The sequence below is a fragment of the Millisia brevis NBRC 105863 genome, from assembly GCF_001552615.1.
In the GTDB taxonomy this organism is placed as follows: domain Bacteria; phylum Actinomycetota; class Actinomycetes; order Mycobacteriales; family Mycobacteriaceae; genus Millisia; species Millisia brevis.
Window position 1 is genome coordinate 1 of the sequence record NZ_BCRN01000009.1, and the last position, 57671, is coordinate 57671.

The 57671-nt window shown below is 67.9% G+C and carries 48 protein-coding genes and 1 CRISPR repeat array (1 of these 49 running past the window's edge); of the genes, 19 read left to right on the plus strand and 29 right to left on the minus strand.

What is annotated here, in order from left to right:
- The first annotated feature begins 220 nt into the window (after nt 1-220).
- From MB1_RS13570 to MB1_RS13585, 4 genes are all read left to right on the plus strand, one after another.
- A complete protein-coding gene (locus MB1_RS13570) occupies nt 221-502 on the plus strand; it encodes a DUF1490 family protein (RefSeq protein WP_066908064.1) in 282 nt (93 codons plus the stop codon).
- Between the two features lie 12 nt (nt 503-514).
- A complete protein-coding gene (locus tag MB1_RS13575; RefSeq protein ID WP_084351742.1) occupies nt 515-2767 on the plus strand; it encodes a heavy metal translocating P-type ATPase in 2253 nt (750 codons plus the stop codon).
- Nucleotides 2768-2809: 42 nt separating this feature from the next.
- Complete coding sequence (gene rpsN / locus MB1_RS13580; RefSeq protein WP_066908067.1) at nt 2810-3115, plus strand: 30S ribosomal protein S14; 306 nt, start codon at nt 2810-2812, stop codon at nt 3113-3115.
- A 100-nt stretch (nt 3116-3215) separates the two neighbouring features.
- Entirely contained in the window at nt 3216-4031 is an 816-nt protein-coding gene (locus MB1_RS13585; protein WP_066908070.1) for a VOC family protein, read from the plus strand.
- A 225-nt stretch (nt 4032-4256) separates the two neighbouring features.
- Here MB1_RS13585 and MB1_RS13590 read toward each other — a convergent pair whose 3' ends face one another.
- Nucleotides 4257-4547 carry a hypothetical protein gene (locus MB1_RS13590; protein ID WP_157084066.1) on the minus strand — a complete coding sequence of 97 codons (291 nt, stop codon included), beginning with the start codon at nt 4545-4547 and terminating at the stop codon, nt 4257-4259.
- Nucleotides 4548-4684: 137 nt separating this feature from the next.
- Nucleotides 4685-4903 carry a hypothetical protein gene (locus MB1_RS26040; protein WP_169801662.1) on the minus strand — a complete coding sequence of 73 codons (219 nt, stop codon included), beginning with the start codon at nt 4901-4903 and terminating at the stop codon, nt 4685-4687.
- 100 nt (nt 4904-5003) lie between these two features.
- On the opposite strand from MB1_RS26040, the gene MB1_RS27035 reads away from it, so the two are divergent.
- Nucleotides 5004-5261, plus strand: coding sequence for an uS14 family ribosomal protein (locus MB1_RS27035; RefSeq protein WP_084351744.1), 258 nt, complete (start codon nt 5004-5006; stop codon nt 5259-5261).
- 33 nt (nt 5262-5294) lie between these two features.
- Here MB1_RS27035 and MB1_RS13605 read toward each other — a convergent pair whose 3' ends face one another.
- The 14 genes from MB1_RS13605 to MB1_RS25650 form a co-directional block, all read right to left on the minus strand.
- The gene (locus tag MB1_RS13605; RefSeq protein ID WP_066908079.1) at nt 5295-5786 is read right to left on the minus strand and encodes a hypothetical protein; all 492 of its coding nucleotides are present in this window, start codon (nt 5784-5786) and stop codon (nt 5295-5297) included.
- Complete coding sequence (locus MB1_RS13610) at nt 5783-6637, minus strand: ParA family protein (RefSeq protein ID WP_066908082.1); 855 nt, start codon at nt 6635-6637, stop codon at nt 5783-5785. The genes MB1_RS13605 and MB1_RS13610 overlap by 4 nt, the downstream gene beginning before the upstream one ends.
- Nucleotides 6638-6667: 30 nt before the next feature.
- The gene (locus MB1_RS13615; RefSeq protein ID WP_066908085.1) at nt 6668-9595 is read right to left on the minus strand and encodes a Z1 domain-containing protein; all 2928 of its coding nucleotides are present in this window, start codon (nt 9593-9595) and stop codon (nt 6668-6670) included.
- On the minus strand, nt 9576-11075 hold the full coding sequence (locus tag MB1_RS13620) for an ATP-binding protein (RefSeq protein WP_066908088.1): 1500 nt from the start codon (nt 11073-11075) through the stop codon (nt 9576-9578). Before MB1_RS13620 ends, MB1_RS13615 begins: the two co-directional genes overlap by 20 nt.
- Entirely contained in the window at nt 11072-13057 is a 1986-nt protein-coding gene (locus MB1_RS13625; protein ID WP_157084067.1) for a hypothetical protein, read from the minus strand. The genes MB1_RS13620 and MB1_RS13625 overlap by 4 nt, the downstream gene beginning before the upstream one ends.
- Nucleotides 13058-13535: 478 nt before the next feature.
- Nucleotides 13536-17612: a CRISPR direct-repeat array (repeat unit 36 nt; unit sequence GCTTCAATGTGGCTCCGTCATTTCGACGGAGATCAG).
- 171 nt (nt 17613-17783) lie between these two features.
- A complete protein-coding gene (gene cas2 / locus MB1_RS13630; RefSeq protein ID WP_066908091.1) occupies nt 17784-18071 on the minus strand; it encodes a CRISPR-associated endonuclease Cas2 in 288 nt (95 codons plus the stop codon).
- 51 nt (nt 18072-18122) lie between these two features.
- The gene (locus MB1_RS13635; protein WP_066908094.1) at nt 18123-19772 is read right to left on the minus strand and encodes a CRISPR-associated endonuclease Cas4/Cas1; all 1650 of its coding nucleotides are present in this window, start codon (nt 19770-19772) and stop codon (nt 18123-18125) included.
- Nucleotides 19773-19886: 114 nt separating this feature from the next.
- Nucleotides 19887-20846 carry a type I-G CRISPR-associated protein, Cas3-extension family gene (locus MB1_RS13640; RefSeq protein WP_066908097.1) on the minus strand — a complete coding sequence of 320 codons (960 nt, stop codon included), beginning with the start codon at nt 20844-20846 and terminating at the stop codon, nt 19887-19889.
- A complete protein-coding gene (gene cas3g, locus MB1_RS13645) occupies nt 20843-23812 on the minus strand; it encodes a type I-G CRISPR-associated helicase/endonuclease Cas3g (RefSeq protein ID WP_066908100.1) in 2970 nt (989 codons plus the stop codon). The genes MB1_RS13640 and cas3g overlap by 4 nt, the downstream gene beginning before the upstream one ends.
- Nucleotides 23809-25560 (minus strand): type I-G CRISPR-associated protein Csb2, encoded by a 1752-nt coding sequence (csb2, locus tag MB1_RS13650; protein WP_066908104.1) that lies wholly within the window; start codon nt 25558-25560, stop codon nt 23809-23811. The genes cas3g and csb2 overlap by 4 nt, the downstream gene beginning before the upstream one ends.
- Nucleotides 25560-26816 (minus strand): type I-G CRISPR-associated RAMP protein Csb1/Cas7g, encoded by a 1257-nt coding sequence (gene cas7g / locus MB1_RS13655; protein ID WP_245650186.1) that lies wholly within the window; start codon nt 26814-26816, stop codon nt 25560-25562. The genes csb2 and cas7g overlap by 1 nt, the downstream gene beginning before the upstream one ends.
- A 637-nt stretch (nt 26817-27453) precedes the next feature.
- Nucleotides 27454-29079: a chaperonin GroEL gene (groL, locus tag MB1_RS13660; protein WP_066908110.1), complete on the minus strand. Its 1626-nt coding sequence runs from the start codon at nt 29077-29079 to the stop codon at nt 27454-27456.
- Between the two features lie 261 nt (nt 29080-29340).
- The gene (locus MB1_RS13665; RefSeq protein ID WP_369406871.1) at nt 29341-29847 is read right to left on the minus strand and encodes a DUF6764 family protein; all 507 of its coding nucleotides are present in this window, start codon (nt 29845-29847) and stop codon (nt 29341-29343) included.
- A gap of 397 nt (nt 29848-30244) precedes the next feature.
- Entirely contained in the window at nt 30245-30400 is a 156-nt protein-coding gene (locus MB1_RS25650) for a hypothetical protein (protein WP_157084069.1), read from the minus strand.
- Between the two features lie 342 nt (nt 30401-30742).
- Between MB1_RS25650 and MB1_RS26570 the strand changes: the two genes are divergently transcribed.
- Nucleotides 30743-31456: a phosphatidylserine decarboxylase gene (locus MB1_RS26570; protein ID WP_066908116.1), complete on the plus strand. Its 714-nt coding sequence runs from the start codon at nt 30743-30745 to the stop codon at nt 31454-31456.
- Entirely contained in the window at nt 31453-32310 is an 858-nt protein-coding gene (pssA, locus tag MB1_RS13675) for a CDP-diacylglycerol--serine O-phosphatidyltransferase (protein ID WP_066908119.1), read from the plus strand. The genes MB1_RS26570 and pssA overlap by 4 nt, the downstream gene beginning before the upstream one ends.
- Before the next feature lie 67 nt (nt 32311-32377).
- Here pssA and MB1_RS13680 read toward each other — a convergent pair whose 3' ends face one another.
- Entirely contained in the window at nt 32378-33115 is a 738-nt protein-coding gene (locus MB1_RS13680) for a type 1 glutamine amidotransferase (RefSeq protein ID WP_066908122.1), read from the minus strand.
- A 137-nt stretch (nt 33116-33252) separates the two neighbouring features.
- Here MB1_RS13680 and MB1_RS13685 point away from each other — a divergent pair, with 137 nt between their 5' ends.
- Nucleotides 33253-35520, plus strand: a complete 2268-nt coding sequence (locus MB1_RS13685; RefSeq protein WP_066908125.1) for an AAA family ATPase — start codon at nt 33253-33255, stop codon at nt 35518-35520.
- Nucleotides 35521-35529: 9 nt separating this feature from the next.
- On the opposite strand, the gene MB1_RS13690 is transcribed toward MB1_RS13685, so the two are convergent.
- On the minus strand, nt 35530-36546 hold the full coding sequence (locus tag MB1_RS13690) for a hypothetical protein (protein ID WP_066908128.1): 1017 nt from the start codon (nt 36544-36546) through the stop codon (nt 35530-35532).
- A gap of 194 nt (nt 36547-36740) precedes the next feature.
- On the opposite strand from MB1_RS13690, the gene MB1_RS13695 reads away from it, so the two are divergent.
- From MB1_RS13695 to mnhG, 7 genes are all read left to right on the plus strand, one after another.
- Nucleotides 36741-37652, plus strand: a complete 912-nt coding sequence (locus MB1_RS13695) for a DUF3152 domain-containing protein (RefSeq protein ID WP_066908131.1) — start codon at nt 36741-36743, stop codon at nt 37650-37652.
- Between the two features lie 284 nt (nt 37653-37936).
- Nucleotides 37937-40825, plus strand: a complete 2889-nt coding sequence (locus MB1_RS13700) for a Na+/H+ antiporter subunit A (protein WP_066908134.1) — start codon at nt 37937-37939, stop codon at nt 40823-40825.
- Nucleotides 40822-41460 carry a Na(+)/H(+) antiporter subunit C gene (locus MB1_RS13705; protein ID WP_066908137.1) on the plus strand — a complete coding sequence of 213 codons (639 nt, stop codon included), beginning with the start codon at nt 40822-40824 and terminating at the stop codon, nt 41458-41460. The genes MB1_RS13700 and MB1_RS13705 overlap by 4 nt, the downstream gene beginning before the upstream one ends.
- Complete coding sequence (locus MB1_RS13710) at nt 41457-43124, plus strand: Na+/H+ antiporter subunit D (RefSeq protein WP_084351748.1); 1668 nt, start codon at nt 41457-41459, stop codon at nt 43122-43124. The genes MB1_RS13705 and MB1_RS13710 overlap by 4 nt, the downstream gene beginning before the upstream one ends.
- Nucleotides 43121-43795 carry a Na+/H+ antiporter subunit E gene (locus MB1_RS13715; RefSeq protein WP_084351750.1) on the plus strand — a complete coding sequence of 225 codons (675 nt, stop codon included), beginning with the start codon at nt 43121-43123 and terminating at the stop codon, nt 43793-43795. Before MB1_RS13710 ends, MB1_RS13715 begins: the two co-directional genes overlap by 4 nt.
- Nucleotides 43792-44067: a monovalent cation/H+ antiporter complex subunit F gene (locus MB1_RS13720; protein WP_066908140.1), complete on the plus strand. Its 276-nt coding sequence runs from the start codon at nt 43792-43794 to the stop codon at nt 44065-44067. Before MB1_RS13715 ends, MB1_RS13720 begins: the two co-directional genes overlap by 4 nt.
- Nucleotides 44064-44414, plus strand: a complete 351-nt coding sequence (gene mnhG / locus MB1_RS13725) for a monovalent cation/H(+) antiporter subunit G (protein ID WP_439646945.1) — start codon at nt 44064-44066, stop codon at nt 44412-44414. The genes MB1_RS13720 and mnhG overlap by 4 nt, the downstream gene beginning before the upstream one ends.
- A 22-nt stretch (nt 44415-44436) precedes the next feature.
- Here mnhG and MB1_RS13730 read toward each other — a convergent pair whose 3' ends face one another.
- Genes MB1_RS13730 through MB1_RS13750 form a run of 5 tightly spaced genes read right to left on the minus strand, consistent with a single transcriptional unit; the run spans nt 44437 to nt 50100 of the window.
- On the minus strand, nt 44437-45288 hold the full coding sequence (locus tag MB1_RS13730) for a hypothetical protein (RefSeq protein ID WP_066908144.1): 852 nt from the start codon (nt 45286-45288) through the stop codon (nt 44437-44439).
- Nucleotides 45285-46424, minus strand: a complete 1140-nt coding sequence (locus tag MB1_RS13735; RefSeq protein ID WP_245650187.1) for a cysteine protease StiP family protein — start codon at nt 46422-46424, stop codon at nt 45285-45287. The genes MB1_RS13730 and MB1_RS13735 overlap by 4 nt, the downstream gene beginning before the upstream one ends.
- Nucleotides 46421-47707: a phosphoribosyltransferase family protein gene (locus MB1_RS13740; protein ID WP_066908147.1), complete on the minus strand. Its 1287-nt coding sequence runs from the start codon at nt 47705-47707 to the stop codon at nt 46421-46423. The genes MB1_RS13735 and MB1_RS13740 overlap by 4 nt, the downstream gene beginning before the upstream one ends.
- On the minus strand, nt 47704-48864 hold the full coding sequence (locus MB1_RS13745; protein ID WP_066908150.1) for an HpcH/HpaI aldolase/citrate lyase family protein: 1161 nt from the start codon (nt 48862-48864) through the stop codon (nt 47704-47706). The genes MB1_RS13740 and MB1_RS13745 overlap by 4 nt, the downstream gene beginning before the upstream one ends.
- A 51-nt stretch (nt 48865-48915) precedes the next feature.
- The gene (locus MB1_RS13750) at nt 48916-50100 is read right to left on the minus strand and encodes a hypothetical protein (protein WP_066908152.1); all 1185 of its coding nucleotides are present in this window, start codon (nt 50098-50100) and stop codon (nt 48916-48918) included.
- A 215-nt stretch (nt 50101-50315) separates the two neighbouring features.
- Here MB1_RS13750 and MB1_RS13755 point away from each other — a divergent pair, with 215 nt between their 5' ends.
- Together MB1_RS13755 and MB1_RS13760 are read left to right on the plus strand one after the other, a co-directional pair.
- On the plus strand, nt 50316-50891 hold the full coding sequence (locus MB1_RS13755) for a TerD family protein (RefSeq protein ID WP_066908155.1): 576 nt from the start codon (nt 50316-50318) through the stop codon (nt 50889-50891).
- A gap of 260 nt (nt 50892-51151) precedes the next feature.
- Entirely contained in the window at nt 51152-52255 is a 1104-nt protein-coding gene (locus MB1_RS13760; RefSeq protein ID WP_066908158.1) for a DUF475 domain-containing protein, read from the plus strand.
- Nucleotides 52256-52304: 49 nt separating this feature from the next.
- Here MB1_RS13760 and MB1_RS13765 read toward each other — a convergent pair whose 3' ends face one another.
- From MB1_RS13765 to napA, 4 genes are all read right to left on the minus strand, one after another.
- Nucleotides 52305-53444, minus strand: coding sequence for a glutamate--cysteine ligase (locus tag MB1_RS13765; RefSeq protein ID WP_174531960.1), 1140 nt, complete (start codon nt 53442-53444; stop codon nt 52305-52307).
- A gap of 28 nt (nt 53445-53472) precedes the next feature.
- A complete protein-coding gene (locus tag MB1_RS13770) occupies nt 53473-54063 on the minus strand; it encodes a hypothetical protein (RefSeq protein WP_066908161.1) in 591 nt (196 codons plus the stop codon).
- Nucleotides 54064-54137: 74 nt separating this feature from the next.
- On the minus strand, nt 54138-54452 hold the full coding sequence (locus tag MB1_RS26820; RefSeq protein ID WP_281190067.1) for a hypothetical protein: 315 nt from the start codon (nt 54450-54452) through the stop codon (nt 54138-54140).
- Between the two features lie 140 nt (nt 54453-54592).
- Nucleotides 54593-54904 carry a nucleoid-associated protein NapA gene (napA, locus tag MB1_RS13775; protein ID WP_066908164.1) on the minus strand — a complete coding sequence of 104 codons (312 nt, stop codon included), beginning with the start codon at nt 54902-54904 and terminating at the stop codon, nt 54593-54595.
- Nucleotides 54905-55144: 240 nt separating this feature from the next.
- Here napA and MB1_RS13780 point away from each other — a divergent pair, with 240 nt between their 5' ends.
- A complete protein-coding gene (locus MB1_RS13780; protein WP_066908167.1) occupies nt 55145-55738 on the plus strand; it encodes a peptide deformylase in 594 nt (197 codons plus the stop codon).
- Between the two features lie 21 nt (nt 55739-55759).
- Here the strand turns inward: MB1_RS13780 and MB1_RS13785 are convergent, their stop codons facing one another.
- Both MB1_RS13785 and MB1_RS13790 read right to left on the minus strand, forming a co-directional pair.
- Nucleotides 55760-56257, minus strand: coding sequence for a GNAT family N-acetyltransferase (locus MB1_RS13785; RefSeq protein WP_066908168.1), 498 nt, complete (start codon nt 56255-56257; stop codon nt 55760-55762).
- A gap of 66 nt (nt 56258-56323) precedes the next feature.
- Nucleotides 56324-56647: a GNAT family N-acetyltransferase gene (locus MB1_RS13790; protein ID WP_066908171.1), complete on the minus strand. Its 324-nt coding sequence runs from the start codon at nt 56645-56647 to the stop codon at nt 56324-56326.
- A 181-nt stretch (nt 56648-56828) separates the two neighbouring features.
- Here MB1_RS13790 and thiD point away from each other — a divergent pair, with 181 nt between their 5' ends.
- On the plus strand, nt 56829-57671 hold the 5' portion of the coding sequence (gene thiD, locus MB1_RS13795; protein WP_245650188.1) for a bifunctional hydroxymethylpyrimidine kinase/phosphomethylpyrimidine kinase. 12 nt of this gene lie beyond the right edge of the window; 843 of the gene's 855 nt are visible here — the first part of the coding sequence; its start codon is at nt 56829-56831; its stop codon lies off the right edge, out of view.

Below are 57671 nucleotides of genomic sequence, written 5' to 3' on the forward strand. Positions count from 1 at the left end.
CTGAGCAACCCCCGGCCACTGCCGCGGTCTCGGACGGTACGTCCGGGGCTGCGGCAGTGGTGCGTTCCGGGGGCTTTCGGCTGCCGTACCCACCCCCTGTTGAAAACAGTTGTCATTCTCTTTTAGGATCGGCGGGGCTTGCGGAGCAGGGCTACCCTGGAGAAATTTCCAGTGTTCGCACCGGCGACGCGGGTATCCGCAGGGACGAAGGAGCGCGCTCATGGGTTGGCATGTGGTGTTGACGAAGGCGGCCGCGACGGTGGCCACGGGCGCGGTCGGGGCCGCCGCCTACGACGCGCTTCGGCGGGCGGCGCGATCGGCGCCGGTCCGTGAGGCGACCGTCACCGCGACGTCATGGGGATTGCGCGGCGTCCGCAAGGCGGAGGAAAGCGCCGAGCGCAGTCGCCTCGCCATCGGGGACATCGTCGCCGAGGCGCGCGAACGCATCGGCGAGGAGGCACCGCCACCGACGGCGACCGTCGGACACGACCACGATCACTGAGCGGTCGGCGAGATGGTGACAACCATCCATCCGGCCGACTCCCCCGCCGATACCTCCGGGCCGATCTCCGCGTCACCGGCGATCGTGTCCTGTGCGGCCGGTCGGCTGCGGACCACGGTGCCCGGCCTGCGCGGCGACCCGGCACGGGCGGTGGCGATCGAGGACGCTGTCGAGACGCTGCCGGGAGTCCGTGTGGTGCACGCCTATCCGCGCACCGGGGCGGTGGTCGTCTGGTATTCGCCGACCCGCGGCGATGTCGAGGGGATCGTGGCGACGATCCGGGACGCGATCGCGCAGACCCCGGCCCGGCTGCCCGCCACCCGTTCGCCCCGCTCGGCCGATGTCAACAATGGCGAGATCCTGCGGATGGCCGTGGGAGGCGCGGCTCTCGCCCTGCTCGGGATCCGTCGCTATTCGCTGCTGCGGCCACCACTGCTCGGCCCGACCAGCCGTCTCTTCGCCACCGGCGCCACCATTTTCACCGGCTACCCCTTCCTGCGCGGCGCGCTGCGCGCCCTGCGGAAGGGAGACTCGGCGGGGACCGATCTGCTGGTGTCCGCGGCGACCGTCGCGAGCCTCGTGCTGCGGGAGAACGTCGTCGCTCTCACGGTGCTGTGGCTACTCAATATCGGCGAGTACCTGCAGGATCTCACCCTGCGCCGCACCCGCCGCGCGATCGCCGATCTGCTCTCCGGGGCCCGCGATACCGCCTGGGTGCGCCTGCCCGACGGCGTCGAGATCCAGGTGAGCACCGGCGATCTCGCGGTCGGCGACATCGTGCTGATCCACGAGCAGGTGGTGGCCGCGGTCGACGGCGAGGTCGTCGAGGGCGAGGCGATCGTCGATCAGTCGGCTATCACCGGCGAGACCCTGCCGGTGGCGGTGCACGTCGGCAGCGTCATCCACGCGGGCAGCGTCGTGCTGCGTGGCCGGATCGCCGTGCGGGCCGGTGCGGTCGGCGCGCAGACCGCGATCGGGCGGATCATCGCGCGGGTCGAGGAGGAGCAGCGGGACCGGGCGCCGATCCAGACGGTCGGCGAAAGCTTCTCGCGCCGTTTTGTCCCCGCGTCGTTCCTGCTGTCCGCGGCCACCCTGCTGGTGACCCGCGATGTGCGGCGGGCGATGACGATGCTGCTGGTCGCCTGCCCCTGCGCGGTCGGGCTGGCGACGCCGACCGCGATCAGCGCGGCGATCGGCAACGGCGCGCGGCGCGGCATTCTCATCAAGGGCGGCTACCACCTGGAACGGGCGGCCGAGGTCGACGCGATCGTCTTCGACAAGACCGGCACGCTGACGCTCGGGCGTCCGGTGGTCACCAATATCGTGTCCTTCCAAGACGACTGGCGGCCCGAGCAGGTTCTCGCCTACGCGGCGAGTTCGGAGATCCACTCGCGGCATCCGTTGGCGGAAGCGGTGATCCGGTCGACCGAGGAGCGGCATATCGCCATCCCGCCGCACGAGGACTGCGAGGTGCTGGTCGGCCTGGGGATGCGTACCCGCGCCGACGGGCGCATCCTGCTGCTCGGCAGCCCGGCGCTGCTCGAGCGGGAGCAGGTGACGGTACCGCCGGACGCACGGATCTGGGTGGATCGGCTCCGTCGCGACGCCGAAACCCCGCTGCTCCTGGCGGTGGATGGGCACTTGGTCGGGCTGATCAGTCTCCGGGATCAGGTGCGCGAGGAGTCCGCCGAGATCGTGGAGCAGTTGCGGCGCAGCGGTGTTCGCCGCATCGTGATGTTGACCGGCGATCACCCGGAGACCGCGTGGGCGGTCGCCGAACAACTGGGCATCACCGAATGGCAGGCGCAGGTGATGCCGGAGGACAAGCTCGAGGTGGTCCATCGGCTGCGCGACGAGGGCTACGTGGTGGCGGTGGTCGGCGACGGGGTCAACGACGCCCCGGCGCTCGCGGCGGCGGATATCGGCATCGCCATGGGGATCGGCGGCACCGACGTCGCCGTCGAGACCGCGGACATGGCATTGTCCGGCGACGACCTGCGCCGGCTGCTGGATATTCGATCGCTGGGCGCGCGGACGGTCTCGACGATCCGGCAGAACTACGCGATGTCGATCGCCGTCAACGCCGCCGGCCTGGTGATCGGCGCGGGTGGCGCGCTGTCGCCCGTGCTGGCGGCGATCCTGCACAACGCGTCCTCGGTCGCCGTCGTCGGCAACAGTTCCCGACTGATCCGCTTCGAGGTACCGCCCGGCTCACGCACGACCCGGTCTACGCCCTCCATCAATATTGATAACGGTTTTCATTAGCAGTACCATGGATGGATCGTAGAGACCCATCGAAGGATGTGCATGGCCAAGAAGTCGAAGATCGCCCGGAACGAGCAGCGGCGCGAGGTCGTCGCCCGCTACGCCGAACGCCGGGCCGAGTTGAAGAAGATCATCAGTTCCCCCGCGTCGACCGATCAGCAGCGCCAGGACGCCCAGCGCGAACTCGCCCGGCAGCCGCGCGACGCCAGCGCGGTGCGGGTACGCAATCGGGACGCCATCGACGGCCGCCCGCGCGGACACCTGCGCAAGTTCGGGCTCTCCCGCGTGCGGGTGCGCGAACTCGTGCACGACGGTCAGTTGCCGGGCGTGCGCAAGTCGAGCTGGTAGTCGGGAGCGCCGGACCGGTCCTGCCGGACATGCCCTAGCGTCATCCCTGCACGCCGCCGGCGAATGGTCCGAGCGGAACCCTCACAGCCGAGGAGCAGCGATGGCCGCGTCAATCACTCCGGGTACGCCGATCTGGGTCGACCTGGCGTCGTCCGACCCGGAGGCATCCAAGGCCTTCTATACCGAACTGTTCGGCTGGGAGTTCGAGGTCGGCGACCCGGCGTTCATGGGCTACACCAACGCCCTGTCCCTCGGGAAGCGCGTCGCCGGGCTCGGCCCGAATATGGGCGCGGAACAGGGACAGCCCGACGCGTGGTCGGTCTACCTGGCCACCGACGACGCCGCCGAAACGGCGCGCAAGGTCCTCGCCGCCGGCGGCACGGTGCTCGCCGAGCCGATGGCGATCGGCGACCTCGGCACCATGGCCGTCTTCGTCGACTCGGCCGGCTCGGTGATCGGCGCCTGGCAGTCCGGCCTGCACACCGGCTTCGAGGTCGACTCCGAGCGGGATCCGGAGGCCACCAAGGCGGCGATCACGGCGGGCACCGAACTGCCGGTGCACGCGGTCTGGTTCGAGAACTACACCCGCGATTGGGCAGCGGCGTCCGCTTTCTACCCGGCCGTCTTCGGCGGCTCCTGGACGTCGATGGGCGATACCGACGACTTCCGGTATGCGACGTTCACCGTCGATGGCGCCGAAGTGGCCGGGCAGATGGACGGCTCCCGGTTCCTGCCGCCCGGGGTTCCCTCCCATTGGGGTGTGTACTTCTCGGTCCCCGACACGACAGCCGCCTTCGAGAAGGCGCTGACACTGGGCGCGACGCCGATTCAGGAACCCGCGGACTCGCCGTACGGCCGCATCGCCGCATTGTTCGATCCCACCGGCGCCGAATTCAAGCTGCACCAGGTGATCTGAACACCATCGGCGACGGTTGCGCTTGCGCTACTCGGGCGCCTCTCCAGCAGATTCGGTAACCGCGCCCCCTGCAACGCGGAACCGGTGGTGCCCGGCGGGGGTTGGGCCACGGCCACACCCGTGCCGAGGAGCATCCCGCCGATAGCGATCGCCGACACGGCACACCCGGCGCCCAACCTCTGTCGCATGGAGATTACGCACCGCCCTTCGACTCGAGTACCGGATTCACCAACACGTGCTGCCCGGCATGCCCATGCCGCCGTACGTCCGGTAGCAGTACTCGCCACCCGCCCCGGTGTTCAGCAGATTCAGGAAGAGCCATTCGTTGGTCGGCCCCGCCCCCTCGACCGAACCGGTCGACCCCAACAACGACGAGTAGCCGGCGATATCCGTCAGCGCCTGAGCGATACGCGCCGATTGCAGCGCCGAGCCGGTCGACCCGACCGGCGGCGCCTCGTAGGCCTGCGCCGTAGCGGGCGCGACCACCCCGCCGACCGACGGCAAGACTTCTCGCACACGCTCGGGCGATGACACAACACGTTCCAGAGCGGGAGGGCGAGGACAATAGATCCTTCGGCCATCTCTCCCGATCGTCTTGTGTCACCACCCGACCGGTGCGAAGGGTGACCTCGTCCGGCCCGGGTCCGGAAAGGTCAGCAGTACATGGTGAGGCTGGGGCCGAGTCCGCTGTATCCCGGAAGGATGCAGGGGCGCCACGCAGAGGAGCCGGCGGACAACAGATTCCCGAACAGTTGAGCGGAACCCGTATCGATGGTCGGTATCGGCTGGGCCTGCGCCGATCCCGGCACCGCCACCCCGATCGACACGGCCGCCGCGGCCACGATCCCGGCCAACACACCACGCTTCGACATCATCCACTCCCGTCACAAATCCGGACCATTCGGACGGTATGTCGCAGAGCCTGGCGGCCCCGTTACGTCGGCGGGGCGAGGCAGGGCCCGGGGCCGGCCAATGATCTGCAGGAGCGGGGAGGCGAGGAGATCATGTCCTCGGCAACTCTGTGCGGAAGACGATTGCACACGTCGCCGGCCCCGAACAGCCGAAAGGCCGGCCACCACGAGGGTGACCGGCCTTCCGGTACTACAGGTCCGGGATGCCATCGACAGCCGCCCGCGCGGACACCTGCGCAAGTTCGGACTCTCCCGCGTGCGGGTGCGCGAACTCGTGCACGACGGCCAGTTGCCGGGCGTCCGCAAGTCGAGCTGGTAATCGGGAGTGCCGGATTCGGCGACCGTCCGAGACTCAGCGGAAGGCGCTGCCCTTCTCGGCGAGCGCGCGGACGCGTTCGACGGTCCAGTCGACCAGCACCTTCTGGCTCCGCTTGCGACTGGTCTCCTTGTGGGTGTCGATCTCCTGTTCGGCGATGATGTCGCGCAACTGGTCGATCGTCAGCCCCACCAGCCGCCGCTCGAGCTCTTGCGGGCCGGATTCCCGGTACACCACGAACGGATCGAAGGCCCCCGGCTGACGAACGACCTTCGCCCGCGCCGGCGCCCGCTTGCGCGGCGCAGGGGCCGGCGACGGTGGACCGGCCGCCTCGCCGCCTGCGACGGCCGACTGCGCGGCAGCCACGAGCGCCTTCGCGAATCGGGGCGTGCGGGCAGCTTCCTCGGCCACGACCTGCAGGACGGAGTTCAGCAGGGCGCCGGCCTGCGGGCTCGCGTCGAACAGCCGTAGCAGCGCGCCCTCGGTTTCCTTGACCGCCACCCGGGCGGCCCCATCGATCTCGGTCACAGCTTGCTCTCCGCTTCGGTCATGATCTGCCGGGTGATGTCCTCGAGCTGGTCGTACTGCCCCTGGGTGCCGTACTTCCCCTTCAATGTGCCCAGCTCCCGGAATTCCGCGGCCGCGGCGATCTGGTTCGATTCGTTCAGGTAGACGGGTAGCACGTTCTGAATCGTCGGATCGCGGCGCAGGTTGCGCACCGTGGTCTTGTGGATCGCCGAGTTCGCCTTGTATTTCGTGATCACCAGACCCAACTCGACGATCCGTCGCCCGATCACCTCCGAGAACTCCCGGACGACCTTCTGCAACTGCGGGATTCCGTAAGTGGACAACACATCCGGGATCGTCGGCATGATGTAGCCATCGGCGACCGCGAGACCGTTACGGGTGATCGGGCCGACATTGGGCGGGCAGTCGATCAGGACATAGTCGTAGTAGTCGATCACCGGGGCGATCGCGTCCCGAAGGATGTACATCGCGGCGTCCGGCGTACCCAGCCGCACACGCAGCGCGGAGATCTGCTCCTGCAACTCGATCAGGTCGAGGGAGGAGGCGAGCAGATCGACGCTGGTCACCTTCCGCACCGGCGAAACCCGGTGCTGGATCGCCTCCTGGATGTCGAAGGTGGAGGTGCCCTCGACCGCGTCCCGAAATGCGGTGGCGAGAGTACGGCCGGTCCGGTTGAGCTCGAGCCAGTCGTCTTCGCTGATCATCATCGTGGTCAGGTTGATTTGCGAGTCGAGGTCGATCAGCAGCACCTTCTGGCCGAACTTCGCCGACATGATTTCGGCGAGAGCCGCCGTGACGGTCGTCTTGCCGACGCCGCCCTTCAGATTGATCGTGGCCAGTACCTTCGCCATCGGCCGGTGCTCCTCTCCGCCTCGGTTCGATCAGGTCGCGTCGACGATTGCGCCGCCGTTGGGGCGGCGAACGGTGAACCCGATCCGCGGTGTGGGTTGAGCCGCCAACGGGAGTGCGTAGGCGAAGAGCGTCGCCATATCTCCGGGGTCTACCGGCCCGTCCTCGGCGCGCTTCATCTGTCGGGTGTGGGGTTCCGGATCGCTGGCGAACAACAGGATCATGCCGCCGCGGGTCGGAGTGCGCAGTCGCTCCGCTGTCGGACCCCCGCGACGATCCAGATGACCGGCGATATGTTCGATCGCGTCGCGTTCCCGAACGGCCGTGCCCGTGAATCCGGTGCGGTAGCGCAGTTCCTGACGCTTGCGCCGCACGACTGGGAGGGGGCGCGGAAAGCCCTTGACCTCGATCGGTGCACGGGTCTTGGGTTGCGGCAGCAGGACGGCGAAGTCCTTCAGTTTGCCGGACTCGATGGCCTCGACCATCGCCTGACGATGTGGTGCGAACTTCCAGTTCTTGTCCCACACGAATCGCTCGACGATCGACAACACCTCGGCGGCATCGACGATCGCGTACGCGGCTTCGAAGGACAGCGGCCGATCATCGGCGCCCATCATCTCGAAGGTGTCGCGATCGGTCATCCGCTCGAGGATCGGTGCGACCAACTCGAAGTGCATCCGGTTGTTCGCCCCGTCACCGCGAGGCGGCTGCATCGTGAAGCTGAAGGACTGCCCGCCTACCGCACGGAGACTCTCCTCGGCGTTGAACATCTTCTTCCGGTCGGTGGGTCGCAACCAGGGTAGTTGCTGGAACACCATCGGCGGCACATCGCGCGGCGTGATCATCGGCGCCCCGGCCGAGTTGAGACCGGAGAACCGGGTCAACTCGGCCCGGAAGTCCTCTTCGTCGCGAACGACCGCGGCGAACGCCTCGTACATGTCGTAGTGGCTGTTGCCGGCGCCCGCGGCGTTGCGCAGGATGAACAGGCGCACCAGGTCTCGGTAGCCGCGCCGGAAGCCGAACCAGCGACCGACCTGCATCAGCGTGTCGGCCATCTGGATGCGACGCGAATAGTACGAAACGGTCAGACCCTCGACGGTGAACCCCCGGCTGAGCTTGGCTCCGCCGACGAGAATCCTCCACACGTCCCGGTGCTGAAAATCGAGTTCCTCTGTTTCGTAGTCCTTTTCGGCCTGACCGTTCACAATGATGACCGGTCCCGATCCCTCCGAGATCCGATCGATCGCCTCTCCGATGTAGGGCTCGAGGTCATCGAAGGATGCCGGCGTGGGCACGCCGGGCTCGGCGCGCACCGCACTGACCGGCGCAAAATCGTTCTCCCACAACCGCTCCAATCTCGCAAGACCGGTGGCCGAGCTGTAACCCGCGGTATTCCACAGGGCCCGGAAATCGTCCGCGAGATCCTGATGCTCCCCGGTGTACACGGACTGGTGGACCAACATGGTGTGGTGCCGGAAGGTCAGGTCCGAATGCTCTCGGCGGTAGAGCTTGACCGCCCCGGACAGGACAAAGGAATCGACGGCGTCGAGTTGATCCGCGCGAGTGTCCTGTTCGGTTGTCGGCGCCATATCACGGACGAAGGCTGCCTTGTTGGACAGCGCCGGATCGCGGGACGCCTCCGGATCATCGATGATCTCCGGTCCGTCGTGGAAGTCGGCGCCGCCCATGTATCCGACCGGGCGAGTCAGACTGACGATGAAGTCCGAAGGGAAGATACCGGCGGCATCGTCGGGGTCGACGAAGACGTTCGCGAACGGGGTCGCGGTGTACCCGACGTACTGGGCCCGGTCGAGCAGTTCGAGCAGGTCCGCGATGCGCTGATTGATCGCGGTGCGTTCCTTCCTGTCCGCGGTGTTCTTCGCGGGATCGATCGTATTGATCGACGCCTGGTCGGCCTCGTCGTCGATGATCAAGGTGGGAACCTGACGGACATCGCCCGGCGCCTTACTCAGGTCGTCCACCAGCTTCTTGAGCACCGTGGAGTTCTTCTTCAGCACCGCGAGACGCACATTCGACCGGTATAGGTTCGCCGGATCATGCAGCGGCAGAGCCGGATCCGCCAGTTCGTAGTGCAGGGCGGTAATGCCCTTGCGCAGCGCCTTGTAGTCGTCGACCGATCCGGTGAGCCGGTGGATGGCGGGCACCCCCGACGAAGAGTGCGGATCGAATTCGTGCTCGAGGAAGTTCGACCATTCGGGGTCGCCGGCGTAGTCGGTATCGGCTCCGATGTTCTGTCGACCGACGAGTTCCATATCGATGCGGCGCTGGGTTTGGCTGCGCAGCAGTTCGATCGTCCCGGTCAGCACGATGATCAGCCGGTAACCGGCGTCGATCGCCTTTGCCGTCACCCCGGTGAAGTTGGCGGTCTTTCCACTCTGGACGTAGCCGACCACCAGCCCCTTCGCCTGATACGGCTCGTCGCGGGTGGGATCGGCCAGCCGCCGCACCACCTCGGTGGTCGCGACGTCCAGGCCACCGATCGTCTCGTCGGTCCAGCGCTTGTCTTCGAGGGTGCGTCGGTAGGCGCGCCAGTAGAAGTTGTCGCCGGCCCGGCGTTCTGGGTCGTACCAGGGTTCCCAGGGTTGCGGAGCGGCGATCACCACCGGTCGATCCGCGGACGGATAGGCGCTGTTCAGCAGGTCGTGGACCTCGGCGGGGAGGCCGAGGCGCAGGTAGATGTCGGCTCGGCGGTCGAGGCTGCCCGGCGGCGTACCGGTCGACCACTCGGCGACCGCTTCGGCATCCCAGGTCCGCAGGCTGTTCGCCACCCGGGTGTGCAGGGCCTTGACACCCTCGTCGAGCAGGGCGTCGACGACGATGGCGATATCGACGTCTGCGAATTCGGTGTTCCGCAAGCGGTATCGAATCTGCGGGAGGATCTCGTCCGGAGGATACTCGCCGAACTCCCGGGCGATCGCGTCAATCAAGAGCGTGCTCACGCCGGGCCTCCTGCTGTTCGATGTGGCTCGTTACCGCCGCGATCAGGATGTTCTGCCATGCCCGGAGGCGATCGGTCTTCGCGCGGCCGAGTCGCGTGCCGGAGAACAGATCCTCGGCGAGAAGGTAGACGAGGCTGCGCAGGACCGGCGCATCGGTATCGGCGGCGCTGCGGTATCCGACCAGCGCCCGGCGGAAGCGGGCGTTGAGCCACAGGGTGCGCTGCTCGAGGTTGACCTCGAAGAAGCTGTCGCGCGCGAGCACTCGCCAGCCGATGCGTACCGCATCGGCGTCGGCATCGAACTCGACGGAATCGGTGATCTCGTCCAGCACGTCCTCGGGGAGGCCGGATTCCGGTTCGACGAGGGTCACGGGTCGAGGTTGGTGTCGCCGCGCGTTGCGAACGAGTTCACCCGCGTCTGACAGGTACCAGCCGCGCGGCCCACCCAGAGCGGTCCGCAAGGCATCGATCGCGTTGGCGGTCAAGGTGATTCCGGACTTCTCCGGGTTGATGACCACGTGTTGCTCGACCGCCGGAGTCATGTCGATCACCACGCGCGCGGGGGCGAAGTCGGGGCGAGCGTGCCACAGGTCGCTCCAGCCACCGATCTGCAAGAGCCGATCGTGGCGGTAGACGTACAGCCCCTGCCGGTCGCGGCCGGGCGCACCGTACAGCCGAAATCGCGGGCTCGTATCGCGGGCCGGCCACAGATGAGCGGTCGCGGTCAGGTCGGTCCCGGGCAACGGCACGGTGATCGGCCGCGGATAGTCTGCACGGCCGGGCGCGGTGTAGCCGAACGGATCGATCGCCGATACGGTACGACTCGCGCCGGGCCGACCGAGCGCGACATCGAAGACGTCGATCGTGATGCGCAGTCCCCGTTCGATCAGCCGGTGAAAAACCACGCCGAGGTGGGTGCGCAGATCCGCGATGGTCGACTCGAGCCAGGCGATGCGATCGGCATCGTCCTCGACCGTCAGGAAGGTACGGACATCGTGCCAGTCGACGATGGTGCCGGTGACCATCGGGAAACGTGGTCGCGCACCGGCGATCCGGCGCTCGGCTTCCGCCGGGTCCTCGATTCGCACCTCGTCCGGCGCGGAACGGTGCAGTGTGCGACCGACCGGGGCGGAACCTGCCGCGACGGTCCAGACCGTGTAGCGGTCGGCCTGGCTGAAGCTCGAAGCGCCCAGACCGACACCGAAGTGCCCCAGATCCGTCGGGCCGTAGGTGTCCCGCGGCTGGTAGGTCACCGCGCGTGCCAGCGTAGCTTCGGTCATTCCGTGTCCGTCGTCGATGATCCGCAGGCCCTCGACGCGGGGACCGTCCTGCAGGAATCGCACCAGCACGTGGCCGGCATCCGCATCGATCGAATTGTCGATCAGGTCGGCGACGGCGGTCGGCAGCGTGTGGTGACGCCCGAGAGCTGCGGCGATCCGACCGGTCGACGTCGTGGGCGCCCCGGTGTCGGCAGGAGTCATCCGACGTGATCCTCTGCCGCGCATATCGTCTGGAGGTAGGGCAGCACCGGATCGTGGGCGCGAGCGCCATACGCTTCCAGAATCCGCGCGGGCCCAGCGTCCTCGGCCAGGCCGATCGCCACAGCCAGGGCACGCAGTCCCGCGTCGCGGCTGATCGAGGGTGTGGTGCGGCCGATCGTCGCGAGGGCATGGTCGAGCGGACGCCCGGACCGGGCGACGCGGGGTGCCGGTTGGATATCGAAACTGCCGTCGTCGTCGAATAGCAGGAAGACGACATCGCCGGGATCGGAGTCGAGTTCGGCGAGGAAGCGGCGGATCGTTCCACAGGTGGGCTGCATCCCGGTGAAGCGCACCGTCTGGGGACCGAGGCGACTGTCGAGCGTCGCTGTCGTACCGGGGGCGCATCCGACCGCGGTGGCCACTCCGCCGGGGATCGCGAATCCGGATCCGCGCAGGTGGTCGAGGGTCAGCACCAATCGATAGCGCCAACCGTCGGCGGTGCGATAGAGCCCGCGGGTACGTTCGGGCGCGGCCGGGCGACGTTCTCTACGGCGCGGCGTCTGCCCGCCCTTCGCGGGAGCACCCGGATCGGCGCCCGGCGACCCGACCTCGGTCGGCTGTGCGACCGGCAGGGAAAACGGGATCGGTTCGGTGGCGACCGCGTCGAGGATTCCCACCGGAACCTCGAGGGGAACGGCGGCTCCGGCGACCGCTACGGATGCATCGTCGGCAGCTTCCTCGATCAGACCCCCGGGTCGCTCGTCCGAGGACGGACCGTGCTCCGCAACGGGACTGTTCTCGGTCGGTAGGGGGATGGCGCACCAATTCAACCACGCCGCGCACTCCTCGGGCGGCATGCCGAGGACCGCGGCGATCTCCGCCGTCGTCGCCGATCCCTCCTCGTCGGCCAACTCCGCCAGCAGGTCCACCGTGTGCTGCTTCGCCGCCCGCACGTTCGGTGCCGCCGCCCAGCCGTCGGTCACCTCGAAGATGTCGTCGAACCGATCGAGCGCGAACCACAGCGGAACCTCGAACGACGACACCGGCGCGGCGAGTTCCGGGTGACGCTCGATCAGTCGGTCCAGACGGGCGACCGGCCGCATATCCATCCGGATACTCGCGAGCAGAGTGCCGGCGGCGGTGCCAAAATCGCACGCGGCAAGAAACTTGCGCTTCATGCCGGATTCGATGCCCGAGGCGCGACCCTTCGAGACGTGCAACGCGAGCGCCACCCGGCTGAGCGTCTCGGGCTCCCGCGCGAGCAGGCGACGGTCCAGTACGGTCCGCTCGGCCTCGGTGAAGGTGGAGATCAACCGTTCGACCTCGGCCACCGGATCCCCGATCTTCCGATCCGGGAAATCCTCGGGGGTGATGGCGGAAATCCGGGTGGCTATTTCCTGGATCGCAGCCGGCGATTCGTCGTCGAGCACGACTGTCAACAATGGCCTGTCACGCAGGCCCCGCAGTTGTCGCCATTGCGCGAACGCTGTCAGGTCACCAAGCAACTGTTCGAGGGCAGGATTTCCCTCGTCGACGTCGAGGCTCTCGGTCCCCTGCCAGGGGTCGGCGCGCACGCTGATGCGCAGGAGCGCGTACGCGACCTCCGCTACGGTCTCCTCGCCGGTGCCGCGAACGGCAAACAGTTCACCGGCGGTCATCCGAAGCAGCGGGGCAACCGTGCCGGCGTTGATGGCACGTTGGATGGTCGTCGTCGCCACCGGACCGGCATCGAGGGCGGTAACCGGAAATGCCGTCGGCACTTTCGGAAAAGCTTCGGCGAGCGCAAGAGTCTTGTGGTGGGCGACGAAGAGGTCGGCCAACTCCCCCAGAATCGTCTCGAGGTCCGTTTCGGAGGCGGTAACAGCCGGACTGTCGGCCAGCCACCAGTCGGACGGTTCGGCGAGTCGCTCCAACTGCGCAGCCCGATCGGAGACGTAGTCGTCCAACCAGGGGAACAGGTCGACCCACACGGCGGCTGTCAAAGCTGAGGAAGTCGGCTGTATTGCGCCGAGCACCGACACTCTCCCCTCGCCCGTCAACAGACCGATCTGACAATAGTTGAAACTACGCCATTCCTCCAGCCCGGGCCGCGCCGCACAGTCCGATCGAGCTTCGCGGCCCTCCACCATTCGGCGATTTCCGCGTGTCCGCCCATCCAGACACATGGTCCAAGCTATCCGGAGCTATCGCACTCGGTGCTCGGACTACCGGCTGATGCACCTGAAGGGACTCCGTCAACTCGCCGAGGACCGGCGTTGTCGCGCGCACGGTGGGGTCGGCCTGCGGCGCGCAAGCCTCGCCATCGCCCGCCACGACGCGGCTATCGGTAAGTCGCACGGGCCAGCGTGGGCCCACCGACCTACCCACGCCCTGGCCTCCGGCTACCGACTTCGAGGTGGTTACGCCATCTCGACTCACGCATGTCGGGTTGCATGCGTCACAGTCGCTGCAACAGATCTTGCTTCAACGTGACTCCCTATTTTCGACGGAGATCAGCAGCCCGGCCCCCGCGCCGAGGAAGACCGTTCAACTCGTGCTTCAATGTGGCTCCGTCATTTCGACGGAGATCAGCCGGTCGTCGAGAACGACCCGCCACCACCGCCGCCGCCGCTTCAATGTGGCTCCGTCATTCCGACGGAGATCAGCCGGAGCGCAGGCATGAATCCCAACCAAGACCCGAGTGCTTCAATGTGGCTCCGTCATTTCGACGGAGATCAGCACATCACCCACACCTACCTGGCGGCCACCAGCAGCCAGGCTTCAATGTGGCTCCGTCATTTCGACGGAGATCAGCGATGGCGCAAGGAAAACAACGTTTGATAGTGTTGCATGCTTCAATTTGGCTCCGTCATTTCGACGGAGATCAGCGAGGAGGTGTTCGGGCGTCCGTGCCCGCATCCCATCGCTTCAATGTGGCTCCGTCATTTCGACGGAGATCAGATAGCAGCTCGGTTCACCCCCGCCGGCGACTGGTCGCTTCAATGTGGCTCCGTCATTTCGACGGAGATCAGCCGGCCGATCCGCGGACCGTGCGCCGAATCCTGGCGGCTTCAATGTGGCTCCGTCATTTCGACGGAGATCAGCAGTTACTCGCCCGAGTCGCTGTTCGTCGACCCATCGGCGCTTCAATGTGGCTCCGTCATTTCGACGGAGATCAGCCATCACCCGCGCCCTACCCCGCGACCGATTCCTCGCCGCTTCAATGTGGCTCCGTCATTTCGACGGAGATCAGACAGCCGCACGGCCAGCGGTGCGGTAGCAACAACCGCCCTGCTTCAATGTGGCTCCGTCATTTCGACGGAGATCAGGAGCCCATGGCCGCCAGCGCAGACGCCGACCAGATCGCTGCTTCAATGTGGCTCCGTCATTTCGACGGAGATCAGCAGCTCGCGACGTTCTCCACGTCGGCGACGTGGACGGCTTCAATGTGGCTCCGTCATTTCGACGGAGATCAGCCGCAAGGGGCAGGACTGGGGCAAGGTCGGCACCGATGCTTCAATGTGGCTCCGTCATTTCGACGGAGATCAGCCACCGTGCTGCCGAACGACTGCATCACGCTGTTCGGGCTTCAATGTGGCTCCGTCATTTCGACGGAGATCAGCACCGTGCTCGACGAGGACCGGTGGAAGTGGCTCGGGCTTCAATGTGGCTCCGTCATTTCGACGGAGATCAGAAGCAGGACATCATGGTCGGGTCCGCGGATTTCGTGATGGCTTCAATGTGGCTCCGTCATTTCGACGGAGATCAGCTGCCTTAATTTCTGGAGAAATATAATTTCTATCTTGCTTCAATGTGGCTCCGTCATTTCGACGGAGATCAGGCGGCCAACCTCCCGCGCGGTGTCGCATTCGCGACGGTGGCTTCAATGTGGCTCCGTCATTTCGACGGAGATCAGCTGCTGCCACCGGACGCCGCCGAGGTCGGTGTGCACCTCGCTTCAATGTGGCTCCGTCATTTCGACGGAGATCAGGCCCGGGCGTGTCCGCCTCGACCACGCTCGGGACCGGCTTCAATGTGGCTCCGTCATTTCGACGGAGATCAGCCGATCCCCGACGGGCACGGCGGGTACAAGAAGAACAGGCTTCAATGTGGCTCCGTCATTTCGACGGAGATCAGACCAGCGCCCACCGCGCGCCACCGCCGGGGCACAGCCGGGCTTCAATGTGGCTCCGTCATTTCGACGGAGATCAGCTGCTGTCCGGGATGGGCGCGGAGGTGAAGCGCCGCCGGCTTCAATGTGGCTCCGTCATTTCGACGGAGATCAGCACCTGCCGCGCGGAGTTCTGGGCCCAGTACAGCCAAAGGCTTCAATGTGGCTCCGTCATTTCGACGGAGATCAGCGGAGGATCGTTCGACGGGCACAACTTCGAGTTCTATCGCTTCAATGTGGCTCCGTCATTTCGACGGAGATCAGGCGGAGATTCTTGCCCAACGGCACCCGGAGCAGGTTCGCTTCAATGTGGCTCCGTCATTTCGACGGAGATCAGCGAGAAGTCGACCACATCCGCAACGTCAAAAGCGGCGGCTTCAATGTGGCTCCGTCATTTCGACGGAGATCAGCCGTGGTGTCCCGGGGCGCGCTGGTGCTTACGTTCGGCTTCAATGTGGCTCCGTCATTTCGACGGAGATCAGATTGCGGTCGTTGCTGGCCGACGGTGATTACACCGGGCTTCAATGTGGCTCCGTCATTTCGACGGAGATCAGGAGTTCGCGAATCAGGCCGGTGAACAGCGATCCGCGGCTTCAATGTGGCTCCGTCATTTCGACGGAGATCAGCGCGGATGCGCCGGCGTCGCCGTTTCCGGCGAAGCCGCTTCAATGTGGCTCCGTCATTTCGACGGAGATCAGCCGCGAAATCACCGTACGCAAGCCCGGAATCGCCGGGCGCTTCAATGTGGCTCCGTCATTTCGACGGAGATCAGCCCACACGAGACAAGGCACTGACATGGTGAACATGGAGCTTCAATGTGGCTCCGTCATTTCGACGGAGATCAGCCGGAGTCGTCGTGGGAGTGGTACCAGCGCAACTACTGGCTTCAATGTGGCTCCGTCATTTCGACGGAGATCAGGGAGCTTCGGAAGTCTCCGTACGTCGAAGTGATCCTCGAGCTTCAATGTGGCTCCGTCATTTCGACGGAGATCAGATGGGCGACGCCCGCCGCGCAATCATCACCCCGCCCGCCGCTTCAATGTGGCTCCGTCATTTCGACGGAGATCAGTCACGAGAATGTCGAAACCGGCGGCGCGGCCGACGCTTCAATGTGGCTCCGTCATTTCGACGGAGATCAGACGCAGGCGGCCAGATCGACCGGCTGGTCCGACACGCGCTTCAATGTGGCTCCGTCATTTCGACGGAGATCAGCGGGTGAGTTCGACACGTGGCAAGCCGCAATGGAGTTCGCGCTTCAATGTGGCTCCGTCATTTCGACGGAGATCAGCTTGTCCGCGACCCGTAAACCTGCCCGCGCCGATGCTGCTTCAATGTGGCTCCGTCATTTCGACGGAGATCAGCCGGAGTGGTTCGAGGAGATCTGGCAGCGCCCCGTGCTTCAATGTGGCTCCGTCATTTCGACGGAGATCAGCTTGGACCGGGGCGAGATCCCGCCGGACCTCCGGAGTGCTTCAATGTGGCTCCGTCATTTCGACGGAGATCAGCTTGGCCGACCATGTGTCCGTCCTGCGTGGCGCCCTGGCTTCAATGTGGCTCCGTCATTTCGACGGAGATCAGTCGAGCACTTGGGCAGGAAGGACGCTCCGCGACGAGCTTCAATGTGGCTCCGTCATTTCGACGGAGATCAGCGGGGCCCCGAAGATTCGGAGACACTGACATGAGGGTCGCTTCAATGTGGCTCCGTCATTTCGACGGAGATCAGCGAACCGCATCGACAGCGACAACCTCGTTGCCACCCTGCTTCAATGTGGCTCCGTCATTTCGACGGAGATCAGCTGGTCTCCTGGCGACGCTGCTCGACAACGAGCAGGTCCTGCTTCAATGTGGCTCCGTCATTTCGACGGAGATCAGCAATACGTCCGCAGCGGCACGATGACCTACCACCGAGGCTTCAATGTGGCTCCGTCATTTCGACGGAGATCAGCACTGAATATAATTTTGAAGACAAACATTATTTGTTTAGCTTCAATGTGGCTCCGTCATTTCGACGGAGATCAGGAGGGCAACCCCGGCCGGTTGCTGGTGCCGTTCAAGCTTCAATGTGGCTCCGTCATTTCGACGGAGATCAGACGGGAAGAAGGCGTGGCGGGCTCTCCGTGGCGTCTCCGCTTCAATGTGGCTCCGTCATTTCGACGGAGATCAGGGCCCCGGCCTGCTCGCGCACCTCGTCGGCGACGCCATGCTTCAATGTGGCTCCGTCATTTCGACGGAGATCAGTGGTCTGCTCCCAGAGGTCCCGGAGCTCGTCGTTGTCCCGGCTTCAATGTGGCTCCGTCATTTCGACGGAGATCAGCTATGCGGCTCGCGTTCCATGTGTCTGACGTGCACGCGCTTCAATGTGGCTCCGTCATTTCGACGGAGATCAGGGCTCCCGAAATTTACCATGCTTGACCTGCGGTGTTGCAGCGTTCCGCGAGAGGTCCTCCGGCGATATATCGCGGAAGACCCTCCCGATAGCTCTGTGAAGGTGTCAAAGTGCGGCCTGACCTGCGTGCGAGCGCTCCCCAGGGGAAGCTCTGCGCAGTCAGCTCTCGAACCTACAGGATGGTGGGGCCATGGGCCGGGAGCCGGCGAGGCACTCCCATGGTTGTCACCTCGCTGCATGCGTGTAATGGTCCCATATCGATCACCACCACAGAGTCCTCGGAGTACTCGAGCTCGTCATGAATCTCGGTTCGCCATCTCGACTTCTCCAGCGGAGACAGGTCGCAGAGAAAGACCGAGTACTGCAAACGTTCTCCGTAGGACTCCATGACCTTGCAGACGCGTCGCAGGCGTCGAGGTTCGGCGATGTCATATGCGATGAGATGACGGCGGCGGGCCATGGCTGTTCTCCTTCTGAGGGTTTCGTGCAACTGGGTATCTGTGCGGGACCGCTACCGGGTGGACATCGGCACGTACTCGTCCAGTTCGCCGATCATGACCGCGGCGGCGATGCGAGCCTGCACATCGAGCACCCGCCGGTAGGAGATGCGGTACTTGAACACCGGGTGGGCGATCTTCACATCGAGACGGCGCTCGTATGCGGCAATCACCTTGCGTCGTCCCTGCGTTGTCAGCCAGCACCCGCCGTTGCGGCTTTCGAAGTCGCCATTGCTGATCTCACCGTTGTTGATCATGCCGATGACGGTGGAATCCGCCAGTAGGGGACGGAACTCCTCCATCAAGTCGAGAGCCAGCGCGGGACGACCGTATCGGGGCCGGTGGTAGACGCCTATGTACGGATCGAGACCAACACCGAGGCACACGGCGACGATGTCTTTCACCAGGAGCGCATAGACGTAGCCGAGCAGAGCGTTGATAGGGTCGGGTGCGGGGCGTCGTTTACGGCCGTTCTGCTCGAACCGCTCCGCCATCGCGGCGCCGGCAGGACCGATCATCCCGGCAAACCGCTCGAAGTAGAGCCGAGCTGCCGCCCCTTCGATGCCGAGCAACTCGGCCGGCGACGCCGCCTCGAGAGCTTTTCCGGCAAGCCCCGCCAAGGTGGCCGACGCCTGATCGGTCTCATTCTTGATGTTGCGGCGCAGTAAAGTTCGACAGTTTCGGATCTTTCCTGCCACCATCGCGCGGGCCATCGCGAGCGATCCGGGTCCTTCGACCGCAATCTGGCTGCGGCGCAGCTGCACGTATTTACCCATCTCGCCCTGGGCCCAGCCGCGCAGCCAGCCGTTGTAGCTGAACCACATGACCGGCACGCCCCGCGACCACAATTCGGCAAGGACCTGCGTGCTGATCTGGACATTGCCGAAGACGCACAGTTGAGCGACGTCGACCAAGCGCACTTCGTACGGCGGCGCACCCTTCTGCACCACACGCAAGCGTCCCCCGCGAATGCCGACGCTGGCGCCGTGCGTGCCCACGTACACCGGTCGGTGATCGGGATCCCGCGGAACAATCGTGCGAGGCGGCATCTGCTCGCGGGCGAGCAGGGCATTGGTCTCGTCCGGCATGCACAATCCCACCAGCGAGCATCGGGGGCACCGGTTGCTGGCCACCAGCGGAAGTGGCGGTTTGGGCGACGCTGCGACCTGCCGGGCGTCACGAGCAAATTCGAGCACGACCGCAATCTCAACGTCACTGATGGGAATGCTGATCCGCTGATGTGTCTCCGCGTAGTAGAGCACCCCACGGTTCACGGCGTAGCCGGCGTCGTGTAGTAGGGCTACCTGGGCGAAAATCTGCACCACATCCGCCGACCAGGGGTTTCCGTTTGGCGACGGAGCGCCCTTCTTGATGTCGACCGGAACGACTGTGCCGTCACCGCCGTCTTCGACACGGTCGAGCACCCCCACCAGACCGAGTCGCTCCGACTCCAGCCGCAGGGACGTCACTCGTGCGGTATCCGGCCGCTCACCGCCGAGCGTTCCGGTCCGGGTGTCGACGGCCCGGTGGGTGAAGCGACCATCCTCCGTGTCGTGACTGTCCGCCCACCGACCGTCAACCCATTCGAAATAGAACAGACGAGGACAGTAGACGAATTCATTGAGCATCCTCGCCGGAAGCAACTCCGGTGCAGTCACCGCCATCACCGACCTCACGAGATATCACCGATAACCTCGTCGCTCGAGGCAATGGAAACGGTGACACGGACCACCGACAAGTAACATCGATGTGATTTCGAGGGTGATTGCGGAGGTCATTCAATCGGCGGACGCAATACGTTTCGGCGGCCCGAAACTGCCGTATCCCTGTCCGGACCGGCCGATGCCACATTGCCATACGGCTGCAATGCCACGGGCCCGGAGCGCCTGCGGCCGGTGATCGCAGCGAGCGACGTTCTCCCCGATCAGCGTCGGGTCTGTGACAACCGCGGCGACGGTGGGGTGATCAAGCGGCCGGATCCATGTCGGCCAGCGGAACGCGCCGGCATTCCAATCGGTGTCACAAGCCGCGGTGACCACCCGAGCCCGGTCGCGACCCGGCGCCAGGGTCAACGGGTAGAAGGCCAGACCGAGAAAAGCGAGCCAATCCGCACCGGGTACACCGAGGAGCTTCTCGGTGCTCGGGGGCACCGCCCGCAACGCCCCGATCCGTTCCCCTTCCGCCTCGAAGCGCAGCGTCGACAAGGCGCTTTCATACCGCCACGGGCCGGTAATCGCCTCCTCGAGTAGATTCGGGGTCAGCGCACCGCCGATCTCGCGGACCACCTTGAGGAATTTGACCTGGCCTGCGGAGAAGTCGAAATGGGTGGGCTTGGCCTTCCCGGAGTTGTCGAATCCGCCCTCGATCACCAATGCCGACCACAGGTCGACATCAGGGTCATCGTCGGCAAGTTCTCCGATACGGGTCGCCCAGGCGGTCAACCCGTCGGCCCCACATTTCAGGGTGTCGAATGGTGCATCGGCCGGATGGTTGAGCACCGCGCCGGTCATCCGGGCATCCCGGTCCGCCAGGATCGCACTGATCAGCTGATCCCGAGTTGTGCCGTGCAGTACCGCGCGCGGCCGGAAATGCTCCGACCAGGACAGTCGAACCCCGGGGACTATTCGACGCGCCGCCTGCAGCACACCTAGCGCGGCGAGGAATCCGTGCGCGGTATCCCCGCGCAGGCGGGTTGCCTGAACGGTATCCGTCCGACTGTCCTCGACCACGGCGCTCACGCGATCACCTCCGGCAGGTTCGCGGCGTCCCGACTGGCGTGGTGATCCGCCAGTCGCACAATCGCCTCCAGCCACGCGACGCCGAACCAGCCGTAGCGACGCAGCACTGCCTCGAAGTCATCGGGCGGGCGCGCGCCCGCAGCGGCCTCCGTATAGGGAAGCATGGCTCTCACTTCACCCGCCGCCCCGACATAGGTGATATCCACAGACTGCGGGTCGATCTGCGCCGGGAAGAATGGTCGACCGTAACCGTGATGAGTTGCGACCAGCACGCGGACGAGATCCGCCGTTTCCCGGGGAAGCAATGCAACCGAGGCGACTTCATGCCGCAAGCCCGGCGGATAGCCGGCCGCGGCCCGCGCCCGGCGACTGCGCGCCCGATCCCGCGGGGAGATCGCCGATTTGGCGAGCAGAGAGCCGCCGGGGTCGAGCCGCCCCTCCCGCAGCCAGCTCTGGAAGCGGGAATCGGCTTTGCCGATGTCGTGCAACTCTCCGGCCTCCACGAGCGATTCGACCAGATCACGAGCTAATCCGACCGGCACTCCGAAAGATTCGGCGACGCGGCCGACATCAGCAAGATGGGCGTCGAGTGGGTACGCGCGGCCGGCGGTGGCACTACGTTCCGGTGTGGAGTCTATGTCGATGGCGGCCGCGCGGGCGATCACGTACACGGAGCCGCGCTCCGCAGACACGATGCGCAGATCCGCCTCTCGAAGCCCTTCCGCCACCACGCCTGCGGAATCCCACCACCGCGTCGATCGGCTCTCATCGCGGGCCCGATCGAGCCAGGCGGTAAGCCATTCACGCACCGCGAGGGCCGGGCGGACCTCGGCGGCTTCCACCAGGGCGGGTGTCGGAACGACCGCACGAAAATCCGCGGCGTTGCCCGGATCCGGCGGAGCGCCGGGATCGGCACCGACCAGTGCCGTGCGCAGCCGGAAGCGGCCCATCGCAAGCGCAGCCTCCTCGGCGACATCGACCACCGGCTCGGCCGAGAGTGGGTCCCAGGAGCCGAGGGACAGACCGCCGTACGATGTCGGAACGATCAGCGCATCGCCGGGCCGAATGTCGGTCGACTGGACGGTGACCTCCCACTGATCCTGACGGCAAACCACTACCGGCCGAATCCCGCCCCGTGACATGCCTGCCGGGGCAGCGGCCGATTCGACATCGGACAACTCGACGGCACCGGCCGTATCCGGGTGGGTTGCCAACCAAGATCGGGCGGCGGACAACGGAACCGACAACGCCTCCCCCGGGCTCGGCGGAATCGCCTCGACGAGATCCGCGATTCCCCGCTCAACGATAGAAGTGTCGTCGGAATCTCCGGCTGCCCGCCGCAGCATGAGCTCGCTGATATCACCGCGCCAGACGATCTCGACGTCCTGGTCGGGACGGCGGCCCAAGCCGTGCAGAAAGGCGTCGATATCGACGTCCGCGTCCGGCTTCGGGAACGTTCGTACCAACCGGTTGAGGTGATTGGCGGTCAACACGGGACCGCGCAGCGGCGTCGGCACCAATGCCGAACGCTCCGAGCGCTCAGGTAGATCCGACGAACCGATACCCATGTCCAGGCGCGTGCGGCCGTTGCCGGTCACCCACGCCCAGGTATTCCCCAGCGCCGCACCGTAGATCGGATCGACGTCCTTGGTCAGCCGGTCGGTGCCGACGATCGCGCTCGTCGGGCGGCTGCTCTCACTTTCGGCGGCATCGAGACGCGCGGACAGTTCGCCGAGCCGATCGACCCGGCCGAACCGTTGGATCAGAGCGTCGATAGGGGCACAATCGGTAACCATGACGTCGAAGTCGAGATCGGCGCCGGCCTCGATCGTCTGAGTGGCGACAACGATAACCTTCTCGACGGGGCGGTCCGCGGCGTCGCTACGGGGCGCTCCGGACCGCACCAGCTCGCGGACCAGCGTGATGGCCCGCTCCCGATCGAGGCCACGCATGCGGCCGGTCAGCACAAGCACCGTCGCAGAGAGCATCGGATCATCGGCCAGCGCACGTCCGATGCGCACCGCCGCCTGTACCCGGTTGACCACGACGCCGAGGGAGCGCACCTCCGGATGAAGGATCCGTTTCTTCACCTCCGCCACATGGGTTTTCACCAGAGCGTTGAGCGTCTTCTCCGGATCGGCCGGAACCTTCACCTGGACCACATCGACCGGTTTGCGGGCGGTCAGCCGCCGGCTGATAACCGGATGAGTCAAGTCATCAGCGTCGAGCGCGAAGGTCGCACCCGCGCCCGTGTCGGGCCCTCGCTCGGGTTCCTGTACCTCGGCGCCGGGCGTTGCGGACAGTTCGACCACCTGCCACCGATCGGGGAGGCCGTCGATATCGGGGCGGAAGCGGGATTCGATGCGACGCAGCAGCGTCGCGAAAGGTCGGGCGAGGTGTACCTCGTCGAGCAGCAGCAGCGCGTCATTGCCGACCAGTCCGGCGTGGATCGGCAGCATCGTGTCCGAGATGCCGTAGCCCCGGAACAGCAGTCGCGAACCGACCTGGTCGACGGTGGAGGCGACCACCGCGGGGACATCGGGTCGAGATGCCCAGTCCGGGTCCTGCTGAATCGCGCCGCGCAGCTCTGCGATCGCCAACGGCGGTGCGCCGCGCCCTCCCGTGCGGGCCCGCAGCGCTGTCCGCACCTCGGCGACCAACGAACCGTCTGCGGCGTCCTCGAGAGCGCGGCGGATATCGCGGGCATGTTCGGCGGCCTGCTGAACGATCGTGCGCCGGTCGACGACGAAGATGATGCGTCGAGGCACCGGTAATCCGGCAGCAAAGGTAAACAGGGCAATATCGACTGCGGAAGTCTTCCCACTCGCGGTCGGAAGATCCAGCAGACGCGGCCACCGCCCTTCGGAGTCGAAGAGTTGTCGCACCAGGCGACGCTGCCAGGGGAACGGCGGGAATCCGTTGATCTCCTCGAAGTACCGGTCGAACTCGGTCGGGCCGAGGCTCATCGGACCACCACGCCGCCCGGCGCGGGCAGCATCAGCCCATAGCCGAAATACCTTCCAGCGCCAACGATCAACGGACCGGCCACCGGCTCGGCAAACCGTACCGTCAGGTGGGTGGTGAACCGGCGGCGCTGCGGATCGTTGCCCACTCGGTACTGCGGGAAGGTTCGCCGTCCGGGTCTGCCGCCGCCAGCACCACCGGCGACCGGCGGGACACTCGGCCACATCGCCACCGGCGACGCCAATATCTCCACGGGTTCGGGAAGCCCGGCTCGAGTGAGCATTCCCGCGACAACGGGTGCCACCGCGGCGTTGAGGGCGTCGAAGTCCGCCGATCGGGAAACCTTCGGGTGTCGGTCGAGGGCGATTGGGGTAACGGTGGACCATTCGCGGCCGGATCGCGCCCAGAACGCGCGCGAACCCACCCGGCCCGGCGCCGCGTCACGGTCGTCGTCCGCTCGGTCCTTCGCCGCCGCACCCAGGATGCGCACAACACCGCCCGGCAGAGTCAACCGGTAGCCCTCCGACTCCGGATCCCACCACGCTGCCAACGCCTCGACCACGGCGTCGATATCCACCTGCGCGGTGCCGTCGGGAATCGTCAATGCCACAGCCCGGATCTGTCCGTCGGAATGCACATGGGTGACATTCGGAAGCGACAGCACACCCAGGTGCGAATCTGCCAATGGCCCGGTGGGCCCGGTACCGGAATCCCGACTCCGATGACCGCTCAGGAAAGCCGGAACCGGTTGCTGCGCATGACTCATCAGCGCCGCCCGCACCGCTCGGCCGATGTCGGCGGTGCGGGGCAGCGGCAGCCCGCCGCGCACCGGGAACGGCAGGACGATCCACTCGCCCGCTCCAACGGCGGCCAGCGGAGGTCCGGTACGTTCCCGGGGGCGCCGGTAGCTGCTGATCACCGCCGGCATATTGCGTTCACGTCGGCCCTGATGCCGAGCGAATTCCTCGACCAATGCCTCGTGCACTCCGTCCGTCACCGTCCGCAGCTGCACGTCACTGCGGTCTCGAGTCGGAACCCACGTCGGCCGCAGCGGCTCATCGATCAGCCGGCACGCCACCGTCGACGCCGAGTGCCCGATCCGACCGATGCGAGCAAGGATGGTGTCGAGGACGCGTGCCCGGTCGGGATCGATATCGTACGACCAGCCGTAGCGGATCACCGGGTTATCCGGGGTGACCGCCGGGAATTGGCGGGCCTGCCTATCCCGGTTGTCCGGCAGCACCTCGAGCACCGATTCGACGACCGAGCCGCTCGCGGGGATGCCGGCCGCCGTCACCCGCGCGGTGTCGGCGACCACCTTTGCTCTCGCCTTCTCGAGGGCCCGCTCGGCTGCTCCGATCTCCTTCTGCGCCGCGCCTTCCCGAAGCAGCTCATCGAGCCGGCGCTCCTTCTCGGCGATGCGCTCCCATTGTCCTTGGATATCGGCGCTCCAGGATCGCGCGTAGTTGCCGCGCACATAATGGTCGACTCCTGTGCGCGAAGCCCAAGAGTCCACGGTCGTACCGTCCGGAAGCTCGATGCGATCCGAGCATTCGATCGCCGGGGCGCCGAGGGATTCCCACCATTCCAGAGTTTCGATCTCCAACGGATCCCCGCCGGCGGTGTGTGCACCGTGCACCGCGGCGTAGAACAGCCGCGCCGGGTGCGGCGGCCACTCCGGCTCCGCCCGATCCTCGAAATCACCCGCACGGTAACGCCCACCGAGCAGCCGCACCTCGATGGTGAGCATCAGTCCTCCGCCGACGAAGCCTGCGCCGCCTCCTTGCTGCGCCGCACAAGGTCAACCAACCGCGGTGTCGGCGTCAGCTCATGTACCCCCGGCCGCCAGCCCAGGCCGGCATCCGCCGCCGCACGAGACGCCTCAGCCACCAACTCCAGCGCTTCTCGGCCGGTAAGCGAGAAGCTCTCCACCACGCCGGAACGCCCGACCGCCTCGAAAGTCTGCTCAGCGGTCGGTGCGAGCACGCATCGCGACCGCAGGTCGAAACCGGCCTCGAATGCCAGAGCCGTGGCAGCCAGACCCAGCGCCGCCAGCGTGGCGCGAGCGGCACGTTCGGCGATCTCCCGCTGCTCCCCCTGGAGCGGATGGCCCTGCGCGTCGATCGGGAAGCGCAGGCGCCGCAGGTGGATCAGCGAGATCACGGTCGTCGCCTCGATCGCCCCGGCCGTGATACCGCCGGCCCTCTCATCGATCGACGGGGTGACATTGCCGTGATTGATTTCCGACGGCCGCAGAGGTTTGGGTGTCTTGTCGGCGGCCTCGCTCTTGTTGAGAGTCCACTCACCCGATTTCGTGCGGTAAACGTCGGCGACCCGCTCGATTCCGATCGGATCGATACGCGACGACGTTTTCAAGCCGAGCGCGATGTCGGTGGCAACGATCTCACTGGTGATCGCCCGCTCGAATTTGGTACCGCGACCGCCTTTCGGTCCGGTTGAATCCCACGCACCGAACAGCAATGCCGACGGCGAGTGCACAAACAGGGCGCCGGCATTTCCGAGAGTGGCATCGGTGATCGCTTTGCCGATCGCGCCGAACCGGAAAGGCACCTCACCGTCGAGAGAATCGCGAAGGATCGCGTCGTACACGCGGTGCGGGCTCTGCAGATCGGTGATCAGCCCGAACTCGGAAAGCCCGTCGAATTCGGCAAAGTTCACCCCGATCAGTGGCAGCTCCAGCGAACCGGAATCCGTTGCGGCATAGAGCGCATCCGATAGATCATGCGCTTGAGCGGCAACCGAATTGAGTACCACCGAATCGACCCGCTCGGTTGACCCGTCGACCGAGCGAACGACACGCTTCTCCACGGCGTACTTCGTCTCCGCAGAGTCCGGCACACCATAGGTGGGCGGGAAAACCTTGGTCCCCGGACCCGCGAGGGGTTCCAGAGCGGAGACACTGCGAATCCCCGCATACTCGGAAACATGGTCGAGTAGGCGGTCGAATCCCAACGGCATTGTCGAGCCTTCCGTGCCGGCGATCACTGCAACGAACTTGAAAGCACGGTACCGGCCGAATGGAGGAACAGGCGCCAACCGGACGTCGAGTGTCGACCGAGGCCCGTCGATCTCGTCTTCAATCCTCGAGTTCGGACTCCAGTCTGGGTCGACTCGACTTCGGACCGGCCGGATCGCGCCGAAGCTGGGAGAAACCGCCTGATCACACCCTGATCGTCATCGGCCTGACGGCCCTTTCCCATCAATACGGGAGAATCCGACCGTTCATCGAGAGACATTCGGGAAGGTTCACCAACAGACCTCGACTTCCGGATTCACCAACACGTGCGCGGCCCGGAATACCCATCACGCCGTACGTCCGGTAGCAGCACTCGCCACCCGACCCGACCGTCAAGTGACAGCAGAAACTACCTCCGAACAGGGGCGATGCGATTCCCGTCGGCGGTAGGTGGTGATGGCGGGGCCGAGTCGGGCGCATTCAGCGCCGGGCCGTTACGGCGGCTCGGTCAATGGTTCGTAGGAGCGGGGGAGGCGAGGAGATTATCTCCTCGGCGACGCTGTGCGGAAGACAATTGCACACGTCCCACCTCCGAACAGCCGGAAGGCCGGCCACCACGAGGGTGACCGGCCTTCCGGTACTACAGGTACTGCGGGGAAGCGGGACTCAGAAGTCCATGCCGCCCATGCCACCGGTCGGGTCGCCGGCGGGAGCGGCGGCCTTCTCCGGCTTGTCGGCGACAACGGCCTCGGTGGTCAGGAACAGAGCCGCGATCGACGCCGCGTTCTGCAGCGCGGAGCGGGTGACCTTGACCGGGTCGTTGATGCCGGCGGCCAGCAGGTCCTCGTACACGCCGGTGGCGGCGTTGAGGCCCTGACCGGCGGGCAGGTTGCGGACCTTCTCGGCGACGACGCCGGGCTCGAGGCCGGCGTTGAAGGCGATCTGCTTGAGCGGCGCTTCGAGGGCCACGCGCACGATGTTCGCGCCGGTGGCCTCGTCACCCTCGAGCTTCAGTCCATCGAGAACCGGGGAGGCCTGCAGCAGAGCCGCGCCACCGCCGGGGACGATGCCCTCTTCGACGGCCGCCTTCGCGTTGCGAACGGCGTCCTCGATGCGGTGCTTGCGCTCCTTGAGCTCGACCTCGGTCGCCGCGCCGGCCTTGATGACCGCAACACCGCCGGCCAGCTTGGCCAGGCGCTCCTGCAGCTTCTCGCGGTCGTAGTCGGAGTCCGACTTCTCGATCTCGGCGCGGATCTGGGCGACCCGTCCGGCGATCGCCTCGGCGTCACCGGCACCGTCGACGATGGTGGTCTCGTCCTTGGAGACAACAACCTTGCGGGCCTGGCCCAGCAGCGACAGATCGGCGTTCTCGAGGGAGAGGCCGACCTCTTCGCTGATGACCTCGCCACCGGTGAGGATGGCGATATCGGCGAGCATGGCCTTGCGGCGGTCACCGAAGCCGGGGGCCTTGACGGCAACCGACTTGAAGGTGCCGCGGATCTTGTTGACGATCAGCGTGGACAGGGCCTCGCCCTCGACGTCCTCGGCGATGATCAGCAGCGGCTTGCCGGACTGGATGACCTTCTCCAGCAGCGGCAGCAGGTCCTTGACGGTCGAGATCTTCGACGACACCAGCAGGATGTACGGATCCTCGAGGACCGCTTCCTGACGCTCGGCGTCGGTGGCGAAGTAGCCCGAGATGTAGCCCTTGTCGAAGCGCATACCCTCAGTCAGCTCGAGCTGGAGGCCGAAGGTGTTCGACTCCTCGACGGTGATGACACCTTCCTTGCCGACCTTGTCCATCGCCTCGGCGATGAGCTCGCCGATCGCGGGGTCACCGGCGGAGATGCCCGCGGTGGCGGCGATCTCTTCCTTGGTGTCGATCTCCTTGGCCGACTTCAGCAGGGCCTCGGTGACCGCGCCGACGGCGGCCTCGATGCCGCGCTTGAGGCCGAGCGGGTTCGCACCGGCGGCGACGTTGCGCAGGCCTTCCTTGACCAGCGCCTGGGCCAGCACGGTAGCGGTGGTGGTGCCGTCGCCCGCGACGTCGTCCGTCTTCTTGGCGACCTCCTTGACGAGCTCGGCACCGATCTTCTCGTAGGGATCCTCGAGCTCGATCTCCTTGGCGATGGAGACGCCGTCATTGGTGATCGTGGGGGCGCCCCACTTCTTCTCGAGGACGACGTTGCGACCCTTGGGGCCCAGCGTGACCTTCACTGCGTCGGCAAGGCTGTTGAGGCCCCGCTCGAGACCGCGGCGGGCCTCTTCGTCGAACGCGATAATCTTGGCCATTACGAAGTGATCCTCCGGATTGGGGGTGACACTGTGTTGTGGCCGAGTTCGGTGCCCGCGACGGACGACCGGGAGTGTCGATCAACCGGTCTCACCGTCCCGACCTGGCACTCGGAATTCAGGAGTGCCAAGTCACTTTCTAGCACTCGGCACCAGTGAGTGCAAGGTCGCGGCCCGGGAGCTCCGCCGATGCTGGCGACGCAGCCCCCGTCGAGGCGGCAACAACGTTGCAGCGGTCGGACGAGACGTCCGAGAGGTCGGTCAGTTCTCCAGGCCGGCGAGGCAGAACTGACCGTTGGTGAGGACCCAACCGAAGGTGAGCGGGCCGAAGCAGCTGGCGTCGGTCGGCGTCACCGAAACGCCGCCACCCCAACCGGCGAGCGCGACCGCGGTGGCGCCGTCGGCGACCCCGGCGGTCACCAGGCCGCCGCCGAGGGCGGCGCTGTAGAGGGTGCCCGAGCCGATCGCTCCGCCGAGCGCGGTGCCGTAGCCAGTGGCGAGGGAGTAGGCCGCGCCATTGCCGTCGGCGACCGCGACGGCGGTTCCACTCTCGGAGGCGAACGAGCGGGCGACACCGTCACCGGTGACCGAGGCGCCGCAGGCGGCGGTGCCGTCGACGAGGATCAGATTCGGGTTGTCCTGTGAACTGCAGAGCACCGGGGCTGCGGACGCTCCGGCGGGCGACGCCACCGCCAGTCCCGCAGCGACGGCAAGTGCCGCACCCGCCGTGGCAAATCCTGTCAAAAACCGGCGGGCGATAGCACGCATGGCGCTCCTAGGGGCGTCGATACCGAAAAAGGGGGAAGACCTCCGGTTCGATGAACCCGGACGGTGGGGAAACCATACCGCCCGGGGACAACCGCCGGCACCCGGGTGAGCGGTCTCGATTGCGGCCTGATTCCGTCACGGGACGGTCTCTCCGGATCAAATCCGACCGGTCTCCATGCGTCCCATTGTCAGACCCGATCGGAGCGCCGGGGCAGACCAGAGCGGCCGGGGCCGGGGCGGCCGACGGGAGCGCCGGGGTGGCCGGCGCCGGAAACCGGAAACTCCGCCCGGCAGCGCGCCGCGGCGGAGTTCATCGGACACCGGATCGACGGATCGGTGTCGTGGAGGATGCAGGAGGCTGGATACGGAAGGGCGGGCCCGAACGGTCGCGGACCGATCAGAAGTTGCCCTTCTGAACCAGATCGATTTCGACGGGAGTCAGCAGTCGTTCGAACTGCTCCGACGACCAGTGGCCGGACACCTCTGTCGGCCGATCGACGGGCAGCATGGGCAGGTCGGCCTGGCGGCCACGTAGCAGATTATGCAGTTTCATCCGAGTATCACCGACGCATGTATTTTTCCGGGAACGGGGAGCGGAGCCTCAACCAGCCCATCGCTCTACCCCCCGGACACGTTACACCGCCGACCCGCCGAATCGACGCCCGGCGTCGGGCGGCTCACGAAGTCTTTCACTTCGCCGGAAAGCGCAAATCCCAAGCGTGACTTGGGTCACCGAGATGCGGCGGGTGACCCCGGCGGCCGGGATTCACGCGGGACTACGCTGATGCGCACTCGTGCGGCGCCCCATCGGAACGCGGACGTGCCCCGATCGGGCGGCACCGACCGATCGCCCCGCGCCCACCTGCCGACCACCGATACACCAAAGAGGGAGACCGTGGCTCAACGACCGCGCCCGGCCGATGCGCCGAGCCGAAACGGGATCGAACACGTCGTCGACCTGATACGCACCACCGTGCCGCCCGTGCACCCGGCGGGGTTGCCCTTCGTGGGCGGCGCGCTCGCCGCCGCCGTCCTCGGCGGGCGCATCCCGGGGGTGCGCACCACCGGGCTGCTCGCGGCCGCCGCGACCGGCGCCTTCTTCCGTCACCCGAAGCGGGTTCCGCCGTTGCGGCCGGGCGTGGTCGTCTCCCCCGCGGACGGCGAGGTCGCCCTGATCGACGAAGCCTCCCCGCCGGCCGAACTCGGCCTGGGCGATGCTCCGCGCCTGCGGGTGGCGGTCTTCCTGTCGATCTTCGACGTTCACGTCCAGCGCATGCCGGTCACCGCCCGCGTCGAACGGGTCGAACACCGTCCCGGCGCCTTCCTGTCGGCCGATCGGCCGGAGGCCAGTGACGCCAACGAACGCACCAGCATGCTGGTGCGCACCGACGACGGGGTCGAACTGGTCGTCTGCCAGATCGCCGGGCTGATCGCCCGACGCATCGTCTGCGAGGCCCATCCCGGGGATCTGCTGGCGATCGGCGAGACATACGGCCTGATCCGGTTCGGCTCGCGAGTGGACACCTACCTGCCCGTCGACGCGACGCTGCGGGTCGCGCTCGGCCAGCGCACCGTCGGCGCCGAAACGGTGCTGGCCGAACTGCCGTGACCCGTTCCCCCGCGGTGCGGGTTCTGCCCAGTGCCGTCACCGTGCTGGCGTTGAGCGCCGGCCTGACCTCGGTCAAGTTCGCGCTCGACGGTCGGCCGGTCATGGCCGTGCTGTTGATCGGCGCGGCGGCGATCCTCGACGCCCTCGACGGTCGCATCGCCCGGATGCTGGACGCGACCAGCAAGATGGGCGCCGAACTCGATTCGTTGGCCGACGGCATCGGCTTCGGTGTGGCGCCGGGACTGGTGCTCTATCTGACGCTGCTCGACGGGTCGAACGCCGGATGGCTGGCCGCGCTGCTGTACGCGGTGTGCATCGTGCTGCGCCTGGCCCGATTCAACACCCTGGCCTCGGACAGCACCCGCCCTCCGTACGCGGGCGACTTCTTCGTCGGGGTTCCCGCGCCCGCGGCCGCGCTGGCGGCGCTGGCGCCGTTGGTGGCGACGTTGCAGTTCGGCGAGGGCTGGTGGAGCGACCAGCGGGTGGTCTTCGCCTGGACGATCGTGGTCGCCGCGCTGGCGGTCAGCCGCGTCCCCACGCTGTCGCTCAAGTCGGTGGCGATGCCGCAACGGTTGGTGGCCGCGACCCTGGTGCTGGTCGGGATCGCCGCCGCGCTGCTGATGACCTACCCGTTCATCCTGCTGCTGCTACTGACGACGCTGTACATGCTGCATATCCCCTACGCGGTGTACTCGAGCCGCTGGCTGAAGGCGCACCCCGAGCATTGGGATCGCAACCCGAAGGAACGCCGGGAGCAACGTCGGGCGGGCCGCCGCCGGGTCATCCCGCGGCCGTCGCGCAACCGGGTGCGGGTGGGTACCTCGCGGTTGGGGTTGCGGCGCCCCAAGGTCTGAATCGGAACCGACCGCTCCCGAAAACTCGACCCTCGGCCGGGTGGGTCGAGGGCCGAGGTCGGGTTCGTCAGGAGGCGCGGCGGTCGGAGTCGGGAACGCCGGCGTGAACGAGGAACCGGTCGAGCAGCCGGCCGCAGCGCTGCCGCGCGTCGACCTCCAAGTCGATGACCTGCGGGCGAAGCCGTTCGTACTGTCCCTCGACCGAGGCGCCGCCGCCGCGTCGCCGTTCGCACAGCAGCCAGGCGTCGAGCAGGTCCTCGCTGATCTCGGGATGGAATTGCAGGCCCAGGTGCGGGCCGTAGGTGAAGGCCTGAATCGCGTCGGCGGTGCGGGCGATCGTGGTGCCGCCGGCGGGCACGGTGAAGTGGTCGTAGTGGAACTCGAGCCACGGGCCGGACTCGACCAGGGCCGTATCGTCGCTCTCGACCGGGTACCAGCCGACCTCGGCCCGCGCCGCCCGGCTGACCTCGCCGCCGAGGACGCGGGCGAGGATCTGGCCGCCGAAGCAGAGCCCGAGGATCGGCACGGCGGCCGCGTCAGCCTCCCGCAGGTAGGCCATCTCCGCGGCCAACCAGGGCAGCGAATCGTCGTAGGCGGAATCGTCCGAGCCGGTGACGACCAACAGGTCGGCATCGGTCAGCGAGGGCGGCGCCGACTCCCCGCCGGTGGCGGCCAGGAAGGAATACGGCTCGACGGCGTAGCCGCGTTCGGTCAACAACGGGACGAGTGTCCCGGCCAACCGCAGGTACATCTGTTCGTCGGGCTCATGGATCAGGACGACGGCCCGACCGGACGTGGCGATCATGCGTTCGATTGTGACGGGTGGCGGATCGGCGTGCGCGACGCGTCGGCGCACGGGCGGGTCGCCCCCGGGCGCCCGGACGGGTCGACGGCCCGCGCGGGTGCCGGTCGCGCCCCGACCGGAACCAATAGGCTCGTGGGGTGACCGGTCCGCAGCTGCACCTCACCGCCCGCCTCAACCCGTCCGCGATCGATGCCCGACGCGGCCTGGTGCGTGTCCACCCGGAGGTGCTCGCCGCTCTGGGGGTCCGCGAATGGGACGCGATCACCCTGATCGGGGCGCGCCGCACCGCGGCCGTCGCCGCCGCGGCGCACGGGCAGCCCGCCGGAACCGCCCTGCTCGACGACGTGACGTTGTCCAACGCCGGGGTCACCGAGAGCGGACAGGTCGTCGTGGAGTCCGCGGCCGTCCAGGGCGCCCGCTCGGTGGTCGTCCGGGGCAGCGCGCTGGCCACCCGGTCGATCCCGCCGGAGACGCTGCGCCGCGCGTTGCTGGGCAAGGTGCTGACCGTCGGCGATACCGTCTCGCTGCTGCCCCGCGACCTCGGCCCGGGGACCTCGACCGCCGACGCGAGCTCGGCGCTCTCGCGCAGCTACGGCACGGCGTGGACCAGCGAACTGTTGACCGTCTCCGCGACCGAACCGGCCGGCGCCGTGTCGGTCCAACCCAGCACCTCGGTCACCTGGCCGAGCGATATCCCCGGCGCCGCGACCGATGCCGGGATCCGCTCGGCCGTCACCACCACGGGCGCCACGACCGTCGGTGCCACGACTGTAGGTGCCACCGCAGGCGCGGCCGCCACCATGCCGACGACCACCGCGGCGACGCCGCAGACGTCCGGGCAGCCGGCGGAACCGCGCATCCCGGTCGACGATCTGGTCGGCGCGAAGGCGGCCGCGACCACCCTGGACGACTGGCTCGCCCTGGCCCTCGATCAGCCGGAGCTGTTGGCGTCGCTGAAGGCCTCGCCCCGTTTGGGAGTGCTGATCACCGGGCCGGTCGGCGTCGGCAAGGCCACCGTCGCCCGGTCGGTCATCGGTGAGCGCACCCTCTTCGAACTCGACGGTCCGACCGTCGGATCGCTCGAGGCGGGCTCGCGCCTGGAGCGGGTGACCCGCGCGGTCGACGCGGTGGTGCCGGCGGGCGGCGTGCTGCTGATCACCGACGTCGACGCCCTGCTGCCGAGCACCCCGGAGCCGGTGTCCGCGCTGATCCTCGACCAGCTGCGGCGGGCGATCGCCCAGCCGGGGGTGGCGGTGATCGGCACGACCGCGCAGCCCGAGAGCCTCGACGCGCGCGCCCGCGACCCGCAGCTGTTCGACCGGGTGTTGTCGTTGAGCCTGCCGGACGCCTCGGTGCGCCGCGAGCTGCTGACGGTGCTGCTGCGGTCGGTCCCCGCCGGGGATCTCGACCTGTCGGAGGTCGCCGCCCGCACGCCCGGCTTCGTCGCCGCCGACCTCGCCGCGCTGCTGCGCGAGGCCTCGTTGCGCGCGGCCGGTCGCGCCCGCGAGGACGGTGGCGAGCCGAGCCTGGCGCAGACCGACCTGATCGGCGCGCTGTCGGTGATCCGGCCGCTGTCCCGGTCGGGCACCGAGGAGCTCTCGACCGGCAGCCTGAGCCTCGACGACGTCGGCAATATGGTCGACACCAAGCAGGCGCTGACCGAGGCGGTGCTGTGGCCGCTGCGCCACCCCGACTCGTTCGCCCGCCTGGGGATCGACCCGCCGCGCGGGGTGCTGCTCTTCGGGCCGCCGGGCTGCGGCAAGACGTTCATCGTGCGGGCGCTCGCCGGTTCGGGCCTGCTCAATGTGCACGCGGTCAAGGGCGCCGAGCTGATGGACAAGTGGGTCGGCTCGTCGGAGAAGGCGGTGCGCGATCTGTTCCAGCGCGCCCGCGATTCCGCACCGTCGTTGATCTTCCTCGACGAGGTCGACGCCCTGGCGCCGCGCCGCGGGCAGTCGTCGGACTCCGGCGTCGGCGACCGCGTGGTCGCGGCCCTGCTGACCGAGCTGGACGGCGTCGAGCCGATGCGCAATGTCGTCGTGCTCGGGGCGACCAACCGGCCGGAGCTGATCGACCCGGCGTTGCTGCGGCCCGGGCGGCTGGAACGGCCGGTCTACGTGCCGCCGCCGGACGCCGAGTCGCGGGCGGCGATCCTGCGCGCGGCCGGTGGATCGGTGCCGCTGACCGACGAGGTCGACCTGGACGCGCTCGCCGAACGCCTGGAGGGCTACTCGGCCGCCGACTGCTCGGCGGTGCTGCGCGAGGCGGCGCTGGCGGCGATGCGCCGGGACATCGACGCGGCGGCCGTCACCGCATGGGACGTCCAGAAGGCGCTCGACAAGGTCCGGCCCTCGCTCGACCCGGCCCAGGTCGCGGCGCTCGAGGCGTACGCCGACGGTCGATAGCGCGCGGACTCATCCGGTCGGCTCGATCAACCGCCACCCTCGATCGGTTTCGAAGATCTTCTCGAAACCGACGATCGACAACACCTCCGCGAGGGCCTCGTCGGCATCGTCCGCGTAGGCGAGCAGCAGCTCGACGCCGCCGAGAGCGAGCCAGTGCGCCGCCCGACGGATCAGCTCCGCCGCGACGGTCCGGGCATCGACGTGCTCCCGCTCGGCGTGCTGCGACTCGACGTACAGGTTCGCGACGTCGGCGCACCGCACGCCCGGTCCCACGGTGATGTCGTCCACCTCGATCCAACCGATCCGGTTGCCCCGGATCGACGCGGTCAGGACGGTCCCCAAGCCGCCGACCGAACGGGTGATATCCACCTCCGATCGTGCGGCGTCCGATCGTCCAGTGTCCGATCGTGCGGCGTCCGATCGCGCAGCTTCCGGTCGTGCACTGCCGACTACGAGGTCCGAGACGCGAGCGGCCCACCCGGTTTCCGAGGAGTGTTCCGGGACGAACCCGGCCTCGCGCAACATCCGCTGGATGTGGGGCCATTGTCGCGGGATGCCGTAGACGCCGCCGACCGGCAATCGACCGTCGGCAAGGACGGCACGCGCGCCCCTGCGGCGGGCGAGGGCCATCGCCGCCGTCAGCACCGCGCGGCCCGCTCGGGAAGCGTCGGACCAGATCGGCGAGTCGGGGACGTGCAGGATCCACGCGATTTCGACGCATCCTCGGTAGCCGGCCGGGACGGTGGCGTCGGCGGCGTATCGCAGGACCAGGCAGGCCGCGGTGATCCGCCCGGACTGTTCGGCGACGAGGGCGAACCGTTCGACCACCCACCGATCGACGATGAACTCGCCGGGCTCGCGCTCGAGCTGGTTCAACACGGTATTGACCGGCACCGACAGACCCGGCACGACCGCGCGCGCATGTCGGTTGACCAGGTCGGCCAACTGATCGCGATCACTGCGCCGAAAGCGCCGGACCGTCGTATCGCCCACGGTGTGGGCAGCGGGATCGTCGGCGGCAACCACTGGGCCGCTCGTCGGGGATGCATCGCCGGGGAATGGCACGGAGGACCTCACTCGACTGGGTCGGTCCGAGCGGACGCGACGGGTCACCGGGGAGGCCGTTACCGGTACGGCACGGCGTCGACAGTACCGCAGCCGGCGACGATCGGGCCGGCCGCCGAACGGCCCTCAACCGGCGGCCGTGGAATGCTGAATTTGTGCCCGACGACGACCACGCCGCCCCCGACGGGTCCGGCCGCTCCGGCGGCGACGCACAGCCGGCACCCGGCGGCGACGCGCACCCGGCAACCGACGGCGACGCACATCCGCCGCTGCGGGCGCGGTTGACCGGGCGCGTCCAGGGTCGGCCGGCGCTCTCCGCCGCCGTGGTGATCGCGGTCGGCTTGCTGCTGCTCGGCTCGGTCGCCGGGGCACGTTCGATCCTGGTACGGGAGGACGTGCCGCCGACCGAGGCTCGGCCCGCAGCGTCCGAGCCGGCCACGGTCGCGTCGTTGATCACCGCGGGCGCGCGCGTCGACCCGGCCGATCAACACCTCTTCTCCTCCGCCGCCGCACAGGACTCACCGGCCGGTGTGCTCAGCCGGGTCATCCCGTGGACCGGCACCGGCGAGCTGAGCACGGTGGCCGGAACGCCGGGCTCCCCCGTCCCGCCCGGCCCACGACATCTGCGCGTGCGGGTGGAGACCGAGGTCGGCCTGCCGGTCGACGCGACCCGTTTTGCCGACTTCGCGATCGACGTTCTCAACGATCCGCGCGGCTGGGGCGGGCGGGGCTATACCTTCGAACGCACCGACGGATCGGACGCCGCGTTCGAGCTGATTCTGGCCAGCCCGGACACCTCCGAACGCATGTGTGCGCCGCTGGGCACCTTCGGCACCATGTCCTGTCGCGCGGGCAACCGGGTGATCCTGACCTGGTACCGATGGGCGATCGGGATCCCCGACTACGGAACCGCGGTCACCGACTATCGCCGATATGTCGTCAACCATGAGGTCGGTCACTATCTGGGCTTCGGTCATGTCTTCTGCCCCGGCGTCGGGCAACCCGCGCCGCTGATGATGCAGCAGACCAAGGGGCTCGACGGATGCCTGCCGAACCCCTGGCCGTAGGGGAGCAGAAATTCGCGTGCCGCCTTGAACATTCGGGACTTTACCGACCGATCAACCGGAAAATGATCATGAAAAGTGGCCGGCTCGGCACAGCTTCGCCATCATGACCACGCCGTGGTGGTCGTCAACCGCCACCATCCGGATGCAGCCGGCGCCGGCGACCTCGGCCGGCATCGGCGCGGTCACCCCCCGTTAGACTGACCCCCGGGCCCGCCTCAGGGAGGGCCTTTTCCGGACACCCCGCCGCTGTCCCTCGACGGCCACAACCCGACGGAGTGCCAGCGTTGATCCTTATCGTGATCGCCCACGCGATCGCCGCTCTCGCCTCGCCGATCCTCGTTGCTCGGCTCGGTCGGCGCGCCTTCCCGTTGCTCGCCCTCGTCCCCGCCGCCGGTGCGGTCTGGGTGGCGCGGACGCCCGCGGACGGCCGGACCGAATCCCTCTCGTGGGTGCCGGCCCTGCACATGCAGCTCGACTTCCGCTTCGACAGTCTCGCCCGCATCATGGCGATGATCGTTCTGGCGGTCGGTGCGCTCGTGCTGGTCTATTGCGCCCGGTACTTCGAGGACGACGAACCCCGGCTCGGCTTCTTCGCCGGTGAGCTGGTCGCCTTCGCGGGCGTCATGTTCGCACTGGTCACCACGGACAACACCCTGGTGTTGCTCATCTTCTGGGAACTGACGACCGTCCTGTCGTTCCTGCTGGTCGGCCACTACGCCGAACGCGCGACGAGCCGGCGAGCCGCCACCCAGGCGCTGCTGGTCACCACGGCCGGCGGTCTGGCGATGTTGATCGGCATCATCGTGCTCGGCGAAATGCCCGGCGGCAGCTATACCTTGTCGGAACTGGTCGCCAACCCGCCGTCCGGAACCGCCGCCGCGACCGGGATCGCGCTGATCCTGGTCGGCGCGCTGAGCAAATCCGCGATCGTCCCGCTGCACTTCTGGTTGCCCGGTGCGATGGCCGCGCCCACCCCGGTCAGCGCCTACCTGCACGCCGCTGCGATGGTGAAGGCGGGCGTCTACCTCGTCGCGCGGCTGTCCCCCGGCTTCTCCGATTCCGGCGCCTGGGCGCCGATGGTGCTCGTGCTCGGCACCGCGTCGATGTTGCTCGCCGGCTGGCGGGCGATGCGCGTCCACGACCTGAAGTTGGTGCTCGCCTACGGCACGGTCAGCCAGTTGGGTCTGATGGTGATGCTCGTCGGGCTGGGCACCGAAACCGCGATGCTCGCCGGCCTGACAATGGTCGTCGCCCACTCGATGTTCAAGGCCGCGCTGTTCATGATCGTCGGCATCATCGACCACAGCGCCGGCACCCGCGATATGCACAAGCTCGGCTGGTTGGGCGACCGCGCCCCGTTCCTGCTGATCATCTCGATCGTCGCCGCGTTCAGCATGGCCGGCCTGCCGCCGTTGCTCGGTTTCGTGGGCAAGGAAGCCGCGCTGGCCGCGGTGGTCGAGACCCCCGTGCTGTCCCCCGCAGCGGGCTGGGCGCTGACCGCGGCCCTGGTGGTCGGATCGATGCTCACCCTCGCCTACAGCATCCGCTTCATCCGCGGCGCCTTCGGTCGCAAGCATCTGCGCCGGCCGAGCAAGGCGGTCGCCAATTGGCACGCGCCGGACGCGTTCTTCCTGTCGGTGCCGACCGTCCTGGCGGCGGCCGGTCTGGTGACCGCGATCGTCTCCCCGTGGCTCGGTTCGATCCTGGAGACCTACAGCTCGCAGGTCCCGGCCCTCGGCCTACCCGGTCGAGCGCCGGCGGGGACCCCGGAGCCGTATACCTACCACCTCTCCCTGTGGCACGGGTTCACCCTCGAACTCGGCCTGACCGCGATCGTGATCGTCGGCGGTGTGGCGATCTACTTCGTCAACCGGGAGATGCTCGCCCGCAGCGCCCTGACCCTGCAGAGCGTCAACGCCGACCGCATCTACGACGCCACCCTGCGCGGTATGGACACCGCGTCCAACCGGCTGACCGGCTTCGTCCAGCGCGGCTCGCTGCCCCTGACCCAGACGATCATCCTGGTCTGCTTCGCCCTGCTGCCCACGATCGTGCTGATCACGGGCGATCGGTCGAATGTCGAGGTCACCCTCTGGTCGAATCCGTGGCAGGTCGTCGTCGGTCTGATCATGATCCCGGTGGCTCTCGCGGCCGTGATCATGCGCAACCGCCTGGCGGCGACCCTGCTGGTCGGCCTGTCCGGGTACGGCGTGGGCGTCATCTTCGCCCTCCAGGGTGCACCGGACCTCGCGCTGACCCAGTTCCTGGTCGAGACGCTGCTGCTGGTGGTCTTCATCCTGGTGCTGCGCAAGCTTCCGCCCGAGGTCGACGAGCGCAACGGCGTCGGCAAGCGCGGGCCGCGCGCGATCCTCGCGATCGCCGTCGGCGCCTCCGCCGCGGCGGTGACCGCCTTCGCCTCGGCCGCCCGCTCGACCGAACCGATCGCCACGATGATCCCGGATCTGGCCTACGAGTTCGGCGACGGAGCCAACCCGGTCAACGTGCTGCTGGTCGACATCCGCGCCTGGGACACCATGGGTGAGGTCGCCGTGCTGGTGGCCGCCGCCACCGGCGTCGCCAGCCTGGTCTTCCGCAATCGGCGATTCGGTACCGCTCCGCGGGTGGCCGACGCCCCGGACGCGGCCACGGAGGGTCGCAGCGGCACCACCTGGTTGCGCGGCGGCACCCTGATCCCGTCGCGCTACCGCTCGCTGATCCTCCAGGTGACCACCCGTCTGGTCTTCCCGACGCTGATGGTGCTGTCGGTGTACTTCTTCTTCTCCGGCCACAACGCACCCGGCGGCGGATTCGCGGGCGGCCTGACCGCCGGACTGGCGCTGGTGCTGCGGTACCTGGCCGGCGGCCGGTACGAACTCGGCGAGACGATCCCGATCGACGCGGGCAAGATCCTCGGAGCCGGCCTCGCCTTCGCCGCGGGCACCGCGATCTTCTCGCTGCTGCTCGGGGCGCCGGTGCTGTCCTCGGCGACCCTCGAGGTCACCCTGCCGATCCTCGGCCACATCAAGCTGGTCACCGCGCTGTTCTTCGACCTGGGGGTCTACCTGATCGTCATCGGCCTGGTACTCGACATCCTGCGCAGCCTCGGCGCGCGCCTGGACTCGTCCGAGGAGCAACTCGCGCTGCGTCGACGGGTGGAGGTGGGCGTCCGATGACCATCGACCTGGGGATGTACCTGGTGATCGGGGTGCTGATCGCGTCCGGCACCTTCCTGCTGATCGAACGCAGCATCACCCGGATGCTGCTCGGGCTGCTGCTGATCGGCAACGGGGTCAACCTGATGCTGATCGTCGCCGGCGGCCCTCCGGGGGAACCGCCACTGGTCGGACGGTTCAGCGACGCCGGTGAAGGTGTGGCCGATCCGTTGGCCCAGGCGATGGTGTTGACCGCGATCGTCATCTCCATGGGTATCGCGGCCTTCGTATTGACTCTCGCTTATCGCTCCTACCAGCTCAACGTCAAGGACGTCCTCGAGGACGACCCCGAGGACACCAGGATCTCCAAGCGTCGCGTCGCCGACGCACCCGACCGGGACCGCTCGGACGATCCGGTCACCGGCGAGCCGAGCATGCGCGGTGACGCCTTCGACGAGAAGGGCAATCCGATCCCCCTCGACAAGCTGACCAACTCGAGCCGCGAGGACATCGAGGCCTACGCCACGCTGCACGACGGCGAGTTCGATGCCGACGAGGGCGATGCGGACGAGGACGACGACGGGTCGGAGCACTCCTCCGCCGGGTCGGGCGGACCGGACGCCGGTACCGACGAGTCGAACGGGGGCCGGCGATGACCAACGAGTTGACCGCGGTCCTCGCGCCGCTGCCGGTGGTCCTGCCGCTGATCGGCTCCGCGATCGCGCTGATGGTCGGCCGCCGCCCGCGCATCCAGCGCGCGGTGACCACGCTGGTGCTGATCGCGCTGGTCATCGTCTCGGCGTTGCTGCTCTATCTGGCCGATACCAACGGCACCTTCGCCCTGCAGGTCGGCGGCTGGGACGCGCCGATCGGCATCACGATCGTGGTCGACCGACTGTCGGCGTTGATGGTGCTGGTATCCACGGTGGTGCTGCTGGCGGTCATCGTCTACGCGATCGGCCAGGGCATCCGGGACGGCAACGGCGAACAACCGGTGTCGATCTTCCTGCCCAGCTACCTGATCCTGACCGCCGGTGTCTGCCAGGCCTTCCTCGCGGGCGACCTGTTCAACCTCTACGTCGGCTTCGAAGTTCTGTTGGTGTCGTCGTTCGTGCTGCTCACCCTGGGAGCGAGCGCGGATCGGGTCCGCGCCGGCGCCAACTACGTGCTGGTTTCGGTGCTGTCGTCGATGATCTTCCTGATCGGCATCGCCGCGACGTACGCGGCCACCGGCACGCTGAACATGGCGCAGATCTCCGAGCGGGTCGGGGACCTGCCGTCCGGTGTGGCCGCCGCGCTCTTCGGCGTCCTGCTGATCGCCTTCGGCATCAAAGCGGCGGTCTTCCCGCTGTCCACCTGGTTGCCGGACTCCTATCCGACGGCCCCGGCCCCGGTCACGGCCGTCTTCGCCGGCCTGCTCACCAAGGTCGGCGTCTACGCGATCATCCGCGCTCACTCGTTGCTGTTCGCCGAGGTCAACCTCAACGGGCTGCTGATGGTCTGCGGTCTGCTGACGATGCTGGTCGGCATCCTCGGTGCGATCGCACAGAACGACATCAAGCGTCTGCTGTCGTTCACGCTGGTCAGCCATATCGGCTACATGATCTTCGGCATCGCGCTGTCCAGCGTCGCCGGCTTGACCGGGGCGGTCTACTACGTCGCCCACCACATCATCGTGCAAACGACGTTGTTCCTGGTGGTGGGGCTGATCGAACGACAAGCCGGGTCGTCGTCGCTACGCCGACTCGGAGGGCTCGCCCAGATGAGCCCGGTACTGGCATTGACGTTCCTGATCCCCGCGCTCAACCTCGGCGGTATCCCGCCGTTCTCCGGCTTCATCGGCAAGGTCGCGCTACTCGAGGCCGGCGTCGAGAACGGTTCGGCGCTGGCGTTGGCCCTGGTGGCGGGCAGTGTGATCACCAGCCTGCTGACGCTGTACGTCGTCGCCCGCGTCTGGACGAAGGCATTCTGGCGGGCCCGCGCCGACGCCCCTGAGGGTGATCTGGCGGACAACAGCCCCAACGCCCTGATCAACGATTCGAACGACATCCAGTTCGCCGATCGCGACGACGTCGGCCGGATGCCGGCGCCGATGCTGCTGCCGACGATCGCGCTGGTCGGAGTGGGCCTGGCGTTGACCGTCTTCGCCGGCCCGATGATCAACATCAGCGAACGCGCCGCGATCGATCTGTCGGACCGTTCGGTCTACATCGACGCCGTGCTCGGGACCGATCCGGACGCTCCGATCGGCCGCGACACCACCAGCCCCGGCGGTGCCGACGCCACCGCGGCGCCGACGACCGAGGGAGCAACGCCATGACCGCCCCGCTGCGCAGCCACGGCGTCGGCAAGCCCCCGCGTCGTCGTGTGATCCTGCGGATGACCGTGCTCGCCTGGCTGACCGGTGTGTGGGTACTGCTGTGGGGGAACCTGTCCTGGGCGAACGTTCTCGGCGGGCTGGTGGTCGCGATCGCGATCACCATGCTGCTGCCCCTGCCCCCGGTCGCGGTCCAGGGGCGGGTGCGGTTCATCTCGCTCGCCAAACTGCTCGTGGCGGTCTGCTACTACTCGATCCTGTCGAGCCTGCAGGCCGCCTGGTTGGCCATTCGCCCCGCCGCCCCGCCGGCAACCGGCGTGATGCGACGGCAGGTGGCGATCAAGTCCGACCTGGTGTTCACGCTGATGGTCGACGCGCTGAACCTGGTGCCCGGCACCATGGTGATCGATATGGATACCCGCCGCCGGCTGCTCTACATCCACGTGCTGGATCTCGGCAGCGAACGGTCGGTTGCCGAGTTCAACCGACTGGTCGACCGCTACGAGAAGTTGTTCCACGAGGCGTTCGAGCGGGAGGAGGACTGGGCACCGGACACCCGGACGTTGAACCGCCCGAAGCCGGACCAGCCGGCGACTCCGGAATCGGGGCCCGCCCCGGCCGACACCACCCCGGACACTCCATCGGCATCCGAGCGAACGGAGGACGATCGATGACCATCGTGCTGTTGATCTGCGGCGTATCCCTGATGATCGCCGCCGTGCTCAGTACCTACCGGGTCATCATCGGCCCGGACACCCTCGATCGCATGGTCGCCGCCGACACGGTGGTCGCCCTGGCGATGTGCGGTCTGACCGTGTGGGCGGTGTACAGCCGGGACACCACCGTCGTGCCGGCGATCGTGACGCTGTCGTTGGTGCTGTTCATCGGATCGGTCGCGGTCGCCCGCTTCCGGGTGCGCGATATCCCGGCGGGAACGAGCCGATGATCGCGACCGTCCTCGACGTCATCTCGGCGTTCTTCCTGCTGTCCGGTTCGCTGTTGTCATTGGCTGCGGCGATCGGCGTCGTGCGCTTCTCCGACACGCTCACCCGCATGCACCCGGCGGGCAAGCCGCAGGTGGTCGGCCTGATCCTGGTGGCGATCGGCGCGATCATCAGCCTGCGCGGCAGCTCCGATATTTGGATGCTGGTGCTCGCCGGGATCTTCACCGCCCTGACCACCCCGGTGATCGCCTACACGGTCGCCCGGGTCGCCTATCACGAGCAGCGGGTGCGCGACGGCATCCTGGTGATCGATACGCCGACCCCGGAGGAGAGCGAGTCGCCGAACTAGGCTCGGCCGGCAGATCCGGCGGTCAGCCGGGAACGGGTCCCACCAGGCCGTGGAACCAGTCGAGAATCTGCTCGCCGGCGGCGATCCCGGAGACGGTGGTGACCGTCAGGCCGTTGCTGGTCCAACCCAATTGGTGCAGTTCACCATGGGCCGGGCGGATCGCCCGATCGGCGGCCTCGAGCATGACGGCGTCGAGGGCCCCGTCGCCGGCCGCCAGCAGGGGAGCGTCCGGGGCGAGGCGGTCCTCGGCGATCAGCCGTTCCCGCACGTACGCCAGCGCGGAGGCCTTGTCGACGGCGTTGGGCATCGCGTAGATCTTGCGGCCCTGCTGGGAGACATTCCAGCCGCGCTCGCCCGCCCACAGTTGCAGGATGGCCAGGGCGTCGGCGGGCTGCTCGGCCGGCTCGACCACCAGGTAGCAGAACAGGCCGTCGGCGATCCGGCGTTTGCGGATCCAGGAGGTGTCCTCGCCGATCAGGATGCCGGTGAACAGCACGTGCGCCACCTCGTCGAGCGCGGCGGCCCGGTCGCGGGCCATGCGCCGGCTGCGGATGTCGATCCACTCGGGATCGGCCGTCCCGTCCCACAGCACCGTGCCACCGTTGGCGACCACCGCCGGGCTGTGCGGGCCGCCGGGCAGGTGAATCCGCTGGTACTGCTCGACGGTGCGGGTGGTCACCGGAACCACTGCCGCCCGCCGCGTCAGGTCGCGCAACAACTCCGCGGATCGGGCGGTCAGATAGGACAGCTCCTGCCCGTCGAGCCATTCGACGCAGAGCATGTCGTCGCTCGGGTCGGCGGCGCTCGCGGCACGCGAGTAGATCATCGTGCGGTCTAGGTCGGTGGCGACCAGTGTCGCGGCGGGGGCGGTCACGAGGTCGCGGTGTGCTCGGGGGCGGGGCCGGGGTCGTCCTCGGAGACGTCGCGGACCAGGCCCATGCACGAGTAGGCGAGGTCGGACACCACGTCGACCGGGACGCCGCGGTCGGCGGCCAGCAGGCGGATGTGGCGGTGATCGGGATCGTCGGCGCTGCGCACCAGCACCCGCCAGGGCACCCGCCGCAGCAGCACCCGGGTGGTCTCGCCGACACCGGGCTTGACGAAATTGACCGTCGAGATGCCGTACTCGGCGCGCACCTTGTCCACCGACGCCCAGCCGGACCAGGTCGGGGTGCGATCGGAGGCGCGCACCGCGTCGGCCTGTGCGCGGGCGGCGGCCGGGTCGAAGCGCGCGGACACCGCGTCGAGCAGCTTTCCGGAGGCGTCGACCCCGGCGAGCTCCCGGTAGAACTTCGCCCCGTGGAAATCGTTCGGGCCGATCAGGTCGCGGTTGAGCACGGTGCGCGAGACCAGCCCGGAGACCGTCGAGTTGAGGCAGGCCGACGCGATCAGGAAGTCGTCGCGAGTGCCGTAGGTGCGCACGCACTCCCCCGGGTCGGCGAGCACCGCCAACTCCGAATTGAACCCGGTCCCCTCCAGGGCGGCGTCGAGTTCCCGCGCGATGGCGCCCTTCCCGGTCCACCCGTCGATGAAGACCACCGCCGCCGGATCGTGCCGGCGACGCAGGTAGTCGAGCGCGACGGTGTCGATACCGCGACCCCGCACGATCGAGATCGTGTAGTGCGGCAGGTCGAGGTCGAGCGCCGCGCGGGCGTAGCGGCGCGCCAGGATGCCGATCGGGGTGCCGGCGCGGGCGAGTGAGACCAGGGCGACATCACGGCCGCGTTCGGCGACGATCAGTTCGGTCATCGCCCCGACGGCGACCGCCAGGCGTTCGGCGCTCTCGGCGAGTACCGCGTCGAACAGGTCCTGATAGCGCTCGTCGGGTTGATATTCGATCGGCAACGATTCCGCGTAGTGGGCGCGGCCGCTCTGTACCGCCGCCTCGCGCTGCTCGGTCGGGGCCTCGAGGTGAAAGCCCGAGAGATCCTTCAGCAGCCAGGTGACCTCGTCGGGCGCATAGGAACCGAAGTGCGGGCCGGTCAGCGCGGGCGGTTCGGCCACGGTCACAACGTCTCCATTCGTCGGGCGGCAGCGGCGGGGTCGGCGCCGCGCAGGACGACGACCAGCACATCGGCGCCGGATCGTCGCAGGGCGGCGACCACCCCGTCGTCGGCGGTCAGCCAGGGGGTATCGGCGGGCTCGTCGAGCACCAGGATCAGCACCGGGCTCGCCGGTCCGGTGGTCGGCAGGTCGGGGTCGGCGGCGTTGTAGAGGTAGCGCGCGACGGTGTCCCCCTCGGGCGCGACGAACGAGAAGCCACGCCGCAGTGGATATCCCGGTGCGGCGCTCACATACGCCGGGGAGCGGGTGGTCGTCTGGAAGCGGGTGGGACGACCATCGGCGAGGCGTTCGGCGATCCGCAGCGGCAGGTACATCAGCTCCTCGTGGCCGATGACGATCGCCGCCCGACCCGGTGCGAGGCGCTGGTCGATCCGTGCGGCGGTCGCGTCGATCGCGGCACCGAAGGCGGCCCGGTCGGAGTCGAGGAAGCCATGCCGACCACCCTCGGGAACCGTTGCGGACCAGTCGATATCGAGCCGATCCAGGGTTCCTGCCGAGGGCGCGTCGGGAACGACGTCGGGGTCGGGCAACTCGGCGACCCGCTCGATCAGCCCCTCGGGCAGATGGACACGACCGCGAGCGAGCGAGGCCGCCAGAATGGGAACCCCGAGGCGCTCCCCCAGCGCATGTGCCGCCGCCACGTCGGCGTCGGTGCGCACGTCGACCAACGACGCGATGACGTACATCGGTGCCGGACGCACTCGGTGGAAGCCCTCGATCGCGGCCAGAACGGTTTTGCCGGTGGAGATCTCGTCGTCCACCAGGATCAGCGGCGCATCGGGGGTCGGGCGGTCGACCGTGGTGAGCAGCAGATGATCGGTCGCATGCGAGTGCCCCTCCTGGAACTCGCCGGCGACGGCGATTCCCGGCACCGGCCGCCGCGTCGACTGCAGGTACCACCGCGCGCCGATCGCCTCTGCCACCGAATGTCCCAACCCGGTGGCGGTTTCGGCGAAGCCGAAGACGTCGACCGCGTCGGCGGCGCCGCCCGCCGCGGCGAGGACCTCGCGGCACCGGTCGGCCAATTGACCGGCGGCGTCCAGGGCGCGCTGCGGCGGAATGGGAATGTGCTTGCCCAGCACCGTCGAGACCAGCAGATGCGCCCGCCGCGGATTGCGGCGCAGCCCGAGGATCACCAGTTCGTTCAGGTCCCTGCCGACCGGGGAGTCGACGTGGACCAGTTCCACGCCGAGCGCCAGGTCGTCGGTGTGCTCGTCGGATCGGGTCATCGCTGCGCCAGCGCGGTGATCAGGTCGACGAACGAGACGCCCTCGGCGGCCACCCCGAAGGCCGCTGCCCGCCGCATCGTCGCCTGCGCCCAGGCCATATGCGGCTTCACCTCGTTCATCTTGTTGCGATACTCCGAAGCGCGTACGCCACTGCGGGAATCGTGCCCGACGATGTCGGAGGCGTCGTGGTACTCCTCGGCGGTCACCACCGCCAGCGCGTGCACCGCCGGTACGTGCGACGGGTGGATCACCGTCTTGCCCAGCAGGCCGTTGGCACGGTCGAGGGCGACCTCGCGCAGCAGCCCGTCGAGATCCCGGCTGACCAGGTGGTTACGGAAGCGGACCTCGTTCTGTTCGGCGAACGGTGAGGCGCGCAGCATCGGGCGGAACATCCGCTCGTGGTCGGCGAAGTACTCCCAGACCGGCCCGCTGACGACAAATCCGGAACCGTCCGAGCGGCCGAGATGATTGACGATCGAGGCGATCGCGTCGCCGACGACGCGCACCTCGTAGATGGTCAGGTCGCGGTCGCGGCGGATGCCGAAGGTCCCGCAGAGGTCGGTGGCACCGATGCGCACGGCCAGGACGAAATCTCGATACTGCCCCAACAATTCTCGCAAAGCGGACAATTCGGCCTCGCGTGTTTCGCGATGGGCGATCAGCCGCGACTCCAGAACGGGCATCACCAGGAAGCGCCGACCCGCTCGCAGACTCTCCTCGCGCACCGCGTCGAGCAGTTCCCGACCGGAACGGGACTCGAACTTGGGCAGCACGAACCCGGCGAGCACCGCCAGGCCGTCCCCCGCGTCGGCGCAGACCGCACGCAGATGGTCGATCGTGCGAACCCGCACGAAGAGCAGACATCCCGGGTCGCCGCGGCCGGCGATCTGATCGAGCGCGGCGATCGCGGCCCGCACCGCGTCGTCGACCGACTCGTCGGCCACCGCGTCCTCGAGGTCGATCACGATCGACCGCACCCCTTCGGATGCCCGCTTGAGGATGACCGCGGCCAGATCCTCGCGGGTCCCCGGCACGTACAACGTCGCACCCAGTGCGGTTGCGATCAAGCAGATCTCGGAATCGAGACCGAAGACGTGCGGAGGCACGTCGAAGAGCCTGGTCCGGACGTCCGCATCGAGATGGCTGAAATGCTGCACTGCACTACCTTTCCGACCACGCCGACATTCGATCATCGACGACCCGCCGAGCTAGTGCCCGCCGACGTCGGATCCACGCATCCGGTCCACCGTCGTGGCGATGAATTCCTCGATCGCACGCATCTCGCGAAGGTACCGCCAGTGGTCCGGACGGCCCTGACCGTCGAGCTCTGCACGCGCACGACGGATCCGGGCATGCTGAGCATCCAGTACCGAGCCCCATTCGGCAACCAGTCCGCGGTTCACCGCGTACCTTTGTGCGTCACGTAACCGGAAGTTCACTCGCCGCTCGACCTCCTCGGGATGGTCGCGGACCTCGCGCAGCGCGGTCAGCCGATCGACGACCTGCGCGACCAACTCGTCGGCCTCCCGCAATTCCGATCGCGCCGCGCCGATCAGATCCAGAGCGGTGTCGGGGTCGGACGCCTCGACCCGGCGCGCCTGATCGACGTGCTCGGTCGCGGCGGCGGCCAGGTCCTCCGCGCGACGCCGATTGCCGGTCACGTCCTCGGAGGCGGCGGCGACGAACTCGCGCAGCAGCGCCGAGTAGGCACCGCTGAGTCGATCGACGCGGGTGTGGATGCCCTCGATCCGGGTGCGCACCGAGGCGATCGCCGAGCGCGCACGCCCGGCGGCCTCGGGGGCGGCGACGATGGCCGCGTCGTATCCGGCGACCGCTTCGCGCACCCGGCGGGCGGCGGCGAGGGTGGGTTCCGGCCCCGTCGCGGCATCGAGGGCGTTCAGCGCGCCCGCCACCTCGCCGCGCGCGGCGACCACGGTGCGATATCCCGCGAAACTGTCGGCGGTCAGCGCGGCGCGCGCGGCCACCCGGGCCTGGCCGGCGAGTTGCGGGGCGATCGAGGCACGCTGAACGGCGGCGTCCAGGATCTCCCGACGCGGCAGGTAGAAGTCGTCCACAGCGCGGGCAGCGGCGCTCAACTGTTCTGTCACCGAGGTGAATTCGTTGAACGCTTCCTCGGTGACCACATCGGTCATCCGCTCGGTCACCGCGAGGTAGCGCGCGCCCGCGGCGTAACAGAGCTCCCGGACACGAGTCCACTGCTCGCGCAGCGCGGCGTCGCCGGTCCCGCGACCGATCGATTCGACCGCGCGGTCGGCGGCGGACTGGCGGGCCTCGAGATCCAGGAAGGCCGAGACCGACGCCGTGCGCGCATGGGCGATCGCATCCTCCCTGTCGGAGGAACGCGAAAGCCTTCCCGGCCACCGGCTCGACATCGGCAACCATCCTATCGGCGCGGGCGCCCAACAACCCCGTCGAACCTGCCCGTATCGCCCGGACGACCCATCGGGCACGATGAACGCTGTCACCGCGGCCCCACCGGCTTGCCGGCTCGCACGGCTACGGTGGGAACGACACGGCGGCAACGGTGCGCTCCCGGCGGGCGCGCGGTCCGTCACGACATCGCACACACCAACGAAAGGTAACGGCAATGGGTGTCAGCCTCACCAAGGGCGGCAACGTTTCGCTGACCAAGCAGGCCCCGAACCTCACCGCGGTCGCGGTGGGACTCGGCTGGGACGTACGCACCACCACCGGCACCGACTTCGACCTCGACGCCAGCGCGATCGCGCTCGGCACCGACAAGAAGGTCGTCTCCGACCAGCACTTCATCTTCTTCAACAACCTGCGCAGCCCCGACGGCTCGATCGAGCACCAGGGCGACAACCTGACCGGTGAGGGCGACGGCGACGACGAGGTCGTCAACGTCAACCTCGTCGCGGTCCCCACCGAGATCGACTCGATCGTCTTCCCGGTCTCGATCTACGACGCCGATTCGCGCAGCCAGTCCTTCGGCCAGGTCCGCAATGCGTTCATCCGCATCGTCGACCAGTCGAACAACAACGAGCTCGCCCGCTACGACCTGAGCGAGGACGCCTCGACCGAGACCGCGATGGTCTTCGGCGAGCTCTACCGCAATGGCCCCGAGTGGAAGTTCCGCGCCGTCGGCCAGGGCTACGCCTCCGGTTTGGCCGGAATTGCCCGCGATTTCGGCGTGAATGTCTGACATGTCTTGATTGTCCGATTCGCGTCGGACACAACGCGGCCCCGCCCCGACAGTCGTCGAGGCGGGGCCCGTATCGTCCCGATCGAGTACTTCGCGAGGTCGCCCCACGCGCGGAACTCGCCATCCCGGGGCCGCGTTGACTCCTTCGGGATCAGGACTCTCTCGGCGACCGCAACGCAGCGTGCCCGCTCCGCCGGAGCGCAGGTACCACGCCGAGGGAGCAGTGCCCGTCCCAACAGCTAACGGAAAGGCCTCACAGGGTGGTCATTCGGGTATTCGGAATCTCCATAGTGGTGACCATCGTGTCGCTGATCGTCGGCTTCCTCTACGGAGGATGGACCGGATTGGCGTTGGTGCTGATCCTCGGCATCCTCGAGGTGTCGCTGTCGTTCGACAACGCCGTGATCAATGCGACCGTGCTGCGCCGGATGAGCGAATTCTGGCAGCGCATCTTCCTCACGATCGGCATCCTGATCGCCGTCTTCGGTATGCGGCTGATCTTCCCGCTGGTCATCGTGTGGGCCGCCTCGGGCAAGAACCCGGTGGACGCGTTCAATCTCGCGCTGAACCCGCCGGCCGACGACGCCGCCTACTTCCCCGACGGCAGCCCCAGCTACGAGACGATCATGCTCGACGCCCATCCGACGATCGCGGCGTTCGGCGGCATGTTCCTGATGATGCTGTTCCTGAACTTCATCTTCGAAGACCGCGAGATCACCTGGCTGTCCTGGATCGAACGCCCGCTCGCGCGGATCGGCAAGCTCGATCAGCTCGCGGTGGTCGTCGCGGCGATCGCCCTGGTGCTCGCCGCCGAATTCCTTGCGGACTCCGAGGATGTCGCGACCGTCCTGCTGTCCGGCATTCTCGGCATGATCACCTATATCGCGGTCAACGGCCTCGGTGAGCTGTTCAACCTGCCCGAGGAAGGCGAGGAGGACGAGGAGCCGCAGCGCTCCGGCGGCCCGACCGAACTGGCGAAGGCGACCGGCAAGGCCGGCTTCTTCCTGTTCCTCTACCTCGAGGTCCTCGACGCGTCGTTCTCCTTCGACGGCGTCATCGGCGCCTTCGCGATCACCTCGGACCCGATCATCATCGCCCTGGGCCTCGGCTTCATCGGCGCGATGTTCGTCCGCTCGATCACCGTCTACCTCGTCCGCAAGGGCACGCTGAACGACTACGTGTACCTCGAGCACGGTGCCCACTGGGCGATCGGCGCGCTCGCGACCATCCTGCTGGTCTCGATCGGCATCCACGTCAACGAGGTGATCACCGGCCTGGTCGGTGTGGTCCTGATCGGCTTGGCGTTCTGGTCGAGCGTACGGCGCAACCGGGCGGCCGCCACTGCGGAAACCGTGGACGCCTGACCCACCCGCACAGGGGCGGTACCGATCCGACATCCGTGATCGGTACCGCTCAGGTCCACAACTCCCGGACCACCGACTCGACGACAGCGCCGAGGTTCCCGTTCTCGCGGGCAACCCGGCGCTGTCGTTGATAGGAGGCCCCCAGCCGCGGGATCTCGGCCACCGAGGCCAATTCCGCGGCGCAGCCCAGGCGGGCGGCGACCGGGGTGAGCCGTTCGAGCAGATCGTTCAGGTCGTCGGTGACCAGCCGTTCGTTGCCGTCCGCGTCGAGGATGATCTCCGCGTCCAGCCCGTACCGTGCCGCGCGCCACTTGTTTTCCTGGACATGCCAGGGCGGCATCGACGGCAGGGTCTCGCCGCGGTCGAGCCGGGCATCGGCGTCGACGACCAGGCAGTGCACCAGCGCCACCAGGGCGGCCAGCTCCCGACGGGTCGGCACGGCATCGCAGATCCGCACCTCGATCGTGCCCAGCCGCGGCGACGGCCGGATATCCCAACGGATCTCGCCGAGCTGATCGATGACACCGGTGTGCATCTGGTCGCCGACGAAGCTCTCGAACTGCCCCCAGTTCTCGAACTGGAAGGGCAGACCGGCGGTGGGCAACTGCTGGAAGAGCATCGCGCGGTTGCTCGCGTAGCCGGTGTCGATCGCCGACCACACCGGCGACGACGCCGACAGGGCGAGCAGGTGCGGATACTGCAGCAAAAGCGAATTCAGGATCGGGAAGACCCGGTCTGCGGAGCGCACCCCGACGTGCACGTGCACACCCCAGATCAGCATCTGCCGGCCCCACCACTGGGTCCGCGCGATCAGCTCCGCGTAATGCGGTGCGTCGTTGACCTGTTGGGCCGACCACTCGGCAAACGGGTGGGTGCCGGCGCCGAAGAGGTCGACCCCCATCGGGTCGGTCACCCGCCGCGCCAGCGCCAGCGATTCACCGAGATCGTCCATCGCCTCGGCGACGGTCGTGTTGATCCCGGTGACCAACTCGATCGTATTGCGCAGGAACTCCTTGGTGATCCGATGCCCGTCCGGACCGGCGAGCGCGTCGATCCGGGCCAGCACATCGCCGGCGGCGTTCGACAGGTCGCCGGTCGCCCGATCGACCAGACCGAGTTCCCACTCGACGCCGAGTGTCGGTCGCGGCGAACCGACGAACGGTATCGACGCCGGCCGACGACCGGTCACCACAGCACCCGCAGCCTCCGCCGGGTCGTCAGCTCAGTACGGCGCAGGCCTGGCGCTCCTGGGCGCCGGCGTCCTGCCGAGAGATGATCAGCGAACCGGTCTCCGGGGGCACGTCGGCGCTGAACGCGAGCGCACCACTGCCGTCGGCGGCGATCACCAGCGGGGCGATCGGCACCGCGGCGCCGTCGATGACCAGTTCGTCACCGGCGGACTGGAACGGGAACTGCGCGTCGTTGACCGCGGCGGCCGACGGCTCGCAGACCGCACCGGTGTGGAAGGTCAGGTCGTAGGTGCCCGGCTCGAGCGTGGAGCCGGCCTCGACGGCGACATCGACGTCCAGGACGTCACCGGTGCCCTCGCGGGTGGACTGCACGGTGCCGATCGACGCGCCGTCGGCGGTGATCAGCTCGACGACGTGTCCGACCTCGGCGCCACCCTCCTCCGAGGAGTGGTCCGCCTCGGATCCGGGCGAGGTGCTACCGGTCCACACCGGAGGTGTGGTGCCCGGGATATCGGAGGCGTACTGCTGGGTGCTGCACCCGGCGACGGCCAGGGCGAGCGCCGCCAATGGCACGGTGACGCCGAGCGAGCGGGGCAGGACACGGATGGGCGCGGACATACGGTGCGGGCTCCTTCGGGTTCGCGGCTCAGCTCGCCGACAGGATCTCGTGCCGCCGAGGCTCGTTGGGAATCCTAGCCGCTCCACGCCGTCGACAACGACGATGTGGACACGAACGCCGGAGACCATGCGGAGGCGAGGGCCGCGGAGGTCGTCGAGGTGTCGTCGTCCCCACCCAGCGACACCAGTCCGATACCCGCGAAGACGATCGCCAGAGCGATCAACACCATCGCCAGCGCCCGGAGGGGAAGACCGGATCCGCCGCCCTCGGCGCGCGGCTCGGGGCGGGCGTGGCCGGCGGGCTGCGAACGGCTCGCGGAACGGGAATGACGAGGCGGCCGCGTCTGCGGACCGGAACGCGAGGGGTCTCCGGAGCTCGGATCGCTCATCGGATGGACATCCCGCGTCACCTCTGTCCGCACAGTCGCGCTATCGCCGAGTGGTTGCCTGTCGAGGGTACGTCACCGAGGAATGTGGCCGGAAAACCAACAGATGGTGTCTGCTCGATGGTGTCGGGGTGACTGCCGGGCTAGAGATCGATGCCGAGCCGTCGGGCGGCGCGGGCCTTCTGCCGGCCGGCCCGCAGCCGCCGCAGCCGCTTGACCAACATCGGGTCGGCGGCCAGGGCCTCGGGTCGATCGACCAATGCGTTGAGAACCTGGTAGTAGCGGGTGGCGGACAGTCCGAAGATCTCGCGGATCGCTTCTTCCTTTGCCCCCGCGTACTTCCACCACTGCCGTTCGAAGGCGAGAACGTCGTGCTCGCGCCGGGTCAGACCGTCGGGACCGACATCATCGGTGTTCTCGGATGGTTTCCGATCGCGCGCTGTTGCGCCGTCCATGTCACTCCTCTGACTTCCCGGTCTCCCGGTCGACGATCGAGCCGCTCCGGCACGCTCCGCGCATCCGGCCCCCCGGAGCGAATTACACGGCTGTGCTTCTGAGAATTATTGAATCACGGCGGAAGTCCCGGTCGGCTCACGACGCACCCGGAACAGGCCACGAACCCGGACGCTCGACCGGAAAAACGCCGAGTGACGTGAGTCGAAAGTCACGCGAGGGCGCCGACTATTGTGGGGCCCATGGCCATCCTCCCGATCCGGATCGTGGGCGATCCGGTGCTGCACAAGGCAACCGAGCATGTCGATCAACCGGTGTCGGAATTGGCCGACCTGATCGCCGATATGTATCGCACCATGGACGCCGCCCACGGCGTCGGGCTCGCCGCCAATCAGGTCGGCGTAGCGCTGCGACTGTTCGTCTACGACTGCCCGGAGGACCGCCCGACCGGGCCGACCGAGCGTCGCCGGGGCTGCGTGATCAACCCGGTGCTCGAGACCTCCGAGATTCCCGAGACGATGCCGGACGACGAGGACGAGGAAGGCTGCCTGTCGGTTCCGGGCGAGCAGTTCCCGACCGGTCGGGCCGATTGGGCGCGGGTGACCGGCCTCGACGAGAACGGCGAACCGGTCACGATCGAGGGCACCGGCTTCTTCGCGCGGATGCTGCAGCACGAGGTGGGCCACCTCGACGGCTTCCTCTATACCGACGTCCTGGTCGGGCGCTGGACGCGCGCGGCGAAGAAGGCGATCAAGCGCGAGGGCTGGGGCGTACCCGGCCTGAGCTGGCTTCCGGGCGAGGGACGCGACCCCTTCGGCCACGACGACGAGGACTGACCGACCGACGGCCGACGCGGCTCAGCCCGCGTCGGCGAAGCCCGCCCCACCGGCGGCACCGGGCAGGACGTAGGACTCGGTCGGGCCCAGGGAATCGAGGGTGTCGCAGACCCGGCGAACGAGCGGGCAGCGGACCACCGGTTCGACCTCACGGTCCTCGAGCCACCGCAGGACCTGCAGGATCAGCGCCTCGCCCCAGCCGTGATCGGCGAATCCGGGACGCACGACGGTGTGGGTCAATTCCAGCGCCGACGGCTCACCGGGCACCTCCGCGTAGGCGAGGACGGCGACCACCTGGCCGTGCACGTGGGCCTCGAACTGGGAGCGGGCGACGTTCGCGAAGACGATCGCCTCGCCGGACGACGCGCGGCCGGGACCGGACTGCGACAGTGCGGTCAGGGTGTCCCCGCCGGGGGCTTCGTCGTCGATGTGCGGCAGCGCACGCAGCGTGCGCGCATCCTCCACCGGGTAGGCGCCGGCCCGATTGTTCCGACCCTCACCCGGCAAGATATTCGCCATTCTTCAATGGATACACGTCACCACCGCCGGAAGCCAGTCCGACGACGGGAAATTCGGGCGAATTACCTAGGCCGTAACCAGATCGTTGAACTCGGTCGTACTCGCCAGATAGCGCTGGACATAGGAACAGACCGGACGAACCTTCCACCCGTTTGCCCGCGCGGCCTCCAACGACGCCTCCACCAGAGCGCGCGCCAAACCCCGATGTCCGAAATCCTCGGTGATCACCGTATGCATGAAACCGACGATCGGCATTCGATTGGCGCCCTGCCCGAATTGCCCCACCTCGAAATACCCCAGTATTCCGACCAGATCCCCGTTGAGGCGCAACTCGAACCGGTTCTGATCACGGTTGTTGGTTACCGCGGTAACCGGCGTGTCCGACAACACCATCGACTGACCTCACTTTCGTCATACTCACCCCTGCCTGTGACCTACGCCACTATTTAAGCACCGGGTGCGGCCGCTGTCCCGTCGGGACGAGTCGGCCCGTGCGGAGGACGGGGTCCAGGGTCGCCGGGGGTACGGGTCGACCCGGGGTGGGGAACGGGACGGACTAGATTGGTCCGCCGTGGACACCACCTGGCTGCTGCCCTCCCCCGCCCCCGGCGCGACCCCTCGACGGGTGCTGACGATCGCCGGCACGGACTCCGGCGGCGGCGCCGGTATCCAGGCGGATTCGCGCACCTTCGCGCTGTGCGGGGTGCACGCCTGCGTCGCGGTGGCGGCCGTGACCGTGCAGAACACGGTCGGGGTCTCCGACTTCCACGAGATCCCGCCGGAGGTGGTCGCCGCCCAGGTGCGCTCGGTGGTCACCGATATCGGCATCGGCGCGGCCAAGACCGGGATGCTGGCCTCCGCGGCGATCATCGGCGCGGTCGCCGACGTCTGCGACGAATTGGGGATCGGCCGCGGCCACGACATCCCACTGGTGGTCGATCCGGTATGCGCGTCGATGCACGGCAGCGCGCTGCTGCGACCGGACGGGTTGGCGGCCCTGCGCGAGACGCTGATCCCGCGCGCGACCGTCGTCACCCCGAATCTCGACGAGGTGCGGTTGTTGACCGGCATCGACGTCGTCGACGAGGGCACCGCCCGGCAGGCGGCGGACGTGCTGCACGGCCTGGGCGCCCAGTGGGTGGTCATCAAGGGCGGCCACCTGCGCGGCAGCACGTCGAGCACCGATCTGCTCTCCGACGGCACCACCGTGTTCGACCTGCCCGCGCAGCGCGTGGACACCGGCAACGACCACGGCGCCGGCGATACCCTCGCCGCCGCGACGGTGGCGGCGCTCGCACACGGCGCCACGGTGCCCGAAGCGCTCACCTTCGCCAAGCGGTGGATCGATCTGTCGCTGCGCGCGTCCTACGACCTGGGCCACGGGCACGGGCCGGTGTCGCCACTCTGGCGCCTG

Bases quoted from the DNA above. Each gene is read 5' to 3' on its own strand.
- MB1_RS13570 (WP_066908064.1), top strand. From the start codon at position 221: ATGGGTTGGCATGTGGTGTTGACGAAGGCGGCCGCGACGGTGGCCACG.
- MB1_RS13575 (WP_084351742.1), top strand. From the start codon at position 515: ATGGTGACAACCATCCATCCGGCCGACTCCCCCGCCGATACCTCCGGG.
- rpsN (WP_066908067.1), top strand. From the start codon at position 2,810: ATGGCCAAGAAGTCGAAGATCGCCCGGAACGAGCAGCGGCGCGAGGTC.
- MB1_RS13585 (WP_066908070.1), top strand. From the start codon at position 3,216: ATGGCCGCGTCAATCACTCCGGGTACGCCGATCTGGGTCGACCTGGCG.
- MB1_RS26040 (WP_169801662.1), bottom strand. From the start codon at position 4,903: ATGTCGAAGCGTGGTGTGTTGGCCGGGATCGTGGCCGCGGCGGCCGTG.
- MB1_RS27035 (WP_084351744.1), top strand. From the start codon at position 5,004: ATGATCTGCAGGAGCGGGGAGGCGAGGAGATCATGTCCTCGGCAACTC.
- MB1_RS13610 (WP_066908082.1), bottom strand. From the start codon at position 6,637: ATGGCGAAGGTACTGGCCACGATCAATCTGAAGGGCGGCGTCGGCAAG.
- MB1_RS13620 (WP_066908088.1), bottom strand. From the start codon at position 11,075: ATGACTCCTGCCGACACCGGGGCGCCCACGACGTCGACCGGTCGGATC.
- cas2 (WP_066908091.1), bottom strand. From the start codon at position 18,071: ATGGCCCGCCGCCGTCATCTCATCGCATATGACATCGCCGAACCTCGA.
- MB1_RS13635 (WP_066908094.1), bottom strand. From the start codon at position 19,772: ATGGCGGTGACTGCACCGGAGTTGCTTCCGGCGAGGATGCTCAATGAA.
- cas3g (WP_066908100.1), bottom strand. From the start codon at position 23,812: ATGAGCCTCGGCCCGACCGAGTTCGACCGGTACTTCGAGGAGATCAAC.
- csb2 (WP_066908104.1), bottom strand. From the start codon at position 25,560: ATGCTCACCATCGAGGTGCGGCTGCTCGGTGGGCGTTACCGTGCGGGT.
- groL (WP_066908110.1), bottom strand. From the start codon at position 29,079: ATGGCCAAGATTATCGCGTTCGACGAAGAGGCCCGCCGCGGTCTCGAG.
- MB1_RS13665 (WP_369406871.1), bottom strand. From the start codon at position 29,847: ATGCGTGCTATCGCCCGCCGGTTTTTGACAGGATTTGCCACGGCGGGT.
- MB1_RS25650 (WP_157084069.1), bottom strand. From the start codon at position 30,400: ATGAAACTGCATAATCTGCTACGTGGCCGCCAGGCCGACCTGCCCATG.
- MB1_RS13680 (WP_066908122.1), bottom strand. From the start codon at position 33,115: ATGATCGCCACGTCCGGTCGGGCCGTCGTCCTGATCCATGAGCCCGAC.
- MB1_RS13705 (WP_066908137.1), top strand. From the start codon at position 40,822: ATGACCATCGACCTGGGGATGTACCTGGTGATCGGGGTGCTGATCGCG.
- MB1_RS13710 (WP_084351748.1), top strand. From the start codon at position 41,457: ATGACCAACGAGTTGACCGCGGTCCTCGCGCCGCTGCCGGTGGTCCTG.
- MB1_RS13715 (WP_084351750.1), top strand. From the start codon at position 43,121: ATGACCGCCCCGCTGCGCAGCCACGGCGTCGGCAAGCCCCCGCGTCGT.
- MB1_RS13720 (WP_066908140.1), top strand. From the start codon at position 43,792: ATGACCATCGTGCTGTTGATCTGCGGCGTATCCCTGATGATCGCCGCC.
- mnhG (WP_439646945.1), top strand. From the start codon at position 44,064: ATGATCGCGACCGTCCTCGACGTCATCTCGGCGTTCTTCCTGCTGTCC.
- MB1_RS13740 (WP_066908147.1), bottom strand. From the start codon at position 47,707: ATGACCCGATCCGACGAGCACACCGACGACCTGGCGCTCGGCGTGGAA.
- MB1_RS13750 (WP_066908152.1), bottom strand. From the start codon at position 50,100: ATGTCGAGCCGGTGGCCGGGAAGGCTTTCGCGTTCCTCCGACAGGGAG.
- MB1_RS13755 (WP_066908155.1), top strand. From the start codon at position 50,316: ATGGGTGTCAGCCTCACCAAGGGCGGCAACGTTTCGCTGACCAAGCAG.
- MB1_RS13770 (WP_066908161.1), bottom strand. From the start codon at position 54,063: ATGTCCGCGCCCATCCGTGTCCTGCCCCGCTCGCTCGGCGTCACCGTG.
- MB1_RS26820 (WP_281190067.1), bottom strand. From the start codon at position 54,452: ATGAGCGATCCGAGCTCCGGAGACCCCTCGCGTTCCGGTCCGCAGACG.
- napA (WP_066908164.1), bottom strand. From the start codon at position 54,904: ATGGACGGCGCAACAGCGCGCGATCGGAAACCATCCGAGAACACCGAT.
- MB1_RS13780 (WP_066908167.1), top strand. From the start codon at position 55,145: ATGGCCATCCTCCCGATCCGGATCGTGGGCGATCCGGTGCTGCACAAG.
- MB1_RS13785 (WP_066908168.1), bottom strand. From the start codon at position 56,257: ATGGCGAATATCTTGCCGGGTGAGGGTCGGAACAATCGGGCCGGCGCC.